Genomic DNA, 54,414 nt, shown 5'->3' with positions numbered 1-54,414 from the left:
GCAGGCGACCAGATCCAGCGGCACGGAAACCCCCGCGGCTGCGGTCAGCCAGCCAGTGTCTTCCTGGTGTTCCCCCAGATACTTGAGCAGCGCGTTGCCGCCCAGCGAGACGCCGACGGCATGCCAACGCGCATGCGGAATGCGGCTGCGCACCGTTTCCAGCAGGAAGCCCACCTCGGCGGAATCGCCGGAGTAATAGGCGCGCGCCAGGCGGTTGGGTACGCCCGAGCAACCCCGGAAGTGCGCAATCACGACGATCCAGCCGCGCGCGCGGAAATAGTGTGCGACGGACTGGGCGTAGCGGCTGTTGCTGCCGCCTTCCAGCCCGTGGAACAGGATCAGCGCGGGCGTGTCGGGCGTTTGCGGCAGCGATTTCCAGTCGGCATCCGTCATCCACCGCGCTGCGGCGGTCTTGCCATTGGCGACCGGGCCTTGCCCGCTGACGGGCGCGCCGTCGGCAGCCTTGTGCGGGAACAGGCCCGGGCCGGTCCAGTCGAAGTCCACGAAATCGGTGTCCGGCGTTTCCACCCGGTCGCGCACGAACGCGATCCGGTGGTATTGCGCGAATACCGAGGCGTAGACCGTCTGGGCATCGCCTCCGGGCAACCAGGAGGGAACGGGGCAGGGGGACGTATCTAGACGAGCAGCGGCCAACTAAAAATCCACCCGATTCAATGCAGCATGTCGGGTACGTCGTGCAAATCGAGCACCCCGGCTTCCGTGGGCGCCGGCGACGAATGGTGCATGACCATGCGCCAGCCGGTGGGGCCCTTGTGGTAGATGTTCGTGGCGTAGCAGTTTGCGAACTGCGTGCCTTCCCGCGTGCGCACCGCCACCTGCTCCACCAGCACGTGCACCGCGCACATCATGCTGAGCATGACCAGCGGGCGCAGCGGGCGGACGTGCAGCGGGCCATTGGCCAGCACCTGCTGCCAGGATTCGTTCACCGCCGAGTGGCCGACGATGCGCAGTCCGCCCGGGTGGATGCAGACGACTTCCTCGTCGTCGGCCCACACCTGCATCAGGCGGACGGTGTCCCCCAGTTCCAGGGCTTCGTAGAACGCGTGTTCGGCTTCTTCGGGGGTGGCAAACATGGCTGCGAGTGACGGGTAGGCGTTGTGCGGCGGGCTTAGTGGTGGCCGTGCAGCACGGTACCGGCTTTCAGGCGGTACTCGGCGCCGCAGTAGGCGCAGCTGGCGGAGCCGGTGCGGGCCACGTCCAGGAAGACGCGGGGGTGCATGCTCCAGAGCGGCGCCTTCGGGCCGGGACAGAACACGGGCAGGTCTTCAGCGCCGACCTCGATGACTTCGTGAGCGTGGGGGACGGCGGCCGGGGCAGCAGCGGTCATGGATATTCCTGAAAAAAGAACCGATAAACGGCAGGTTGGGGCAATGATGCGGCCCTGTCGGGGACAAGACCGCACGGGTCAGCGTCAAACTTCAGACTTTACTTAGCCAGTGATGGTACTTCGGGATGCGGCCATGCACCATGTCAAAAAATGCAATCTGCAACTTCTCGGTCACCGGGCCGCGCCGGCCTGCGCCGATCTGGCGGTTGTCGACCTCGCGGATCGGCGTGACTTCCGCGGCGGTGCCGGTGAAGAAGGCCTCATCCGCGATGTAGACGTCGTCGCGCGTCAGGCGCTTGGTGACCACGCGCAACCCGAAATCGGCGGCCAGCGCATGGATGGTCGAGCGCGTGATGCCGGTCAGGGCGGAGGCGATCTCGGGTTCGCAGAGCACGCCGTCTTTCACGATGAACAGGTTTTCGCCGGAACCCTCGGCCACGAAGCCGTCGGTGTCCAGCAGCAGGGCTTCGTCGTAGCCATCTTGCAGGGCTTCGGTATTGGCCAGGATGGAATTGGCGTAGGTGGTGGCCACCTTGGCGCGCGGCATCGTGACGTTCACGTGCTGGCGGGCGAACGACGACACCTTCACGCGGATGCCTTGCGACAGGGCGTCTTCACCCAGGTACGCGCCCCACGGCCAGGCGGCGATCGCCACATGGACGCGGGCGCCCTTGGGCGATACGCCCATCTTTTCCGGGCCGTAGAACACCAGCGGTCGCAGGTAGCCGGATTCCAGCTGGTTCTCGCGCACGACCATCCGCTGTGCTTCGTTGATCGTGTCGCGATCGAACGGCATGGGGATCTGGTAGATGTGCGCTGAATTGAACAGGCGGTTGGTGTGGTCTTCCAGGCGAAAGATGGCAGTGCCGATCTCGGACTTGTAGGCGCGCACGCCTTCGAAGACGGACAGGCCGTAGTGCAGGGAATGCGTCAGGACGTGCGTCGTCGCGTCTCGCCATGGGACGAGCTTGCCGTCATACCAGATGAAACCGTCGCGGTCAGCCATCGACATGGTCTTCTCCACACAGAGCGCCAGGACTGGCGCAGCGCGCCAGGCCCCAAGGGGTCAAGAATCTTGAGGCGCCTATTGTATCAAGCGGCGAGGTTACAATACCGGCCTGTCCGCGCACCGGCGTGGTGCCATTCGGCCCGCGCAACCCGTTAGAGTTCCCATGTCGTCCTGTCCGAATCGCCAGGGGTCAGCCGTTGTCCTCTGAATCCGCGCTTCCCGAAATCCGCCAGGAACGCCTGGCCGCATTCCGCGCCGGTATCCATGCCATCGTGCCGGCCCTGATCGCCACGGCGACCTGGGGCCTGGTGACCGGGGTGGCCATGGTCAAGTCCGGTTTGACCGAGACCATGGCGCTGGCCATGACCCTGCTGCTCTACGCGGGGTCCGCCCAACTGACGTCGTTGCCGCTGATCGCCACGGGCGCGCCGCTGTGGCTGATTTTCGCCGCCGGCTGCGTCGTGAACCTGCGCTTCATCATCTTCGGCGCGGCGCTCCATCCCTATTTCCGCCACATGTCCTGGCCCAAGCGGCTGGGACTGGGCTACTTCACGACCGACATGGGTTTCGTGCTGTTCATGCCGCGCTACGGCGATTCGGCCGAACGGGGCACCCGCGAGCAACTGTGGTTCTTCCTGGGCACGATCGTGCCCGGCTGGCTGGTCTGGCAGTCGTCCTCGATCGTGGGCATCTACCTGGGCGCGATGGTGCCCACGAACTGGTCGCTGGACTTCGCCGCGGTGCTGGCGCTGCTGGCGATCACCGTGCCGCTGGCCAGTTCCAAGCCGATGCTGGTGTCCATGCTGGCGGCGGGCGTCGTCGCCTGGGTAGGGCAGGTGCTGCCGCTGCGCCTGGGGCTGGCGGCGGCCGTCATCGCCGGCGTTGCCGCCGGCATGTGGGCTGAACGTTTCTTCAAGGCGCGTCCATGACCCTCTGGCCCTCCGAGCTCTATGTCTATTCCGCCATCCTGCTGCTGGCCTTGTGCAGCGTGCTGACGCGCGCCGGCTTCATGCTGTTCGGCGACTACATTCCCCTGCCGGACGGCGTGCGCCGCGCCTTGCGCTACGCCCCCGCCGCCGCGCTGACTGCCATCGTCGTCCCGGATCTGCTACCCTGGAAGGCAGGCCTGGGGCCGGTCTTCGACTACAAATTGGTGGCCGGCGTCGTCGCCATCCTGGTGTTCCTGCGCACCCGCAGCGCGGTCCTGGTGATTGTCGTAGGCATGGCGGTGTTGTGGGGCCTGCGCTGGTTGGCAGGTTGAAGTCCGCAATTCGGCCATAAATAGTCCACCAGGTGGACATACACGCAGTTTGAGCGTGTGGTAAGGCGCCTGCGCTAAAATTAAGTTATCCACAGCAATCCGGGCCTGGTACTGCCCTCATAAGTATCGAATCCAGAATGCGCCTACTGGCCTGCAAGGCAGGGTGCCGATTGTCCGCGAAGCCGAAAGCGCTTTGCGGCGATTTGCGTGCCGTCGCGTTGCGGCCACACGTATTCGGATTGCCCCGATGCATATGTAGTGCAGTGCATGTAGCACTCTCGTTTTGTTCTTTTTCACTGGTCCCGGTATCTGCCAAACCCTGATGACTGAATCCACTCAATCCGTAGCACCCACCGCTGACGCGCCCGCGCCGACGTTCGCCGATTTCGGGCTGCACCCCCTGTTGCTGCAGTCCATCGCCGAAACCGGCTACACGATCCCCACGCCCATCCAGGCCCAAGCCATCCCCGTCGTGGTGGAAGGGCGCGATGTCATGGGCGCCGCGCAAACCGGCACCGGCAAGACGGCCGCGTTCACGCTGCCCATCCTGCACCGGCTGATGCCCCTGGCCAACGCCAGCGCGTCGCCCGCGCGGCATCCGGTGCGTGCGCTGATCCTCACGCCCACGCGTGAACTGGCCGACCAGGTGTACGAAAGCGTCAAGCGCTACAGCAAGCAGACGCCGCTGCGTTCGGCCGTGGTGTTCGGCGGCGTGGATATCGGTCCGCAAAAGGAAGCGCTGCGCCGCGGTTGCGAAGTGCTGGTGGCCACGCCCGGCCGCTTGCTGGACCACGTCGAACAAAAGAACGTGAACCTGAGCCAGGTCGGCATCCTGGTGCTGGACGAAGCGGACCGCATGCTGGACATGGGCTTCCTGCCCGACCTGGAACGCATCATCCGCCTGCTGCCCACGCAGCGCCAAGGCCTGCTGTTCTCGGCCACGTTCAGCAACGAAATCCGCAAGCTCGGCCGTTCGTACCTGAACCACCCGGTTGAAATCGAAGTCGCGGCGCGCAACGCCACCGCTACGACGATCACGCAGATCGCCTACAAGATGTCCGGCGACGCCAAGCGCGCCGCCGTCGTGCATCTGGTGAAGTCGCGCGGCCTGAAGCAGGTCATCGTGTTCTCGAACACCAAGATTGGCACGGCGCGCCTGGCGCGCGAACTGGAACGCGACGGCGTCAAGGCCGAATCGATCCACGGCGACAAGACGCAGGCCGACCGCATGAAGGCGCTGGAAGCCTTCAAGGCCGGTGAACTGGAAGTGCTGGTGGCCACCGATGTGGCCGCCCGCGGCCTGGACGTGGCCGGCGTGCCTTGCGTCATCAATTACGACCTGCCCTACAACGCCGAAGACTATGTGCACCGCATTGGCCGTACCGGCCGCGCGGGCGCATCGGGCGAAGCCATCGCCCTGTTCACGCCGGACGAAGAGCGCTTCCTGCTCGACATCGAAAAGCTGATCAAGCGCGAAGTGCCGCGCGGCACCCTCGACCTGCCGGCCGACGCCGTGGCGCGCAGCCACCGCCGCAGCGACGAGCGTAGCGGTTCGTCCTCGCGCGAAGGCCGCGAATCCAGCCGCGACAGCCGTGGCGACCGGGGTGACCGTGGCCGTTCGTCGGATCGCCGCTCGGGCTATACGTCCGGCGGTTCGCGCCAGCCGGTCGACGATTTCTTCCTGAAGCCCTACGAGCCGTCGGCGTCTTCCTCGACGGCCGAAGAGCCGGCGCCCAGCAATAACACCAATGGCAACTCGTCCTCGGCGCCCAAGCGCCAGGTAGCGGTGCTGCTGGGCGGCTCGCGCAAGAACTGATTGCCTTCGGGCATGAAAATGCTCGACGATAAAAAAACCCGCAACGCCGGAAGGCTTGCGGGTTTTTTATCGCGGGATTTTTCTTGCTGGCTGCGGGTTCAGGCCGCCAGCAACTTCGGCAGATCCGGCAGTTCCGTGGCAACAGCCGGGCTATTCGCATCCACGCTTTCCAGCAGCCGCTCCAGGTGCCCGATATGCGGCAGCATGGGGCCGTAGAACACGACGCGGTTGCCGATCTGCACCAAGAGGGTGGGGAAGTTCTCGACGTCTTCGTCGCCCAGCAGTTCCGCATGGTCTTCGATGTCGATCCAGGCGAAGACGTGCTGCGGCAGCGTGGCGGCCAGCGCCTGCAGCTTGGGCTTGTATTGCTCGCAGGTGTCGCACCAGGCCGCGCAGAAACAGGCCACCAGCCAGGTGTCGGGGGTTGCGCCAAGCCGCGCGCGCAGGGCGGCAAGGTCAGTGCCGGGTACGAGTAGAGACATGTGAGCAGATGAAGGCGTGTTTGACTATCATACCTGGGATGTCCACCCCCTTTTTCCGCTCCCATGACCGCTTTGCGCACTGATTCCCCCCGCCCCGGCAACGGCCGCTTGTCCGCCGCAGGGGCCGGCGCCGTCAGCGTGGGGCAGGCGTTCAAGCGCGCGCTCGTCTCCCAGTGCCACCCGAGCATGCTGTTCGCGGTGCTGCTGCCGTTCCTGATTGCACTCATCGGCGCCTTCTTGCTGCTGTATCTGTTCTGGACGCCGCTGAACGAATGGCTGGCCGCCGAGGCTGCGCGCTGGGACTTCGTGAACCGCGCCGAGGACTGGATGCTTGCGATGGGGCTGTTCTCGCTCAAGATCTATCTGGTCCCGATCATCGCGGTGGCCATCCTGCTGCCCGTGTCGGGCATCCTGGGCCTGGCGATTGCGGCAGTCTTCGTCATGCCGCTGGTGCTGCGCCACGTGGGGCAGCGCGAGTACGCCGGCGTGGCGCGGCAAGGCAAGAACGCCACCGCGGTCAGCGTGTGGAATGCGGTCTGGGTGTCCGCGGCGTTTGCCGCCGGCTGGCTGCTGACACTGCCGCTGTGGCTGGTGCCGCCCATGGCCATCGTGCTGTCGATCTTCTGGTGGGCGTTCGCGTTCTCGCGCATGATGCGCGTGGACGCCATCGTCGAACACGCCAGCCCTGAGGAACGCAAGCTGATCCTGGAACGCAATAACGGCGGCTTCTGGACCATCGGCCTGATCTGTTCGCTCTTGAATTTGTTGCCGCCCGCGTGGATTATCCTGCCGGTGTTCTCGGCGCTGGTCTATGCGCATTACGGACTGGACGCGTTGAAGCGCTTGCGCGAGGACCGCGTCATCGACGCCTGACCGGCGTCTTCCCCTCTTACCCTTTGGAATCGGACATGGCCGCAGAATCCGCCGCCCGCCGCATTGGCCTCATCATCGTCGGGGATGAAATCCTCTCGGGCCGCCGTCAAGACAAGCATTTCTCGAAAGTCGTCGAGCTCCTGAGCGCGCGCGGCATGCAACTGGGCTGGGCCGAAGTGTTGCCCGACGACCGCGATACGCTGGTGGCGGCCTATCGGCGCAGCTTCGCCAGCGGCGACGTGGTGCTGTCCTGCGGCGGCATCGGCGGGACACCGGACGACCACACCCGCCAAGCTGCCGCCGCGGCGCTGGGCCTGCCGCTCGCCTTGCACCCCGAAGCCGAAGCGGCGATCTCGCTGCGTACCGCCGAAATGGCAGCCAAAGGGCAGGGCACCGCCGACATGAGCGCGCCCGAAAACCAGCAGCGCCTGCAGATGGGCATGTTCCCCGAAGGCTGCGAGATCGTTCCGAATCCGTACAACCGCATTCCGGGCTTCTTCATCCAGGACCACACGTTCGTGCCGGGCTTCCCGGTCATGGCGTGGCCGATGCTGGAATGGACGCTGGACAGCCGTTATCGTGCACTGCAGCATGTACGCGCCCACGTCGAGCATTCCTTCCTGGTATTCAGCATGCCCGAGTCGCGCATCACGCCGGCCATGATCAGCGTGGAAACCCGGTGGCCCGACGTACGCGCGTTCAGCCTGCCCAGTGTTGGTGAAGCCGGTGGCACCCCGCATATCGAGCTGGGCGTCAAGGGCGAACCCGCCGCCGCCGCAGAGGCGCTGGAGTTCTTGCGGGCCGAAGTGTTGCGCCTGGGCGGAAAGCTGGCGCCACCGGCCGCCCACTGACGCCGATCGGCAATAAACGGGTGCGGACCCCGTTTATTGCTGAAAAACCCATTGCCAAATGGCGCGGTAAATTTCACAATACGGGAAAGAACTGTTTGCTGCGTTGCCGCAAGGCCGGTTTTTTTCGGCGGCGCGGCGCGAGCCCCAACCTTCCCCTATGCCCCGTCTTTCGCCCCCCCGCAATCCCCTGGACGCCGAAACCGAAGGCGCTCCCGCCCATCCCATCGCGATCCAGGTGATCGAGCGCGCCATGCGCCTCCTGGATGCCCTGGCCGCCCAGCAGGACCCGGTCACGCTCAAAGAACTGTCGGCGACCACCGGCCTGCATGCTTCCACGGCGCACCGCATCCTGAACGACCTGGTCGTGGGTCGCTATGTCGAACGCGTCGATAACGGCCTGTACCAGCTGGGCATGCGTCTGCTGGAACTGGGTTCGCTGGTGAAAGGGCGCCTGAACGTGCGTGAAGCGGCGATTTCGGCCATGCGCTCGCTGCATAAGCTGACGGGGCAGACCATCAACCTGTCGGTCCAGCAGGGCGACGAGATCGTCTACATCGACCGCGCCTGGAGCGAACGCTCGGGCATGCAGGTGGTGCGCGCCATCGGCGGCCGCGCGCCCTTGCACCTGACCTCTACCGGCAAGCTGTTCCTGTCCACCGGCGATACGCGCCAGGTACGCGCCTATGCGCTGCGCACCGGTCTGGCCGGCCACACGCGCAACAGCCTGACCGACCTGGACCGCCTGGAGCGCGAGCTGGCCCTGGTGCGCCGCCATGGCTATGCGCGCGATAACGAAGAGCTGGAGCTTGGCGTGCGGTGCATTGCCGCCGGCATTTTCGACGACACCGGCAAGCTGGTGGCGGGCCTGTCGATTTCGGCGCCGGCCGAACGCCTGCAGGACGACTGGATCAAGGCCTTGGTTGACACCGCGGCCAGCATTTCCGAAGCCTTGGGTTACGAACCGTCCGTGTCCACCGGTTTCAACGGCTTGGGGATGGCGGCGGAAGCACTGCGCCCGTAGGATGGGTGAAGCGCGAGAGGCCAGTTCCATGGAAATTGGGCCTGGAGCGCGCGCAACCCATCAAGCAGCGCCCGCGCCATTCCGAAAAAAAGCCCCTTGAATACTCAAGGGGCTTTTTCTTATGCCAGCGGCGTTATTGCTGTTCGACGCCAGCCTTCTTGAACAGCTCGGCCCACTGGGGCACTTGCTGCTTGACTTTGGCGTCCAGCGCTTGCGGGTTCGCCTCGGTAGTCAGCACGGTGGCGCCCAGTTGCTTCATGCGGTCCTGGAACTTGGGGTCGGCCAGACCCGTTTGCAGGCTCTTGATCAGCTTGTCCACGACGGGCTTGGGCGTGCCCTTCGGCACCCACATTCCGTGCCAGATGCCCACGTCAAAGCCCTTGTAGCCGGACTCGTCCATGGTGGGCAGATTGGGCAGCGTGGGGACGCGCTTCAGGCTGGTCACGGCGTAGGCCTTGACCTTGCCGCTTTCGATCTGCTGCGTGGTGTTGGTGGTCTGGTCGCATAGCAGGTCAACCTGCTTGCCCAGCAGGTCGTTCATGGCAGGCGCAGTGCCCTTGTAGGGGATCGTCAGCAGTTGCACGCCCAGCGCTTCGACCAGCATGGTGCCGCACAGATGGCTGGCGGCGCCGATGCCGGCGTTGGCCAGCGAGACCTTGTCCTTGTTCTGTTTGACGTACTCGGCCAGTTCCTTGATGTTGTTGGGCGGGAAGTCCGAGCGCGCGATGATGGTCATGGGCACGTCAACGACCAGGCCGATGGGCTCAAAGCTCTTGTACGGGTCGTAGCCGGGGTTCTTGTACAGCGACGGCGCGGTGGAGAAGCCGGCGTGCATCAGCAGGATGGAATAGCCGTCCGGCTGGGCGCGGGCGACTTGCGTCGTGCCGATGGTGCCGCCGGCACCCCCCTTGTTTTCGACCACAACTGTCTGGCCCAGACTCGGCCGCATGGCTTCCGCCAGCGAGCGGGCGACGTTGTCGGTCGGGCCGCCTGCAGCGAATGGCACCACCATATTGATGGGGCGCTCCGGATATTCCGCGTGGGCGGCGCCGGCCGCGAGCATGGCGCTGGCCGCGAGCAGGGCCGAAAGCGTGCGGGGAATTAGGGTCATGAAGTCTCCAATTGCAGGGTTTTGCTTGCTGCGATTTAGTTTTGACCGCTGACTTTTGATTTGTATTTGTCTGTCATCAGCGTGAAAGCAGTTTAGAAAAGAATTGATACGCCGTCATGTCCGGTATTTCCCGAATCATGGGAAATTCTTGAGCAAGATCAAAGTCGTGCAGGGGCGTGCACCGTTAAAGTGCAAATACTTGTTGCGTTGCACAAAAACTGCTTGACAAGAAATCCTGCCAGTCTAGAATGTGAATTGTGCAGTGCATCAAACGGGCCGGCGGTAGCTTGTAGTACCAGTTTCCGCGCACGTTTTTATTTTTCGTCGCAGACAACCATCCTGACTTGCCGGAAGCTTCCGGCTACCCACAAAGGAGCATCCTATGAGCGCAATTCCGCAACAAGTTCTGGACCGTCAAAAGGCCAGCATCAATACTTTCGTGGCCGCCCAGTCCGCCGTTTTCGCTGGCTTTGAAAAGCTGGTCGAGCTGAACCTGAAGGTCGTTCGCGCCACCCTGGACGAAGTCGCCCAGCGTTCGCAACAAGCCGCCGAAGTGAAGGACCCGCAAGAAGCCGCGGCGTTCGCCTCCGGTCTGCTGCAGCCGGGCGCCGAAAAGGCCATGGCTTACACCAAGCACGTGTATGACATCGTTGCCGGCGTCCAAGGCAGCCTGGTCAAGCTGACCGAAGAACAGATCGCCGAAGGCCAGCAACAGCTGAGCGAAGCCGTCGACCAGTTCTCGAAGAACGCCCCGGCTGGCTCGGAAAGCGCCGTTGCCCTGTTCAAGTCCTCGCTGGCCACCGCGACCAGCGCCTACGATTCCGTCACCAAGGCCGCCAAGCAGGCTGCTGAAGTCGCCGAATCGAACCTGAATGCCGCCGCCAACGCGACCTTCAAGGCTGCAACGGATGCCGCCGATGCCGCCACCAAGGTTGCCAACCGCAGCCGTCGCAGCGCCTAAGTCTCTGACGCGCGATGCTGCGTAAATCGCAGTAATGTAGTACTGTTGAGTGACAGAGCAGAGCTGGAATTAGGGCCACCCACCGGGTGGCCCCTTTTTTTTGTGTGGCCGCTTTGACGAAAAAGCGCCCGGTAGGAGGCTCTTAGGGGCCCTTAGGGGGTTTTTAGGGGGCGGCCAAGCTTTATTTTTTGGCCACCGCGCGCACGCATTCCGCCACCAGCGCGGGGCCCCGATAGATCAGGCCGGTGTACAGCTGCACGGCATCGGCGCCGGCGGCCATTTTTTCGCGGGCCTGCTGGCCCGACAGCACGCCGCCCACGCCGATGATGGCCAGGCTGTTGCCCAACTGTTCCTTCAGGCGGCGGATCACCTTCAATGACAGTTCATGCACCGGCGCGCCCGACAGGCCGCCGGCTTCGTCCGCGTGCGCCTGGCCCGCGACCGAATCGCGCGACAGGGTGGTGTTGGTGGCGATGACGCCGTCGATGCCATGGCGCGGCAGCGTGTCGGCGATCGCGTCGATCTGCTCCTGCGTCAGGTCGGGGGCGATCTTCACCGCCATCGGCACGCGGCGCTGGTGCTGGTCTTCCAGCGCCCGGCGCTTGTCCGCCAATTGCGCCAGCAGCGCCGACAGTTCGTCGCCGCTTTGCAGCGCGCGCAGGTTCTTGGTGTTGGGCGACGAGATATTCACCGTCACGTAGTCGGCATGGGGGTACACGCCTTCCAGGCCGATCAGATAGTCGTCGGCCGCGCGCTCGATGGGCGTATCGGCGTTCTTGCCGATATTCAGGCCCAGGATGCCGCCTTGCTTGCGCCACTGGCTGCGCTGCACATTGGCCAGGAACGCGTCCAGGCCCTGGTTGTTGAAGCCCAGCCGGTTGATGAGCGCGTTGGCGCGCGGCAGGCGGAACATGCGCGGCTTCGGGTTGCCGGGTTGCGCGCGCGGGGTGACCGTGCCGACCTCGATGAAGCCAAACCCCAGATTGCCCAGCGCGTCGATATAGGCGCCGTTCTTGTCCAGGCCTGCCGCCAGCCCGATCGGGTTGGCCAGCTGCATGCCCATCAGCGTGCTGGGCGCCTTGGGCTGCGCGTGCATCAGCTTGCGCGTGGCGCCGCACTCATAGGCGCGTTGCAGCCCCGACAGCGTGACTTCGTGGGCGGTTTCCGCGTCCATGGCGAACAGCGCCGGGCGGGCCAGGGGATAGGCGTGGAAGAGGATAGACATGGGGCGGAATTGTAGAGCGAATTTCGCCAGCCTTGCGGCCAGGGCCGCGGGCTTGCAGGCACGCGGGAGGAAGAAATCAGGGGGACGGAACGACCCGGTCGCGCCATTCGCCGTCGGACAGGAATTGCGCGGGGTGGAAACTGGATTTATAGGACATCTTGCGACTGTCCTCGATCCAATAGCCCAGGTACAGCCAGGGCAGGTTCAGGTTGCGGCACTGCTCGATCTGCCACAGGATGCTGTAGGTGCCCAGGCTGCCTTCGATATCGGGATCGTAGAAGGTATAGACCGACGACAAGCCATCATCCAGCACGTCGATGATGGACACCATCATCAGCACCCCGTCGGGGTCGCGGAATTCCACCAGGCGCGTGTTCACGCGGCTGGTGAGCAGGAACTGCGCATATTGGGTGCGGCTATCTTCGTCCATGCCGCCGCCCGGGTGCCGGCCCTGTTGATAACGCGTATACAGACGGTAATGTTCGGGCGACCACGCCAGTTCGGCCACGAAGGACTGCAGGTTCTGGTGGTCGCGCCAGGCGCGGCGCTGGCTGCGGTTGGGCGCAAACCCGGCGGTATCCACGCGCACGGGCACACAGGCCTGGCAGTTGTCGCAATGGGGGCGGTAGGTGAACAGCCCGCTACGGCGAAAGCCTTGCTCGACCAGCTGCGAGTACGTGCCCGCGTTGATCAGATGGCCGGGCGCGGCGACCTGCGACCGAGCCTGTCGACCCGGCAGGTAGCTGCAAGGGTAGGGAGCGGTTGCGTAGAACTGCAGCGTGGAGAAGGGAAGTTCTTTGAGCTGGCTCATGGGGAATTACGCATCGCGACGGCAAGTCCGCGACGGGATGGCTACATATTAACGCCTAAGTTGGCGTCGGATGCGGCATCGGGCAACAGGCGTCCACCGCTGTCCAGGATGCCCCGCGTCCACGGGATGGGCGCGTCTGCCGTCGCCTGGCGCACGTGCTGCAGAAAGCGGGTCCGTGCGATGGGCCGGGCGCCCAGGCTGGCCAGATGCCGCGTCTGCTGCTGGCAATCGATGCATTGCACGCCGTGGCTGCTCAGGTAGCGCACCAGGTAGGCCAGCGCGATCTTCGACGCGTTGGGCACGCGGGTGAACATGGATTCACCGAAGAACATGCGCCCCAGGCTGATGCCGTACAGGCCGCCGGCAAGCTCGCCATCGATCCAGGTTTCGATGCTGTGCACGTACCCGGCCTGGTGCCAGCCCGCGTAGGCCTGCTGCATGGCGCTGGTGATCCAGGTGCCGGGCTGGCCATCGCGCGGGGCGGCGCAGTGCGCCATCACCTGCGGGAAGACGGTGTCCACGCGCACCTGCACCCGGGGCGATGCGTCATGTTCCTGGCTGGCGATCTGGCGCAGCAGCTTGCGCAGTGAATGCGAAGGGGAAAAATCCTTCACTGCCAGTACCATGCGGGGATCGGGACTCCACCACAGCACGGGCTCGCCTTCCGAATACCAGGGGAAGATGCCGTTGGAGTAGGCCTGGATCAGGCGCTCCTGGGACAAGTCCGCCCCTGCCGCCAGCAGGCCATCAGGATCCGTCAGCGCGAATTCGGCTGGTGGAAACGGGGTGTCGGCGGCAAGCCAGGGCAGCTTCAACGGTGCGATTCGAGGGTGTAGTGGTGGGGGACGAAGACGCCTTGCTTGCGGTCTTCAAAGTAGTGCCGCAGCGTCGTGGCGACCGTACGGAACGCCAGATCGTCCCAGGGGATCTCGGCTTCGTCGTACCAGCGGGCTTCCAGGCTTTCGGGGCCGGGATCCAGTTCAGGGCCCAACGCCTGGGCCAGGTAGAACACGTGCACCTGGTCGATTTGGGGCAGGTCGATCAAGGTGTAGAGCTCGCCCAGCTGGATGCGCGCGCCGGATTCCTCCAGCGTTTCGCGGGCCGCGCCCTGCGCGGTGCTCTCGCCCAGCTCCATGAAGCCGGCGGGCAGCGTCCAGGTGTTGTAGCGCGGCTCGATCGCGCGCCGGCAAAGCAGGATGCGGTTTTCCCAGACCGGGACCGTGCCGACCACCAGGCGCGGATTCTGGTAGTGGATCGCGCCGCAGTGATCGCAGATGTCGCGTTCACGGTTGTCGCCTTCCGGCACCCGGCGATTGACGGGCGTGCCGCACTGGCTGCAAAAAAGCGAACGGCGGGGGGCGGGGAAGTATTCGATGGACGGTTTCGCGGTCATGGGTAGGATTCTAACGGCTGCGGCGGGCAGTGGCGCGCCGCCCCGGGGCGGCAGGGGCCGGGACGCCGAAGCGCGCTTCCAGGTGTTCGACGAAAGACCGCACCTTGGGCGACAGGAAGCGCCGGTGGGGATAAATGGCGTACATGGAGATCGGGGTGTGTGCGTAGTCGGCCAGCAGCGTCACGAGCCGCCCGGCACGGATATCGTCGCCCACCAGGAATTCAGGCTGCAGGATGACCCCGTGCCCCGCCAGCGAGGCGGTGCGCAGCACGTCGCCGTTATTGGCGCGCAGCGCTGCATTCACGCGGACCAGATGTGTCACCCCATCTTTCTCGAAATGCCATTCATTGCCGGTGCTGGCGTAGGCGTAGTGCAGGCAGCGGTGCTGCTTCAGGTCTTCGGGCGTCTTGGGCGTGCCGTGGCGCTTCAGGTAGGCGGGCGCGGCGCAGACCCGCAATTGCTGCGGCGCCAGGGGGCGGGCCACCAGCGAAGAATCCAATAGCGGGCCGATGCGCACCGCCACGTCATAGCCGTCCTCGACCAGGTCGACCACCCGGTCGTTGAGGTCCAGGTCGATGACGACGTCGGGATAGCGCTGCAGATATTCGGCAATGGCGGGGCCCAGGTGCAGGATGCCGAACGACACCGGTGCACTGACCCGCAGGCGGCCGCTGGGGCGTTGCCCTTCGGCCTGCAGCGACAGCTCCAGGTCGGCCACTTCGGCCAGGATGGGGCGCACGCGGTCATAGAAGGCGCGCCCGGCGTCGGTCATGCTGAGCTTGCGCGTGGTGCGGTTCAAGAGGCGCACGCCGTACTTCTGCTCCAGATAGGCGATCTGCCGGGTCACGACGGACCGGGCTTGGCCCATCTTGTCGGCGGCAGCCGCGAATGAGCCCAGTTCCACGACCTTGGCGAAGGTCTGCATGGCGGTATGGGTGTCCAAGATTGTTTCCTAACGGGGAACAATAATTTGCAATTCTGCATGTTTATCTTTGTTTTTGGAATCGCAAGAATAGCGCCCAAGATGAATCTTCCCGTATCGGGCGATTCCTGAACCGCTCAAGGAGAGCCCAATGATTGATACCCGTACCGCGCCCTACGCCGCGCTGTTGCTGCGTGTCGCCCTCGGCGTCATGTTCCTGGCCCACGGCCTGACCAAGTTGCTGGTGTTCACGCTGCCTGGCACCGCGCAGTTCTTTGCCAAGATCGGCTTTGCCGGTTGGCTGGCCTACCCGGTCACGTTCTTCGAAGTTGCTGCGGGCGCGCTGCTGATCCTGGGCATCGTGCCGCGCTGGGTGGCTGCCATTGCCGTGGTGCAGTTGTTCGTGGCGTCTACCGTCCACTTCGGCAATGGCTGGGGCTTCAGCAATGCGGGCGGCGGCTGGGAATATCCGATCTTCCTGACCGTGGGCGCCGCCGTGCTGGCGTTGCTGGGCGACGGCAAATTTGCGCTGGTCAAAAGCGGCCGCGGCTGATCGCTGCGCGCACCAGACTGTCTACCGAGGCGGTCATGGTTGATGGGGCGGCCGGCTCATAGAATGAGCCGGCCGCCTTTTTTCCCTTCAGGAGTCTTGATGATTGTTTCGATGCGATTGATCCGACGCGCCGCGGGCGCCTTGCTCCTGGCCGCCGTCTTATCGCCCGTCGCCCAGGCAAGTCCCGAGCAAGAAGCCGCCAACAAGGCCGCGGTGCTGGCCTTCTACGAAAAGGGGCTGAACCAGAAGGATGCGGACGCGGCGCTGAAGTATGTGGGCGACCGCTACGTGCAGCACAACCCGAACGCGGCCGACGGCCCCGAAGGCTTCCGCAAGTTCGTCGCCTTCCTGCGCGACAAATTCCCCAAATCACATAGCGAGATCAAGCGTGTCTTCACGGATGGCGATTACGTGATCCTGCATGTGCACGCGGTGCGCGAGCCGGGCACGCGCGGCAATGCCATCATCGATATCTTCCGGCTTGAGCAAGGCAAGATCGTCGAGCATTGGGATGCGGTGCAGCCCATCCCGGAGCAGTCCGCCAACACCAACGGCATGTTCTGATCTTGGGTGTCGATCCGGCTTGGCCGGATCAGTCTTGCGTCGCGCGGGGATTGGGATCGAATCCCAGTGCCTGCGCAACGGCATTCCGGGCTATCGCTTGCAGCGGCGCGGCCGGGTAGACGTCGGGCCATGACGCCTGAATCACGTGGCCCGTGGGCAGGTCGGCCAGCGCGTCAAGCAAGGGCGCGCCAGTATCCGACACCAGCTTTTCCAGCAGCGCGGGCAGGTCTCGGTCCAGCACGATCGCGCCGCCTGCCGGCGTCATCGCATACAGTTGGCCAGCATCATCCAGCCACCATCCGCTGATGGATTCGACCGGCACGTTTGTGTGGGTGAGCAGGCGGCGGCTGTCGTCGCTCAGGCGCAAGACGAACGGGGCGGCGTCCAGGCGCAGGAAGACGCGCTGCGGCCCGTTCTGGAAGAACCAGCGGCCCGCGTCGTCGTGTTCATAGTTGCGGCTGATGAAATCCAGGATCTGACTGTTGGTGATGGATTCGCCCTCGCCGCCTTGTGCAGCCTGGCCTTGCGGGTGCAGGCGCCAGCGGCCGCGGCCGTCCAGCGACAGCCATCCGAATACCGCTGGCACATCGGGCCAGCGGGCGATTGCGTCCTTCACCGATTGATCCATGTTCAGGGCCGGATGATGATGGGGGGCGGGTTGATGATGATGGCCGGCGCCGCCATGGGCATGACGACTTGTGGCGGCGCCATGTAGCCCTGACGGTAGTCGTCACGGCATTTGCGCTTTTCCTGGTATTCGCCGTTGCGCTTCCATTTGCGCTCGACCCTGCAGTTGCCTTCCCAGTACTTCTCTTTGTACTCGCGACCGTGGCGATGGTGGTGGCGATCGGAATCGGCTTCGGCCGCCAACGGCGCAAGCGACAGCACGGCGGCGGCCGACAAGGCCAGCAATGGGGAACAAGCGCGGGAACAGGCGCGGGAATTCAGAATGCGGTGCATGGGTTCGACGTCAGATGAAAACGGCGTCACCATAGCAATCATTCGATTGACAGCGCGTAGGGATGCGTAACGAGATGCTGGGGGAGGGGGGAAAGATGCTGGAGGCGCAAGCCGGAATCGAACCGACGTACACGGATTTGCAATCCGCTGCATAACCACTCTGCCATTGCGCCAGCACTTGCAAGAAAAAAGGAAGCGCGGTGTTGGCCGTTGCTTCCTTTTTGTATTTGGAGCGGGAGACGAGTCTCGAACTCGCGACCTCAACCTTGGCAAGGTTGCGCTCTACCAACTGAGCTACTCCCGCTTGGGTACTGCTTTGTACTGCTTTGTAGTACTTGCTGCGTGCATTGCTGCATGCAGTGGTGAAATTCGCGATGACTTCTCGCTTGGCCGTTTCCACCAAAGACAGCGATTATACACAGAATTTTCAAAGAAACGCTGCGAATCGAAATCTGGAGCGGGAGACGAGTCTCGAACTCGCGACCTCAACCTTGGCAAGGTTGCGCTCTACCAACTGAGCTACTCCCGCATTTCCCTGCGCTGAAAAACAGGTGGATTGATGCAATCCAAAAGTTGTTCTTTGCAAGAGAGGCGGAAGTATACAGAAATTTAAAAAGTTTGCACGCGGCGAGGGTAATAAGGTCGAATTTCGTGGCTGGGCCGGTCGGCTCAATCGCTTATTTCGCATATGACGCGGTGCGTGCGCAGTTGCTGTTGCGCATCCAGATAGCACAGCATCACGCTGTTCTCCAGGCATGCGATCGTGGCCGCGCTGGCCAGTTCGGGCGGCAGGCTGCCAAGGTCGAATGCGATGCTCGCTGCGGGGTCCGCCTTGCGGCGTATCTGCGCGAGGATGCGGTCAAGCCGCAGGGTCAGCTGGCGGATGTCGCGGGTATCGGGCAAGGCGTGGGCGTGCAACGCGATGTCCGCGGCGGCGCAAACGGCTTCCAGTGGCACCAGTTCGCTGGTTTGCCGGTACAGTGCATGCAGCGTGGGGTGCCGGGCGGTGCGGGGGAGGCCGCGTAGCGCCGGGTCGCCGGTCGCAAGCGTGATCAGGTGGTCCGGTTTCGGAGATGCGATCGGAGGGCTCATCCGGTACAGGATGCGCCGTTTGAAGTGATGTACCGTCATCATCGAAGAGGCGAACATCAGCAGCAGCGCCAACAGCAAGGGCATCAGCCAGATCATCAGGCTGGGGCGGTCTGTGAACGGGTGCAAATAGTTTTCGACCGCGGCTGGGTAGAAGTAGCGCAGCAGCGGCTTGAACATGAGCCCTTCGTTCAGCGCATCAGTGACCCAGCTGATCAGTACGACGGAACCGATCGCGTAGCTGGCGGTTTTCAAGCGGTGCAGCAACACCGCGCGGCTAGTTGCCTTCATGGCGCAGGCCTCCTGGAGATTGGCCGAGGGTGCGTCACGCGCGGCCGGGAAGACTATCGATTATGCCCAGCGGGGCGAAGGTTGTGCTCCCGCCTGCACCCGGCTCTGCCGAAGGTTTGATATCCGGCCACTCAGGGAGGAACGCAATCGGTCCGGCGCTTGGGAAATGCAGGCTCGTCCGGGCCGACCAGCAACTCGGCCAGGCGCGTTCGCGACGCAGCCGGCAAGAGGGCTGGGTTCGCGCCCGCATCGATCAGTTGGGTCGCGACCGGTTTTCTGCCTATGCGCACGGCCTCCTCAAGCGCGGAGGTGCCGTTGCGAGGCCGGGCGTCTAGATCCGCGCCATGCGCGCGCAGCAGGCGCAGGAACTCGACTGCGCGCGGCGATTGCGTATCGCGCATGAAATCGGACAAGGCGGTGATGGGCGCGGTGCCAGGATAGGGGTCTGGGCCATGGATGATGGCGTCTACCTGCAAGCCCTGGGTGTCGATGAGCCATCTGCCGACTGTCGTCGCGGCGCCGCCTGCGGCCGCCACGAGCAGGGTGTCGTTCTGGTCCAGGGTCTTGCCGCGCAAGGTCAGCGGCACGCCATTGGCGGCGAGCATCTTCACGGTGTCCAGGCGATCGAGTGTCGCCGCTGTCCACATTGCCTCGCGCCGCGCCGACATGTCGCTTGCGGGCAGCAGCAAGGCCACGAGCGCGTCGTCGCGCTTGGCGATCGCGACGCTCAAGGCGGAAAGCGCCGGCAGGTACCGGCCTTCGCAGGTGTGCAGGTCCATAGAGGGCGCGGTCAGACTGGCGCTGACCGTCGCGCCTTGTGCGATCAGGTGGCTGGCCACTTGGTGGGCGCGTGCCATTGTCGCGGTCATCAGCAGGCCCTGGTCGGTGATTCCTTCGCGGCATGCCGCGGCGCAGGATTGCTGCGCCAAGGTCAGGGCGGCGACGTCGTCGCTACGCACTGCGTTCCAGATGGCGCTGCGTTGCTGGAGGCTGCGGCGGTCCTGCCAGTTGTCCCAGACGGCTTTGCAGGCGACGGCGGCAAAGGCGATAGTGGGCAGGGCTTGGATGATCAGTACGATCCGCAGCCACCGCAAGCGCGCGCCCAATCGCCAGGCCAGCAGGTTGCATAGGAACGATATGGCGTTTCCCAGGCCCAGCCCCATCAACCCCAGTGCCAAGGCCAGGTTCGCGAACATGCCGCCTGAGGAGTTCGTGGCGAGGCCGGCAATGCCCGCGATCACGCCCGCAACAAGCGACAGGCCGGACAAGATGGCAAGCAAGGGATTGAAGGCGGGGGCAGGGGAGTGCGGCATGCCCGGGAATGTACGTACCGCGGATGTGCGGCCATGCTTGCTGCACGCATATCGAGCGGGCATGAAAAAAGGGCCCGTAGGCCCTTTTTAATGATCCGCAGAATTTTCTGAAAAATGCTGCAAATCTGAATTTGGAGCGGGAGACGAGTCTCGAACTCGCGACCTCAACCTTGGCAAGGTTGCGCTCTACCAACTGAGCTACTCCCGCGTGGATTCTGAAAAAACGATCCAGAACCTTTTTCTTATGCACTCTGATCAACTTGGTTATCGATCAGAAGGCGCGCATCTTACATGATTTTTTTGAGTTTGTCATGAGCATGATGTTGCTTGAACATCAGGCCCAAACACTCAATCAAGTAATATGAGCGAAGACAGAAACTATAGCATAGCCAGTAGCACCCATGTCAAATCCTGCCCCCTCCAGCGCCGCCCCTGTTGCGTTAATCCCCACTGCCCAAGACCTGACCCGTCTGAATACGCTGGGATTGGCGTCCCGTGCGGAGGCGTTCGTCACCTTGGACGACCCTGCGCAATTGCCCGCCTTGTCGGAGCTGGCGCGGCAAGCCGACTCCCTCCTGGTGCTAGGCGGCGGCAGCAATGTGGTACTGCCCCAGCGGGTGCCGGGCCTGGTTGCGCAGGTGGCTTTCAGGGGCGTGCGCTTGCTGGAGGCGCGGTCTGACGCGTGGTTGGTCGAGGCCGCGGGCGGCGAGAACTGGCACCGCTTCGTGGAAACCTGCGTACACAACGGCTGGGACGGCTTGGAGAACCTGGCGTTGATCCCGGGGATGGTGGGGGCCGCGCCGGTGCAGAATATCGGCGCCTATGGCGTGGAATTCGAAGAGCGCTTCCATAGCCTGACTGCGTGGGATGTGCCGGCGGGGCGGTTGGTTGAAATGCGCGCGGCCGATTGCCGCTTTGCCTACCGCGATAGCGCGTTCAAGCACGACACACCGGGCCGCTGGGTCATCGTCAGCGTGCGTTTCGCGTTGCCCCGGCCCTGGCGGCCGGTGCTGGGCTATCCCGACCTGCAGCGCCATGCGCGGCTGGCGCAAGGCACGCCCACGGCGCGCGACATTTTCGATGCGGTGTGCGAAATCCGCCGCGCCAAGCTGCCCGACCCCGCCGTCACCGGCAATGCGGGCAGCTTCTTCAAGAATCCCATCGTGGCGGCCAGCGTGCGCGACAGCCTGGTGACGCAATTTCCAGGGCTCGTGTCCTATGCCCAGCCGGACGGTCGCTACAAGCTGGCCGCAGGCTGGCTGATCGATCAATGCGGCTGGAAGGGGCGGGCGTTGGGCGCGGCTGGCGTGCACGATCGGCAGGCGCTGGTGCTGGTGAACCGCGGCGGGGCGAATGCCGCGGACATCATGGGCTTGGCGCACGCGATCCAGCAGGCTGTCGCCGAACGCTATGGCGTCACGCTGGAGCCGGAGCCCGTGGTGGTCTGAACGGCCAACGCTTCTTCTCCGACCGCCTCTCGCGGGCGAAAAAAAAAGGATCCCGAGGGATCCTTTTTGTATTTGCGGGACCTTAAAGGCCCAGCACCGATTGCATGTCATACAAGCCGTTGTGCTTGTCTTCCAGGAAGCGCGCAGCGCGCAGCGCGCCTTCCGCGTAGGTGGCGCGGCTGGCCGAGCGGTGCGTGATTTCGATGCGCTCGCCGATGCCGCAGAACGACACGGTGTGATCGCCCACGATATCGCCGCCGCGCAGGACCGAGAAGCCGATGGTGCCGGGCTTGCGTACGCCGGTGTCGCCGTGGCGGCTCCAGGTGGCCACGTCCGGCAGGGCAACGTCCCAGGCCGACGCGATGGTCTCGCCCATCTTCAAGGCGGTGCCCGAGGGGGCGTCGACCTTGTTGCGGTGGTGCGCTTCGAACACTTCGACGTCGTAGCCGGAATTCAGGATGCGCGCCGCCATGTCCAGCAGCTTGAGCGTGGCGTTGACGCCGACGCTCATGTTGGGCGCGAACACGATGGCGATCTTTTGCGCGGCCACGTCGATCGCGGCGCGGCCGTTGTCGTCGAAACCGGTGGTGCCGATCACGGCGCGCGTGCCGTGCTTCACGCAGGCCTGCAAGTGCTCGAGCGTGCCTTCGGGGCGGGTGAAGTCGATCAGGCAGTCGGCCTTGGCCAGCGCGTCGAGGTCGTCGGTGATGAGCACGCCCGTCTGTTGGCCGAGCGGTGCGCCGGCATCCTGGCCCAAGGCGGTGGAGCCCTTGCGGTCCAGCGCAACCGTCAGTTGCAGGCCGGTGGACTTGAGGACGGCATCGATCAGCATCTGGCCCATACGGCCGCTGGCGCCGGCAATTGCAATACGCATGTAAAAGAATCCTAGGGGGTTAGCGGAGCGGCTCGGGCGAGTTGCCGGGCTGGCCGGGGTACTGGTTCAGCGGGCTGACCGGGGCGGCCGAGTCGCGCTTCTTCTGTTCCGCTTCTTCCTTCAGCCGGGCTTCGTCCTGGTCCAGGCGCTTGTCGGCCTTTTCGTCGGCCGTGGAGCTGGGCGTGTTCAGCTGGTAGGGTTGCAGGTCAGGCTGCTTGTCGCCTTCCCAGCGGGTCAGCCGGTCGTTTTCGAACCAGACGGTGAACTTGCGTTCGCGGGCTTCGCCGTAGCCGGGCTTGTAGTAGTAGGGGTAGTCCCAGCGATTGGCGTGCAGCACGCTGGTCAGCGTGGGGCTGCCCAGCGCGAAGCGCACTTGTTCGCGCGTCATGCCGGGTTGCAGCAGGGCGACCTGTTCCTGGGTGATCCAGTTACCTTGCTGGACGCCAGCCTTGTAGGGGAAGCCCCACTTGTCTCCCGTGCAACCGGCAAGGGCGACGGCCAGGGCGGCAACGGCCAATCCGGTCTTCAGCGAGCGGGAGGGAATTCGTGCAATCATGGACACTACGCGCCCCTATTATTTGGAAGCAGACAAAACCGTTATCATAAAGGTTTCATAAGGATAGTTCCGCGGGGCGGCATGAATTCAGGGGAGCCGGCTCGCGGCGCGCCCCACATCCTTGCCCATGCCAACGCGGACGGAGAGCGATTACACCATGAGCGACCAAAGCGAACTGAAGAACATGGGTTTGAAGGCGACTTTTCCCCGCCTGAAAATTCTTGATATTTTCCGTAAATCCGACCAGCGGCACCTCAGCGCCGAAGACGTCTACCGCGCCTTGATCGGCGAAAACGTCGAAATCGGCCTGGCGACCGTCTACCGCGTGCTGACCCAGTTCGAACAGGCCGGCATTCTTGCCCGCAGCCAGTTCGACAGCGGCAAGGCCGTGTTCGAGCTCAACGACGGCGATCACCACGATCACCTGATCTGCACGAACTGCGGCAAGGTGGTCGAGTTTTCGGATCCGGACATCGAAAAGCGCCAGCAAAAGATCGCCAAAGACAACGGCTTCGCGTTGGAAAGCCACGCGATGGTGCTGTACGGCATCTGCGGCAGCTGCCTGAAAGGCCGCTAAGCCGCCTGCGTTCGTCCCACGGCCTACGGCCGCGCTCGCCGCGGGTTCGTGAGTCTCAAAGCCCCTTCAATCAGAAGGGGCTTTTTGTTGGACGGCAAATAAAAACCCCCGGGCACGGCCACGGGGGTTATCCGGAGGCGGACAGCGATCAGGCGGCGGGTTGGCCGAAGCCTTCCAGCATTTCCCGGGCGTGTTCGCGCGTCGTGGCGGTGAGCTTGATCCCGCCCAGCATGCGGGCGATCTCTTCGACACGGGCAGGGGCGTCCAGCTCTTCGATGCTGGAGCGCGTAGTGCCGCGCGATTCGGTCTTGCTGACGAGGAACTGGTTGTTGCCGCAGGCGGCGACCTGCGGCAGGTGGGTGACGCACAGCACCTGATGGCGTTCGCCCAGTTCACGCAGCAGTTTGCCGACCGATTCCGCCACCGCGCCGCCGACGCCGCTGTCGACTTCGTCGAAGATCAGCGTGGGCACGCGGGCCGCGCGGCTGGCGATGACGGACAACGCCAGCGAGATGCGCGACAGTTCGCCGCCTGAGGCGACCTTGGCCAGGGGCCGGGGCGTGGTGCCGGCGTGGCCGGCCACCAGGAATTCAACCTGCTCGTTGCCGTGCGCGGACGGTGCGCACGCCGCCAGCGTGGGCTCGAACTTGCCGCCTTGCATGGCCAGCGTCTGCATGGCCTGCGTGACCTGTTTGCCCAGGTCTTTCGCGACTTTGCGGCGGGCAGTGGTGAGTTTGGCGGCCACTGCATCGTATTGCACCTGGGCGGCGGAGAATTGGGCGCGCAGGGCATCGATGTCGCCCGCGGCCTGCAACGCGGCCAGCTCGGCATGCAGCGAGTCGCGCAATTCGCACAGGGCGTCGGGTTCGACGCGGAACTTGCGGGCGGTCTCGAACACGAGGCCCAGGCGCGACTCCACCTCGGCCAGACGCTTGGGGTCCAGGTCGACGCGGCTGACGTAGTTGTTCAGGTCGGATACGGCTTCGCTGATCGCGATGCGGGCGGATTCCAGTTCGTCATGCACGCCTTGCAGGCCGGGGTCGTGCCGCAGCATTTGCTGGATGCGGTGGTTGGCCGCCGTGATGCGGTGATGCGCGGAATCGCCTTCGCCGTCCAGCGCTTCCAGGATCTGCGAGGCGCCGTCCAGGAGGGATTGGGAATGCGACAGCCGGGTGTGCTCGGATTGCAGCGAATCCCATTCGTCCGTGCCCAGCGCCAACTGGTCCAGTTCTTGAACCTGCCATTGGATGCGATCGCGCTCGGTCGCCAGGCTGGCGGCGTCTTTCTCCGCGGCTTCCAGCTGCCGCGCCAGCGCGCGCCATTGCTTCCATGCCTGGCCGACGGCCTGGCGCAGATCGCCATGGCCGCCGTGGGCGTCGAGCAGGTCGCGCTGGGCATCGGGGCGCATCAGGCTTTGATGGGCATGCTGGCCGTGGATGTCGACCAGGCTGTCGCCCAGTTCGCGCAACTGGGCGACGGTGGCGGGCGTGCCGTTGATATAGGCGCGGCTGCGGCCTTGCGCATCGATGACGCGGCGCAGCGACAGTTCGTCGTCGGCGTCGATCTCGCGTTCGGCCAGCCAGGCGTGCAGCGACTTGGGCGTGTCGAAGACGGCGGTGATATCGGCGCGGGGCGCGCCTTCACGCAGCATGCTGGCGTCGCCGCGTTCGCCCAAGGTCAGCGCCAGCGCATCCACCAGGATGGATTTGCCCGCGCCGGTCTCGCCGGAGAAAACGGTGAAGCCGGCGCCGAAATGGATCTCGGTCTGTTCGACGATGACGAAGTCGCGGATATGCAGGGTGCGCAGCATGTCGGGGCGCTAACTACTCTACGTTGTCGGTGGCTTGGGGCATCAGGTTCCAGTGCAGCTTGCGGCGCAGGGTGGAAAAGAAGCTGTAGCCCTCGGGGTGCACGAAGCGGATGGTATAGGGCGCGCGCTGCACGACGATGCGGTCGCCCGGTTGCAGGTCCGACCAGGTCTGCATGTCGAAATGCACGCTGGCGCCCACTTCGACCCGGCCCATGGCGGTAAGGGTCATGTTCAGCACGCCGGTGTCGGGGATGACGATAGGGCGGTTCGACAGCGTTTGCGGCGCGACGGGGACCAGCACCATGGCGTTCATGCCGGGGTGCAGGATGGGGCCGTTGGCCGACAGGGCGTACGCGGTGGAACCCGTGGGCGTGGCGATGATCAGGCCGTCGGCGCGCTGCGTGTACATGAAGGCGCCGTCCAGCTCTACGCGCACTTCGATCATGCCGCCGCGGCCGGCGCGGTTCAGCACGACGTCGTTCAAGGCCGACGCGGAATACATCTTCTGGTCACCGCGCCACACGCTGCCTTCCAGCAGCATGCGTTCTTCGATCTGGAAGCTGCCTTCGAGCACGCGCGCCAGCGCGCCATGCGCGTCTTGCAGCGGAATGTCGGTGATGAAGCCCAGCCGCCCGTGGTTGATGCCGACCAGCGGCACGCCGAAGGGCGCCAGGTGGCGGCCCGCGCCCAACACGGTGCCGTCGCCGCCCATCACGACGGCCAGCGACGCGCGCTGGCCGATTTCCTCGAGGGTGGCAACGGGGTATTCGGTCAGGCCGGTATTGCGCGCGGTATCGGCATCGATGAGCACGTGCCTGCCCGCTTGCGTCAGCGCGTGCGCAAGGGCTCTCAGCGGTGTGTCCAGGCCGGTGTCCTGGTATCTGCCGATCAGGGCGACGGTAGGAAAGTGCATGGATGCGTGCGTATCGAAAAAGGTAAAGCCAGAAAGCCGAAACCCGCCCGTAGGGGGCTGATTAGCCGATTATATGGGGCCGCATATCCGCTTGCGGGACAAAAATCGCCTTAATTGGAAAAGATTCCCTAAAATACCTGTTATGGATGACCGCGCACGCGCACTACTGAAAGCGTTGATAGAACGCTACATCGCCGATGGGCAGCCAGTCGGCTCGCGGACGCTATCGAAAGTCTTCGACTTGTCCCCGGCCACGATCCGCAATGTGATGGCGGACCTGGAAGAGCTGGGGCTGATCCATAGCCCGCATACGTCCGCCGGCCGAGTTCCCACGCCGCGGGGCTATCGCATGTTCGTCGATTCCTTGCTGGCCGTGCAGTCCTATCAGCTGCAACCGCACAACATGGGCGAAATGCTGTCGGCCGCCGAACCCACCCGCGCCGTCAATGCCGCGGCCGCGCTGCTGTCTAACCTGACGCAGTTCGCCGGCGTGGTGCTTACGCCCAAGCGCGCCCAGGTGTTCCGCCAGATCGAATTCATCCGGCTGTCCGACAAGCGGGTGCTGCTGATCATCGTCACGCCCGACGGCGACGTTCAGAACCGCATCCTGTTCGTGCAGCGCGATTACGTCGAAGCCGAATTGCTGGAAGCCGGCAATTTCTTCAACATGCATTTCGCGGGCAAGTCCTTCAATGCGGTGCGCCAGACCTTGTCCACCGAGCTGGCCCAGCTGCGCGAAGACATCTCGCGCCTGATGCAGGCAGCGGTGGAGGCCAGCGCCGAAGCCGCCGAAGACGGCGACGCCATGATCATTTCCGGCGAACGCAAGCTGCTGGACGTGACGGACATCGCGTCCGACATGGACCGGTTGCGCAAGATGTTCTCGCTGTTCGAAAAGAAGACCGACCTGCTGCAGCTGCTGGACGTGTCCAGCCGCGCGCAGGGGGTGCAGATCTACATCGGCGGCGACTCGCAACTGGTGCCGATGGAAGAAGTCTCGGTTATTACCGCGCCCTACGGCGTGGACGGCAAGGTGGTGGGCACGCTGGGCGTGATCGGTCCCACCCGCATGGCGTACGAGCGCGTCATTCCCATCGTGGACATCACGGCGCGTTTGCTGTCCAACGCCCTCAGCCACAACCAGTAGGTCCATTCAAAGCTACATCCTCCTTGCGGAGGAAGGGGAGTTTTTGTGTTTCTTCGCCTGTTCAAGTACCTGTGGCCTGAACGCTATCTGCCGGAAACCGAGCAGGACGACCCCTTCAACGAAGATCCGCCGCCGCGCGGGCCGGGCAAGGTCGGCGTGCTGCTGGTGAACCTGGGCACCCCGGACACGCCGGACAAGGCCGGCATCAAGAAATACCTGGGCGAATTCCTGTCCGACCCCCGTGTGATCGAAATCCCCCGCTACCTGTGGAAGCCCATCCTGCACGGGCTGGTGCTGACCTTGCGCCCCAAGAAGCTGGCGCCGCGCTATGCCGGGGTGTGGCTTAAAGAGGGTTCGCCCCTGATGGTCTACAGCCAGCGCCAGGCCGATGGCGTGCGCGCGGCTTTGCACGCGACGGGCATCGATGCGGTGGTGGAACTGGGCATGCGCTACGGCAACCCGTCGATTCCCGACGCGATCACGCGCCTGCGGGCCGCGGGCTGCGAGCGCATCCTGACCGTGCCGCTGTATCCGCAGTACGCCGCCAGCACCACGGCCACCGTGGTCGACGCGGTGACCCGTCACGCCGCCCGTCTGCGCGACCAGCCCGAACTGCGTTTCACCAAGCGCTTCCATGAAGACCCGGCCTGGCTGGATCCGCTGGCCGCGCGCATCGAAGCCTTTTGGCGCGAACATGGCAAGCCGCAGAAGCTGGTGATGAGCTTTCACGGCCTGCCGCGCTATTCGATCGAGCTGGGCGACCCCTATTACCGCGATTGCATGGAATCGGCGCGCCTGTTGTCGCAGCGGCTGTCCTTGCCCCGCGAACAGATCGAAGTGACGTTCCAGAGCCGTTTCGGCACTGCCCGCTGGCTGGAGCCCTACACCGAACCCACGCTCAAGGCGCTGGCGGCCTCGGGGGTGACGGAGGTGGATGTGGTGTGTCCGGGATTTGTGGCAGACTGTCTGGAAACCCTGGAAGAGATCAGCCTGGAATGCCGCGACGCGTTTGTCGAGGCAGGCGGCACGCAGTTCCGATACATCCCCGCCTTGAACGACGATCCGGCCTGGATCGCCGGCTTGGCCGGCATGGTGGAACGGAACTTGCAGGGCTGGCCGCTGACATCCCGGGCCCCCACGGACTTGAAGGAGAAGGCGCATGCACCATGATCCCAAGAGCGGCAAGGTAGTAAAAAAGGGGACGGTTACCACCCCTGTTGATGAGGATCAGGTCGAGCACGATCTGGACGAAGCCCTGGCCGAAACCTTTCCGGCCAGCGATCCCATCGCGATCCGGTCCGAACCGGATGACGACGACGCGCACGTCGACCGCGCGCTGAAAGAAAGCTTCCCCGCCAGCGACCCCGTCGCGCCGGCGCAGCCCCACAAGAAGTAAGCGGTCGCTCCGCCCGGGACCCGGGCGGGCGCCGTCAGGGAATATTTCGCTTTCCCGGGCTTGAAATAGGGGTATTGGCCCCCATTCATGTCTGCGAAAGCCATTCTTTTTGGAGGATTCCCCATGACGGCACCCCACGAGCCTGTAGATCAGACGCCCGAAGTCGGCCAGAACGCCGACGCGGCCCCCGCCGCCCAGGACGCCGCGCAGGCCGAGCTGAACGAGTTGCGCGCCCAACTGGACGCCGCCCAGGCTACCGTCAATGAGCAGCACGACCAGCTTCTGCGTGTGCAAGCCGAAGCCGAGAACGTGCGCCGCCGCGCTCAGGAAGAAGTATCCAAGGCGCGCAAATTCGGCATCGAGTCGTTCGCCGAAAGCCTGGTTCCGGTCAAGGACAGCCTGGAAGCCGCATTGGCCCAGCCCGACCAGACCGTTGAAACGTTGCGTGAAGGCGTTGAAGTCACCCTGAAGCAATTGGCTGCGGCCTTCGAGCGCAATCTGCTCAAGGAAATCGCGCCGGCCCAGGGCGACAAGTTCGATCCGCACCTGCATCAAGCCATCTCGTCGATTCCCAACGCACAGCCTGCCAACACCGTGTTGCAGCTGCTGCAGAAGGGCTACGCCATCGCCGACCGGACCCTGCGCCCGGCGCTGGTGGTGGTGTCCGCGGGCCAAGGCTGATCGCGGCTCTGCGCACCATGACCGATCCCCGCTTCGATCCGGCTCAGGTCTTCCAGGTGTTCGGCATGCGTCATGTCGACACCGCGGGATTCGATGCTGCCGTGGTCCAGGCGCCGGGGTCGGATTTGCGTTGCGTGTTCCTGTGGGGCCAGGATTGCTATAACTGCAATCTTTTCAAGCAGGCGGCGTTGCTGCACCAAGAGACGTTACTGGGGCTGGGCCTGACCTGGTTCGAGGCCGACGTCTACGCCGACGAGCCCCTGGGCCGCCGCTTTTCCCTGCATGGTGTCCCCACTTTTGTGCTGTACCGGGCCGGAAAGCGGCTTGGACGCATCACCGGCTGGCCCGGATTGCCCCAGTTCACGGCGGCAATCCAGCGGTTGCAGGACCCGGGTGCGGAAAATTCCGGCCAGGCGTCTTGAAAAACCCTGCGAGTAGCCCCAGTTATGTGGGGACAAGAAGTTTCCCTCTATTTTCATAGATTTAATTCAAGGTACCCACCATGAGCAAGATTATTGGCATTGACCTGGGCACGACCAACAGCTGCGTGGCTGTCATGGACGGCGGGCAGGTCAAAATCATTGAAAACGCGGAAGGCGCTCGCACCACCCCCTCGATCGTCGCCTACATGGACGACGGCGAGACCCTGGTCGGCGCACCCGCCAAGCGCCAGGCCGTGACCAACCCGCGCAACACCCTGTACGCGGTGAAGCGCCTGATTGGCCGCAAGTTCGAAGAAAAGGCAGTGCAGAAGGACATCAACCTGATGCCCTACACCATTGCCCGCGCCGACAACGGCGACGCCTGGGTGGAAGTGCGCGGCAAGAAGATGGCGCCTCCCCAAGTGTCGGCCGACGTGCTGCGCAAGATGAAGAAGACCGCCGAGGACTACCTGGGCGAAGAAGTGACCGAGGCCGTCATCACCGTGCCCGCCTACTTCAACGACAGCCAGCGCCAGGCCACCAAGGACGCCGGCCGTATCGCCGGTCTGGAAGTCAAGCGCATCATCAACGAACCCACCGCTGCCGCGCTGGCGTTCGGCCTGGACAAGACCGAAAAGGGCGACCGCAAGATCGCCGTGTATGACTTGGGTGGCGGCACGTTCGACGTGTCCATCATCGAAATCGCCGACGTGGACGGCGAAAAGCAGTTCGAAGTGCTGTCGACCAACGGCGACACCTTCCTGGGCGGCGAAGACTTCGACCAGCGCATCATCGACTACATCATTGCCGAGTTCAAGAAGGAACAAGGCGTTGACCTGTCCAAGGACGTGCTGGCGCTGCAACGCCTGAAGGAAGCCGCTGAAAAGGCCAAGATCGAACTGTCGTCCGCTCAGCAGACCGAAATCAACCTGCCGTACATCACGGCGGATGCCTCGGGTCCGAAGCACTTGAACCTGAAGATCACGCGCGCCAAGCTGGAAGCGCTGGTCGAAGAACTGATCGAACGCACGATCGAGCCCTGCCGCGTCGCCATCAAGGACGCCGGCGTGAAGGTTTCCGACATCGACGACGTGATCCTGGTCGGCGGGATGACCCGCATGCCCAAGGTCCAGGAAAAGGTGAAGGAATTCTTCGGCAAGGATCCGCGCAAGGACGTGAACCCCGATGAAGCCGTCGCCGCTGGCGCCGCCATCCAAGGTTCCGTGCTGTCGGGCGACCGCAAGGACGTGCTGCTGCTGGACGTGACGCCTCTGTCGCTGGGTATCGAAACCCTGGGCGGCGTGATGACGAAGATGATCCAGAAGAACACCACGATCCCGACCCGGTTCTCGCAGACCTTCTCGACCGCTGACGACAACCAGCCGGCCGTGACGATCAAGGTGTTCCAGGGCGAGCGCGAAATCGCTGCGGGCAACAAGGCCCTGGGCGAGTTCAATCTTGAAGGGATCCCGCCGTCGCCGCGCGGCATGCCGCAGATCGAAGTCACGTTCGACATCGACGCCAACGGCATCCTGCACGTGTCCGCCAAGGACAAGGGCACCGGCAAGGAAAACAAGATCACCATCAAGGCCAACTCGGGTCTGTCGGAAGACGAGATCCAGCGCATGGTCAAGGATGCCGAGGCCAACGCCGAGGAAGATCACCGCGTTGCCGAACTGGCCCAGTCGCGCAACCAGGCCGACGCGCTGGTGCACGCCACCCGCAAGTCGTTGACCGAGTACGGCGACAAGCTCGAGGCTTCCGAAAAGGAAAGCATCGAAGCCGCCATCAAGGATCTGGAAGACACGCTGAAGGAAGGCGACAAGGCCGCGATCGACGCCAAGGTGGAAGCCCTGTCGACCGCATCGCAGAAGCTGGGCGAGAAGATGTACGCCGATATGCAGGCGCAACAAGCCGCCGGCCAGCAACAAGCGGCCGACAACGCGAAGCCGGTGGACGACAACGTCGTCGATGCCGACTTCAAGGAAGTCAAGCGCGACCAATAATGGCCGGGCGCTGACCAGCCTCTGCCGCCCGGTAGCCGGAGAAATCCGCCTACCGGGCGAACTCATTCTGTAGCACTGAAAAGATGGCTCGTTTTTGAGCCCACGGATCATGGCAAAACGCGACTATTACGAAGTTCTGGGCGTAGCGAAAAACGCCTCGGACGACGAACTCAAGAAGGCCTATCGAAAGCTGGCCATGAAGTACCACCCGGACCGTAATCCGGACAGCAAAGAAGCCGAAGAGAAGTTCAAGGAAGCCAAGGAAGCCTACGAGGTCCTGGGTGATGAACAGAAGCGCGCCGCGTATGACCGCTATGGCCATGCGGGCGTCGACCCCAACTCCGCCGGCATGGGCGGGGCGGGCATGGGCGGCGGCTTTGCCGACGCCTTCGGCGACATCTTCGGCGAAATCTTCGGCGGCGGGGGCGGTGGTGGCCGTCGTGGCGGCGGCCCGCAGGTGTATCGCGGCGCCGACTTGAAGTACGCGCTGGAAATCACGCTGGAACAGGCCGCGGCCGGTTTCGACACCGAAATCCGCGTACCCAGCTGGGAAAACTGCGACACCTGCCACGGCTCCGGCGCCAAGGTCGGCACCTCGCCCAAGACCTGCCGCACCTGCGGCGGTTCGGGCGCCGTGCGCATGCAGCAAGGCTTCTTCAGCGTGCAGCAGACCTGCCCGACCTGCCACGGCAACGGCAAGGAAATCACGGATCCGTGCCCGTCCTGCGACGGCGTGGGTCGTATCCGCCGCAACAAGACCCTGCAGGTCAAGATTCCGGCCGGTATCGACGACGGCATGCGCATCCGCTCCAGCGGCAATGGCGAACCGGGCATCAACGGCGGCCCTCCGGGCGACCTGTATGTGGAAATCCACATCAAGCAGCACAAGATCTTCCAGCGTGATGGCGACGATCTGCACTGCGAGCTGACCATCCCGTTCACCACGGCGGCGCTCGGCGGCGAGCTTCAGGTGCCCACGCTGGGCGGCAAAGCCGAGATCTCGATTCCCGAAGGCACGCAGTCGGGCAAGACCTTCCGCCTGCGCGGCAAGGGCATCCGCGGCGTGCGGGGCAGCTATCCGGGTGACCTGTACTGCCACGTTGTCGTGGAAACGCCGGTGCGCCTGAGCGAAGACCAGAAGAGCATCCTGCGCCAGTTCGAGACCTCGCTGAACGACGGGGGCGACCGCCACTCGCCGCAAAGCAAGTCCTGGACGGACCGCGTGAAGGAATTCTTCAGCTGAATCGCTTGATGCATGAAAAAGCCGCGAACCTGTGTCGCGGCTTTTTTTTGGCTGTCGATCGTGGAGTCGGGGCTGATGAGGCGTGCGACCCGCGGCGGATTTCTTCGGGCAGGATTCGCGTTTCAGCCTTCCCACGCAATAAAAAGGCCGCGGCTGTGACGCCGCGGCCGTACTGCAGGTGCTGCTACTGCTAGGTGTTGCCACTACTACTACTTGTGTTGCGACTGCTAGGTGCTGCGACTGCTCAGTACTGCTTCTGCTACATCTACTGCTGGGTACTGCTTTACTGCCAGGTACTGCTCTACTGCTTAGGTACTGCTTTGGTACTACTCAGGCACTGCTACTGCGGTTGCCGCTGTACCGAAAAAACCGGCCCCAAGCCATGATGCCGCCTGAGGCCGGCCGGGCTACAGCAAGCAGCTCACCGGGTGATCGGCGGATATTCGAGTTCGCCGAACGTGTATTGGCCGCTGGCCTTGGCTTGGGCCAGTTCCTGCTGGACTTCGGCGCGCGTCTTGACGGCGGCGGGCGCTGCAGCGACGGGCGGGTATTGCAGTTCACCGAACGTGTACTGGCCGCTGACCTTGGCTTGCTGCAGCTGGGCTTGCACTTCTTGCGAGCTCAGGCTGGCGCCTTGGGGCAGGGCGGGCGGGTAGTCCAGTTCACCGAAGGTGTATTGGCCGGTAGCCTTGGCTTGTTGCAGTTCGGTCGCGACTTGGGCGCTGGTCTTGCCTTGTTCAACGCCGGCGGCTTGGGCGCCAACGCCAACCAGGGCCAGGGATAGCAACAGGGTGGTGGTTAGGGTTTTCATGGTAGACCTCCAATCTTGTCAGTGGGGACCGAATCCGGCGGCCCTCCGTCGTGGTTCGTTGTTTGTTCCCGATGACTGAATTCTGCGCGTTATCCCACCTGGGATAAACCCGTATTCCCTGAAAACATCTTTCCAAATAACCGAGTAATAGATCGGTTATGCAGAAATCTCCCCGTCCATGGCATGGTTTTGTGGATACGAAGGTCAGAACACCCGGGGGGCGGCATTTCATCATGCAAAAAAAAGCCCCTGCCAAGGCAGGGGCCGGTATTGCAGAAGCGGGGTGTCAGGGAGCGGCTTTCTTCTTGAAGTCGCCGGCGACCGCCGTGCTGAAGCCATCCGGGCGCAGGTACTTGCGCAGGGCGGCATTGACCGCGTCGGGCGTCAGCGCCGAGATCTTCTTGTCCATCTCGGCCGACCATTCGAACGTGCGGCCACGCTGCAGGTAATCCAGCCACGTGCCGGCCAGCACGTCGTCTTGCGCGCGGGCCAGGTTGCGGTAGTTCAGCAGGGCGTTGATGCCGTCAGAGATTTCCTTTTCCGAGAAACCTTCCTTCAAGACGCGAGCCAGTTCCTCGTTGATGGCCTTTTCCAGGCGTTCGCGGTTCTGCGGCGCATAGATGGCGTACATGGTCCAGCTGGCGCTGGGCTCGAATGAGGAGACCGACAGCGAACTGCGGACGTTGTAGGACAGGCCCTCGGTTTCACGCACGCGGTTCCACAGGCGCGAGGTTTCGGAAGCGCCGAACAGGTAGTTGGCCAGGTACAGCGAGGCGTAATCGGCGTCCGTGTCTTGCAGCTTCAGCGGCATGCGCGAGACGTAGAAGGCGTTGGCCTTGTCGGGCGTGTCGATGTCGAACTGCTTGGCGGGGATGTCGCGGTACGGGTTGCCGACGCGCGTGTAGGCGGGGGCCTTCTTCCAACCAGCCAGACCGGCCTTGATGGCCTTTTCCACGGCTTCCGGCTCAAAGTCGCCAACGGCCGAGTATTCGATCTTGCCCGCGCCGTAGAACTTGGCGTGGAACTTGGCAAGCGCCTCGCGGTTCAGGCCGCGCACGCTGGCAAGCGATTCTTCGAACGTGGGCACATAGCGCAGGTCGTCGGCAGGCCACGGATTGTCCTGACGGGCCAGCGCACGTCCGGCCAGGGCCGAAGGCTCGGTCATGGCGTTCTGGATCGAGGTTTCAAGCTGACGCTGGTATTCCTCGAGCTGTTCCTTCGGGAAGTTGGCGTTGCGGACGATATCAAGCGCCAGTGCGGTCAGTTCAGGCAGGTTCTCGCCCTTGGTCGACATGGCGATCTTGAGGGTGGTGCCGCCGCCGCTGAAACCCAGTTCGGCTTGCAGCTTGTCCAGGCGGTCCTGGATGTCCTGGCGCGACAGCTTGGCCGTGCCACGAGTCAGCAGGTCGGCCACGGCGCTGGAATTCACGCGCTGGCCCAGCAGGTCTTTTTCGTTGCCAAACTGAATCAGCATCTGGGCCTGCACGCGGTTGCCGCGCGTGGCCTTGGGCAGAAGCGCCAGTTGAACCGGGCCATTGGGCAGGTCCAGCTTCTTGCGCTGGGTCAGCTTGTCGATGTTGGCAGGGGTGGGATCGAAGGCGGACGCGGCCTTGAAGTCCGGATCGCCCTTGTAGTCCTTGAACACGGCGGTGAGGTCTTCACGCTGCAACTGCGGCGCGCGCAGGGGCTTTTCCGTGGGGATGTAGCGGCCTTCGATGCGGTTGCTTTGCACCAGGTAGGTGACGGCGGCTTGCTGGACGTCGGCCAGCGAGGCCTTGCGCGCGCGGTCGCGCTGCAGGAAGAACAGGCGCCAGTCGCCCGCGGCGATGGCTTCGGACAGCGCCACGCCGACTTGTTCGGGATCGCTATAGGTCTGTTCCCATGCGGTCAGCCATTTGCTGCGCGCGCGGTCCAGTTCCTGTTGCGTGAAGGGCTTCTTGCCCAGCGTTTCCAGCGTGCTGGTCAGAGCCTGCACGGCGGTGTCCAGATTCTTGCCGGGGGGCAGTTGCGCGCCGAACATCGCCAGGCCCGGGTCGCGGTTTTCCATGGTGAAACCGAACACGCCCGAGGCCAGCTTGGTGGCGACGAGCGCATGGTACAGGCGGCCCGACGGCGTGTCGGACAGGATGACGGTGGCCAGGTCCAGCGGCACGAAATCGGGGCTGCCGGCGGCAGGGATGTGGTACATCGCAGCGACCAGCGGGGTGCCGCCGGTGCGGCGCAGCGTGACCGAGCGTTCGCCGTCCTGCACGGGTTCCACGGTGTATTCGGGCGGCAGCTTGCGGTCCGGCTTGGGCAGCTTGCCCAGCGTTTCCTCGATATCCGCCAGCGTGGCTTGCGGGTCGAACTTGCCGGCCACGATCAGCACGGCGTTATCCGGCTGGTAGTACTCGTGATAGAAAGCGCGTAGCTGTCCGATGTCCACGTTTTCCACGTCGGACCGGGCGCCGATGGTGTTCTTGCCATAGCTGTGCCACTGGAAGGCTGCGGCCTGCATCTTCTGCATCAGGATGCGGGAGGGGCTGTTTTCCCCGCTTTCCATTTCGTTGCGGACCACGGTCATTTCCGAATCCAGGTCTTCCTTGGCGATCAGGGAATTGACCATGGCGTCGGCTTGCCAGCCCAGGTACCACTTGAGGGTCTCGGGGTTGGCGGCGAAGCTGGCGAAATAGTTGGTGCGGTCGCTGGAGGTCGAGCCGTTGGCCTGCAGGCCGCGGCGCGAAAACTCGCCCATGGCGTTGCGGGTGGTGGACGTGCCCTTGAACAGCATGTGTTCAAGCAGGTGCGCCATGCCGGTCTGGCCGTAGTTCTCGTTGCGCGAGCCGACCAGATAGGTCATGTTGACCGTGGTCGAGGGCTTGGATTCGTCGGGGACCAGCAGCACTCTCAGGCCATTGGCCAGGCGGTATTCGGTGATGCCTTCAATCGAGGCGGCCTCCGAGACGCCGGCCGGAAGGCTGGCGGCGCCGGCCTGGAAGGCCAGAAAGGAGGAAAACAGCAGCACACCCAGCGGGCGCGGCAGCTTCGATAGGGACAGGCGCATGGCAGACAATTCCTTTGGCATGGCAGAATCCGTTGGAGTGTATACGTTGGCAATGGTTCAAGGGCCGATCCCGGCAGCGCTCCCCGCCAACCGCAAGGAAATCCGACATGTCTTTATCGCTGGAAGTTGAAACGCCACGCCTGGTGCTGCGGCAGTGGCGCGCTGACGACCGCAAGCCGTTCGCCGAGATGAATGCGGACCCGCGCGTGACGGAGTTCCTGCTGCCGCTGTCCGCGCCGGAAAGCGACGCCCTGGCCGGCCGTCTGGCAGCGGGCATAGACGAGCACGGCTGGGGCTTCTGGGCGGTCGAGGCGCCCGGCGTGGCGCCTTTCGTGGGATTTGTGGGCATCAAGCCGATGCCGCCGGTGTTGCCGTTTGCGCCGGGCGTGGAAGTCGGCTGGCGCCTGGCCCAGCCGTTCTGGGGGCGCGGCTACGCCAGCGAGGCCGCGCTTGCCGCGCTGCGCGTGGGGTTCGAGCAGGTGGGACTGGGCGAGATCGTGGCGTTCACGGCGGTGGGCAACCAGCGCTCACGCGCGGTGATGGCTCGCCTGGGCATGCAGGAGGACGCCGATCCGTTCGATCATCCCGCCGTTCCCGAAGGCCATCCGCTGCGTCGCCATGTGCTGTACCGCATGGGCCAGGCGCAATGGCGCCAGCAGGAAAAGGGTGACGCAGAGTCAGGCGGGCCGCCGGTTGCGGCCGCATAAGGGCCGGAAAGCCGCGACGCCATAGGGTGCTGCAATGCAACATCCTTAGCGCACAAGGCAAATTTGAGGTCGGTCCGCGTGCGGGTGTAAGCTTTGAAGAACGTAGTAGCTGTTGCCGACGGGATGCGCGACAGCCGTCTACCGGCTTCCCGTCCAACGCCAGACGCCGCCGCAAGCGCGGCGCCGGTGCTTGTCGTTCGCGCCTTCGCTGCCGGCATCCTGCCGGCGCATTTTTCGGAGGAACGACCCATGCTGACCGAGATCGTCACGCGTGCCTTGTCCCAATTGACCGGTAGCGCCCTGAGCGGCGACGGGATCAAAGGGCAATTTCAGTACGCCTATGCCAGTGATGACGGCCAATTCGTGGCCATATTGACGCATGACATGACCACCTATGTTGTGGACCTGAGCACTCAACGGTATTTCGCGGAGTGCGGCGGTTCGCCCCGCGGGTTTGCCGGACATGTGCTGGAAATGGAAGGCGCCGCAGCGCGTAGTCATCCCTGGCCGGCTGCCAATGACCTGTTCGACCTGGACATGGATGCCGATGAGCTTTCCTGGCGGCAGTGCCCTGGCCTGCGCCAGGCAGCCGCCGCCCACCGATCTGTGGAGAGCCGCGCCGCCTGAGAGTGGCCAGAAGCGGCAGCAACTCACTGAACCGGCGGATTCGCCGGTTTTTTTTGGGGTGGACGCGTGTCGTGGCGCGGGCGCGACCGGTACAATTTTTCAATGACCTCGCCCGCTGAAACCTTCGCGCCGGATGGCGCCATCCTTGTCGACTGCACGCATGAACGCCATGCGGACCAGATACTGGCCATCTTCAACGACGCCATCGTCAACTCTACGGCGCTCTACGACTACAAGCCGCGGCCGCGCGAGGCAATGCAGGGCTGGTTTCAGACCAAGCAGCAAGGCGGCTTTCCCGTGGTGGGTTTCGAGAACGCGGCGGGCGAGTTGATGGCGTTTGCCAGCTACGGCACGTTTCGCGCGTGGCCCGCATTCAAATATTCGGTCGAGCATTCGGTCTACGTCGACGGGCGGTTCCGGGGCATGGGCCTGGGCGAGGCCATGATGCGCGTGCTGATCGAGCGCGCGCGCGTCAATCAGGTGCACGTGCTGGTTGGCGGCATCGACGCGTCGAACGATGGCAGCATCAGGCTGCACGAGAAGTTGGGCTTCAAGCATGCCGGCACGATCAAGGAAGCCGGATTCAAGTTCGGCCGCTGGCTGGATCTGGCGTTTTATCAGCTGACGCTGGATACGCCTGAGCAGCCGGTGGATGGCTGACGGCTGCACGATGGGTTGCGCGCGTTGAAGCCTCGCGGCCTTTGCGGAGCTTCTACTCGCGCTTCACCCATCCTACTTGGATAGCACCCGCATGGCTTGTTCCAGGCCGGCGACGGTAACCGGGTACATGCGGTCCTGCATGATGTCGCGCATCAGCGCGATGGACTGGCGGTACTGCCACGACGCGGTGGGTTCGGGATTCAACCAGACCGATTTGGGCCACGCATCGAGCAAGCGCCGCATCCACTCGGCGCCGGGTTCCTTGTTGTAATGCTCGACCGAGCCGCCGGGCTGCAGGATCTCGTAGGGGCTCATGGTGGCGTCGCCGACGATGATCAGCCGCCAGTCCGGGTTGTACTTGCGCAGTACGTCCCAGGTGTCGAAGCGTTCGTTCTGGCGCCGGCGGTTGCTTTGCCACAGGCTTTCGTAGGGGCAGTTATGGAAGTAATAGACTTCCAGGTTGCGGAATTCGCTGCGGGCCGCTGAAAACAGCTCTTCGACGCGCCCGATGTGGTCGTCCATGCTGCCGCCCACGTCCAGCAGCATCAGCACCTTCACGGTGTTGTGGCGTTCGGGGACCATTCGCAAGTCCAGGTGGCCGGCGTTGCGCGCGGTGCTGGCGATGGTGTCGTCCAGGTCCAGTTCCAGTTCGGCGCCTTGGCGCGCAAAGCGCCGCAGCCGGCGCAGCGCCACCTTGAAGTTGCGCGTGCCGAGTTCGACCTGATCGTCGTAGTCCTTGAACTGGCGCATGTCCCAGACCTTGACCGCCGTGCGGTTGCCGGCCGATGCGCCGCCCACGCGTATGCCTTCCGGGTGGTAGCCGCCGTTGCCGAACGGCGAGGTGCCGCCGGTGCCGATCCATTTGCTGCCGCCCGCGTGGCGTTCCTTCTGCTCTTCCATGCGTTCCTTGAAGAGCTCCATCAGCTTGTCCCAGCCGTGCTTTTCGATCGCGGCCTTGTCTTCGGGCGACAGGCTTTTCTCGAACTGCTTGATCAGCCAGTCCAGCGGAATTTCCTTGCCTGCCGGCAAGGCGGCTTCGATGCCCTTGTAATAGGCGCCGAAGGCCTTGTCGAAACGGTCGTAGAGCGACTCGTCCTTGACCAGCGTGGCGCGCGCCAGGAAGTAGAACTCGTCCAGCGTGGGCGCCATCAGGTCCTGGCGCAGCGCGTCCACCAGCGTCAGGTATTCCTGGACCGAGACGGGCAGCTTGTGCGCCCGGAGGTGATAGAAGAAGTCGATCAGCATGTGCGGGCCGCCGGTAGCTGCAGGATCAACGGCGCTGACCGCCGCGCGTCATGGCCGCGAGGCGCTCCAGCAGGTGCACGTCTTGTTCGTTCTTCAACAGCGCGCCGGCCATCATCGGCACCGCGGTGGCGGTGTGCGCGTCGATTTCGGCGGCCGTGGCGTCTTCGGCCAGCAGCAGGCGCAGCCAGTCCAGCAGTTCGGACGTGGACGGCTTTTTCTTCAGGCCCGGTGCGTCGCGCAGCGTGAAGAACGTGTCCAGCGCGGCACGTAGCACGTCCTGCTTCAGGTGCGGATAGTGCACGGCGACGATGTCGCGCATGGTCTCGCGGTCGGGGAAGCGGATGTAGTGGAAGAAGCAGCGACGCAGGAACGCGTCGGGCAGGTCCTTCTCGTTGTTTGAGGTAATGATGACCAGCGGGCGGTGCCGCGCGGCGATGGTCTCGCGCGTTTCGTACACATGGAATTCCATGCGGTCCAGCTCGCGCAGCAGGTCGTTGGGGAATTCGATATCGGCCTTGTCGATTTCGTCGATCAGGAGCACCACCGGCTCGTCCGCCTGGAAGGCTTGCCACAACGTGCCTTGCACGATGTAGTTGCGGATGTCGCGGACTTTCTCGTCGCCCAGCTGCGAGTCGCGCAGGCGCGACACCGCGTCGTATTCGTACAGGCCCTGGTGCGCCTTGGTTGTGGACTTGATGTGCCATTGCAGCAGGGGGCGGCCCAGCGCGCGCGCCACTTCTTCGGCCAACATGGTCTTGCCCGTGCCGGGCTCGCCCTTGATCAGCAGCGGCCGCTGCAAGGTCAGGGCGGCGTTCACAGCCAGTTTCAGGTCGTCGGTGGCGACGTAGCTGTCGGTTCCGTTGAAGCGGGCAGGCGAGGTGGGGGGGGCGGACTGGGCTGCGGACATTGTCTGATGGCTTCCGAGGATTGACGGTGATCAATACCATCGTAAGGTATTAATCCTGAGCAATTATCGTACAATCAGGCGGTTTTGCAGTTGGGTTCGACCCGCAACGTGTTTGCAGGGGGCCTTTTCGTGTGATGCAGGCCCTAGTCCTTAAGCCATACCAAGAAGAGCCATTCCAATGAAGTTGCGAACCTCTCTGAAGTGCACGGTTTCCGTGTTGGCCGCGATGGCATCCTGTGCGATCGCCGGCCAGGCTGTTGCTGCTGACGCAGCGCCTGTCGGCAACATCCAAAACGCCCGAGACAAAGTCTCCATGTGCATCGGTTGCCACGGCATCGAAGGCTACAAGGCGACGTTTCCCGAGCTCTATCACGTGCCGATGATTGCTGGCCAGAACGCCAAATACATCGAAACTGCCCTGAACGAGTACAAGAAAGGCGCGCGCAGCCATCCCACGATGGACGCCATTGCCGGCAGCCTGTCCGACCAGGATATCGCCGATCTGGCCGCGTACTACTCGAATCTCAAATAAGGGGCAAACACATGAACCGCACCATGCTTGCCCTTGCGGGCGCGACCTTGGCCTTTGCAGGCACTGCCGCCCAGGCGCAGGATCTGGCGGCCGGCAAGGCCGTCTTCGACAAGTTCAATTGCGCATCGTGCCACGGCGCCGATGCCAAGACGGCGGTAGACCCCGCCTACCCGACGCTGGCAGGCCAGCACGCCGACTACCTGGTCCACGCCCTGAAGGCGTACAAGCGCGGCGCCTCCGGCAGCGCGGCCACGGCCAACGTGCGCAAGAACCCCATCATGGGTGCTTTCGCGACCCAGCTGTCCGACCAGGACATCTCTAATGTCTCTTCCTGGCTGGCGTCACTGCCCAGCGATCTGGGCGTGCGCAAGTAGGCCCTGGCGGCTTGGCGCAATAAAAAACCCTCGGGGATACCTGAGGGTTTTTTCATTGTGGGGGGCGTGCCTTTACAGGCTGGCGCGGCGGCGGATCAGGTCGATGTAGGTGTCGCTGTCCATGGGCGTACCCAGTCGCTGTGCTTCCCAGACGACCTGGCCCAGGCATTCCATGATCTCGTGCGCCGCCTGGTGCGCATCGGAGCGCGCCGTCAGTTGCTGGTAAGCGCGGCGGATGCCGGGCGGATGGTCGATGGACAACTGCTCTGCAATCGCCAAGTGCATGGACAGATGCAGGAACGGGTTGGTGCGCCCCTTTTCCACCGCGTATTCCATGGTCATGGCATCGGGGCTTTCCAGGTCGCCGTGGTATTCGGGATGCTCGATGATCCAGTCCAGCGCCATGGCCTCGAGCGGGGTCAGCACCTCGTTGGCGCGGTGCTTGCGCCAGGTGTCGATGAAGAATTCGCGGACTTGGTCGCGGGAAGGATTGAACATCTGCGGGGAAGGGAATACGGGCTATAGAAACGTTATTTTACCGCCGGGCTGTCCCTGGGGGGGGGAAAGCCCCTTCGGGAGGTAGCGAAGTCAGGTAGTGAGCGTAGCAGGGGCCTTTTTTCAGGCATCCATCTGGGCCGTGGGGTCGGACGGCCACTTTGCGATATAGAATTGATCGGTATCCGCCATCCGGTGTGCGGTTCGCGAGGGCGGTTTCCCCGCGGAATCGGACGCTTTCCGATGCGGCGCTTGCAGAAAAACCACCCGGAGCAAATGGAGCATTCATGTCCTACCAACATATCAAGGTTCCCGCTGGCGGCCAGAAAATCACGGTCAACGCTGATTTCTCGCTGAATGTGCCTGAACAGCCCATCGTTCCCTTCATCGAAGGCGACGGCACGGGCGCCGACATCACCCCGGTGATGATCAAGGTCGTCGACGCGGCGGTGCAGAAAGCCTACGGCGGCAAGCGCAAGATCCACTGGATGGAAGTCTATGCCGGCGAGAAGGCCACCAAGGTATACGGCCCGGACGTCTGGCTGCCCGATGAAACCCTGGAAGTCGTCAAAGACTACGTGGTGTCCATCAAGGGCCCGCTGACCACCCCGGTGGGCGGCGGCATCCGATCGCTGAACGTGGCGTTGCGCCAACAGCTGGACCTGTACGTCTGCCTGCGCCCGGTGGCGTACTTCAAGGGCGTGCCGTCCCCGGTGCGCGAGCCCGAGAAGACCAACATGGTGATCTTCCGCGAGAACTCGGAAGACATCTATGCGGGCATCGAATACATGGCCGAAAGCGAGCAGGCCAAGGAACTGATCCAGTTCCTGCAGACCAAGCTGGGCGTGAAGAAGATCCGCTTCCCGAACACGTCCTCCATCGGCATCAAGCCCGTGTCGCGCGAAGGCACCGAGCGCCTCGTACGCAAGGCCGCGCAATACGTCATCGACAACGATCGCACGTCGCTGACGCTGGTGCACAAGGGCAACATCATGAAGTTCACGGAAGGCGGCTTCCGCGACTGGGGCTACGAATTGCTGCAAAAGGAATTCGGCGCCCAATTGATCGACGGCGGCCCGTGGTGCAAGTTCAAGAATCCGAAGACGGGTCGCGAGATCATCGTAAAGGACGTGATCGCCGACGCCTTCCTGCAGCAGATCCTGCTGCGTCCGGCCGAGTACGACGTGATCGCCACCCTGAACCTGAACGGCGACTACATTTCCGACGCGCTGGCCGCGCAAGTGGGCGGCATCGGCATTGCGCCGGGCGCCAACCTGTCGGACTCGGTCGCCATGTTCGAAGCTACCCATGGCACGGCGCCGAAGTATGCGGGCAAGGATTACGTGAACCCGGGTTCAGAAATCCTGTCGGCCGAAATGATGCTGCGCCACATGGGCTGGACCGAAGCCGCTGACCTGATCATCTCCAGCATGGAAAAATCCATCCTGTCCAAGAAGGTCACGTACGACTTCGCCCGGCTGCTCGAAGGCGCGACGCAGGTGTCGTGCTCGGGCTTTGGCCAGGTCATGATCGAGAATATGTAATTCCCGGTTTACCCCGCGAGTCTTGCAGAACCCGCCCGCCGTCATGGCGGGCGGGTTTTGTCTACCTGACCCGCAGGATATTTGTCGACTTCCCGTTTTTCTACTAGGTTGATTGTTGTGCCCCGAATGTATGTATCTCTAGCTACTTGGCTTGTGTTGCTGGTTCCCATGTTGGCCTTGACCAGTCCCGTGGGCGGCCCTGCCATTGTCTACGTTGCTGGGCTGATTGCATTGGTTGCTCTGGCAATCAATGGGGTCAAGCATTACGATCCTATGGATTTCAAGGCATTGTGGCCCATGGCGCTGGCGCTGCTGCTTCCGCTGGCCTGTATTACCGCCACGTACCTGGTGCGGGGCGTATGGAGCAATTCTGAACTCGAGAAACTGCTACGGTTTGCGTTGGCGGTACCGGTATTGTGGCTTTTGCTCCGCGCTCCGAAACGGTGGCTTAAAGCGGTGGAATGGAGCATTCTTGCCGGGGCGCTGGCCGGTGCCGCACTGCTGATCGTGACCATGAAAACCGAGGGGCGCGGGGCGATGGTCGATGTCGGCGGGCGCTACAACGCTGTGGCTTTCGCAAATCTGACCTTGCTGTTCGGCGGCATGACGCTGCTGTCCCTGGGCTGGGGGCCCAGTACGCGTTGGCCGCGTATCGAGACGGGGGTGAAACTGTTGGCGGTTGCGCTGACGGTGGCTGCCACCTGGGTATCTGAGACGCGCAGCAGCTGGATGCTGTTGCCGATCCTGGGGCTGGTTTTCCTCTTGGGCCTGCGTAACTGGAAGAGCCGGCACAAGGCTTATTGCGCGCTGGCCGTCTGTGTGGCGCTGGCTGCCAGTGCCGCCGCCATCTGGACGTTCAGCAGCCGCATGCAGGAGATCTCGCATGACGTCGAGGGCTTCGCGACATCGGCCAACCGCGATACGTCCTTCGGCATCCGGCTTCAGCTGTGGCACGCATCGATCCTGATGTTCGAGAAAAGCCCGATCGTGGGCGTCGGCCCCAGCAAGTTCCGCGACGAGTTGCTGGCACTGCAGAAGCAGGACATCGTGACGGAAGAAGTCGTCGAGGGGTTTGGCGAACCCCACAACGACATGTTGGCGGCCCTGTCCGGCTACGGTCTGCTGGGGTTACTGAGCATCCTGACGCTGTACCTGCTGCCTGCGGCTATCTTCTTCCGGCGGCTGGCCAGCGATGACCGTGTAATCCGCGTGGGCGCGCAATTGGGGCTGCTGTTCTGCCTGGGTTATTGCGCCTTCAGCCTGACCGAAATGATGTTCCGCAACATGCGCAGCGTGCCGAATTATTCGCTGATCGTCGTGACGTTGATTGCGTTGACGACTCCCCGTGCGGCCCGCGCCGCACCCGCCGTGGCGCCGCGCTGACAACCCGCGGGGTCGTCCCCGCCAGCCAGACCTCCCTGAACGCAAGGCGTACCCGCCTTGCGTTTTTCTTATGGGGATTGCGCTAGATCAAGCTTGATGCTTCGACTTGGTGAAAACCCTGCTGTGTCCCCGTATCCTGACGGAACGCAATACATAAACCGTCACATTCTGCCGCTAATGGTTTCACGGGCGGGAGTGGGCACTACGAGGAGAGCCTGTGAAAAATTCCAGCCTGCGCAGGGAACTGCTGTGGTTCGTGTTCGCCATCGGCGCCGCCGTCCTGGTTCTGGGCGCCTGGGACGCGTGGCAACGCCGCACCGAAATGGTGGCCGAGCGCAAGACGGAACTGCGCCATGTCCTGGACCTGGCCGCCGGCATCCTGCGCAACGGCAAGCAGAGCGTCAGCGAGGGCATGCCCCTGGCCGACGCCAAGCGCAACGTGGCGCGGCGGCTGGCGCAACTGCGCTACGGCGCCGACGGCTATGTGGGCGTCTTCGGTGACGATTACACCTTGCTGGTCCACCCCGACGCCAAGCTCGTGGGCACGAACGTGCGCGCCATCAAAGACGCCGATGGCCTGCCGATCTTTGAAAACCTGTATGCCGGGGGCAAGGCGGGCGGGGGCTATGTGCAATACCGTTTCCCGCGGCCGGGCGAGGTCGAGGCCCTGCCGAAGATCAGTTACGCGACATACGACGCCGACTGGGGGTGGCTGATCTTCACCGGCCTGTATGTGGACGATGTGGACGCCGCTTTTTACGGCACGCTGTGGCGCCAGGGCGCCGTGACGCTGGGCTTGCTGGCCTTGGTGCTGATCGCCGCGCTGCGCTTTTTCCGCACGCATGTCATCGGTCCGCTGGACGAGGCCGTGGCGCTGTGCGAACGCGTGGCCAATGGCGATTTGTCCAGCATCGTGTCGCGCCACCATCGCGGCGAGATCGGCCGCTTGTTCGACGCCATGGCGCGGATGCAGGAACGCCTGGATGCCGCCGTGCGTACCATCGTGCAATCCACGGGATCGATCGCGGCGGCGTCGCGCCAGATCGCGGCGGGCAGCATGGATCTGTCGGACCGCACCGAGAAGCAGGCCGCAGCCCTGGAGCAGACGGCCGCCAGCGTGGAAGAGATCACCGCGACGGCCAAGCAAAGCGCAGAGCATGTGCGCGAGGTCAGTTCGCTGGCCGGGGAAGCGGCGCAACTGGCGCGCCAGGGCAGCGAAGAAACGCAGCACGCCATCGACGCCATGCGCGAGATCTCGCACAGCTCCCAGCGCATCGACGAGATCATCAGCGTGATCGACGGCATTGCGTTCCAGACCAACATCCTGGCGCTGAACGCGGCCGTGGAAGCGGCGCGGGCGGGCGAGCAGGGACGCGGGTTTGCGGTCGTGGCGGGCGAAGTCCGGGCGCTTGCGCAGCGTTCGGCCACCGCGGCCAAGGAAATCAAGGGCTTGATCGAAACCTCGTCGGAGTCGGTTGCGCGCGGCAGCCAGCGTGTCGAGCAGGCCAGCGCCACGATGAGCAGCGTGCTGGAATCGGCCGCCACCAGCGCACCGCTGATGGGCGAGATTGCCACGGCGTCGGCCGAGCAGAGCGTGGGCATCGAGCAGATCAATCAGGCCGTGACGCATCTGGACAGCGTGACGCAACAGAACGCCGCGCTGGTCGAGGAATTCGCCGCGTCGGCGGCCACGCTGCACGAGCAGGCCGACGACCTGGCCCGCGCCGTGTCCATCTTCAAGCTGTCTGCAGCCGGCTAGGGGAACCCTGGACCGCGCTCATGGCGCGTTGCAGCCGGGGGCTCAGTTCCCGGCTGGCCGGCATCATGGGCATGCGCAGTTCGTCGGCAATCAGCCCTTGCAGGGACAGGGCGCGCTTGAGAGGCGCCGGATTCGGTTCGGCGAACAGCAGCCGGATCAGGCCGCGCAAGGGCTCGAAGAGCTCACGCGCGGCTTCTGCGTGGCCGTCGCGCGCCAGTTGCATGACTTCGACGTAGCGCTCGGGGAACAGGTGCGCCGCGGCCGGAATGGCGCCGCGGCCGCCGGCCAGCCAGTGGTCCAGCAGCGCCAGGTCTTCGCCGCACAGCGCGTCCAGCTTGCCGCGCGCGTTCAAGGTGGCCAGCACCGACGGGTTGCATTCCTTGACCGCCGTGAAGTTGGGCATCAGCGCCAGGGTCTCCATGGTTTCGACGGTCATGGTGACGCCTGTCCGCTTGGGGATGTTGTACAGGATGATGGGCCGTTCGGTCGCCCAGGCGATCTGCCGGTAGTGCCACAGAATGCCCGGCTGCGACGGTCCCAGGTAGTAGGGGGGCGGCACCAGATAGCCCGCGGGCGCATATTTGTCCAGGCGGCGGATGGCGGTGGCCACGCCCCGCGTATCAACGCCGCCCGCGCCGAACACCATAGGAAGCGCGTGCGGATCGCTGGCGATGGCCTCGATCATGTCGGTCTTTTCTGACAGGCTCAGCAGATTGCCCTCGCCCGTGGACCCGAACAGGACCAGGCCCGCGATGCCCGCGTTGCGGTAATAGCGGGCCAGCGCCTGCGCGGCGTCCAGGTCCACATAGCCGCCGCGTAGCGGCGTGACCATCGGCAACCAGATGCCGTCGAAAACCGTCTTGGCTGGCATGTCCATGGCTTATTGCACCGTGATCGCGGGTGCCGGGCGCACCGGACCGAATTCCGCCTGGGGCAGGCCGCACATGACGGCGTGCATCAAGGCGTCGAGTTCACCGCGTGCACATTGCAACTGCAAGATGCTTTGCGCATGGGCGTGGTCCACCGACAGCAGGTATACGCCGATGCGGTCGCCCAGTTCGCGGTGCAGCGCCAGGCGCACCTTCAGGGCATCCAACGTGTCGATCCTGACCGTCAGCGCCACCATTTCGGATTGCGGCAGAGGCGGCAGGCAAGGGGCCGGGGAACGATCGGGGAAAGGGTGGCTGCGGCGGTCCAGTCGGGGAATCATGGCGGCGGGGGGGCGGAGGCGTCGTCTGGCGCGGTCCGCGGTTCCGGTTGGTTGATGACGATTCCACTATAGGAACGGCGCCGTAAATCCTGCCGATAAAAGCGGGCGCGGCGCGTAAAAAACGCGTCAACGCCCCGGGCGCTCAGAACGTCTTGGTCACCGACAGCAGGCCGGTCGCGCGGCCCATGTCGCGCCCGCGCGTGTTGGTGTAGACGGCGCGGTCCGCGTTGGTGTCCAGGTACGCCAGCGAGACTGAGAGGCCCTGGCCGAAGTCCTTGGTCAGGCCCAGCTTCCAGTCGGTATAGGATCCGTTGTCGACGTTGCGCACGATCTGGCGGCCGACGTGGGCGTTGACGGTCAGGCCCCAGATGCCGGTGTCGATGTTGCCCGACACGTCGAAGTACTGGCTGTACTTGCTGTCGGCGAAGCCGAACAGGTTGGTCAGGGCGATGGAGTACTTGAACATCACGGGGCCGTAGCCGATGCCGGCATACAACTCGGTGGTATCGGGGCTGGTGTAGCCGGACGGGTAGTCGCCGGGGTAGTAGTACTGCAAGACGCCCAGGTCGACGGGCACGTTGTCCGTCAGGTTGCCCTTGTAGCCGCCGTAGAAGTCCATCTCGACGGGCGCGGAGACCTCGCTGTTGGTGTCGCCGAGCCAGCTGATGCTGGAGTTCCAGTTGCCCAGGTAGAAGCCGCTGGCGTGCGCCAGGTCGAAGCCGCCCTGGATGGCGGGCTTGTTGTTCGACTGCATCAGGCCGCGGTAGCGGTACTGGCTGGCCAGCGTGACGTTGGCCGTCAGGCTGAAATCGGAGGCGGCGGGGGCTTCTGCGGCGGCGGGTGCGTCGCTGGCGTGCGCGGTGGCGCTGAGCGTCAGCAGGACAAGCGCGGCCAGGGTGTTGCGGGACATGGGATGCTCCAGATGTTGAACGGGACCGCAACAATAGGAGGATCGGCATAAAGCGCGAGACAAGACTCGCGCCGTCCGCGTAAAGGCCGCATCAATGCATGCGAATGGCGCGGGCGTTCAGCCCGCGAAGCGGTAGCCCACGCCGATTTCGGTCAGCAGGTAGACGGGCTGGGCGGGGTCGGCTTCCAGCTTCTGGCGCAGATGGCCCATGTAGATCCGCAGGTAGTGGTTGCTTTCCACGTGGGACGGCCCCCAGACCTCGCGCAGCAGTTCTCGGTGGGTCATGACCTTGCCGCGGTGTGCCAGCAACGCGGCAAGCAGGCGGTATTCCATGGCGGTCAGATGCACGTGCTGGCCGGCGCGCTCGACAACGCGCTTGGAGAAGTCGACGCGCACATCGCCGAAGGCGATCTCGGCCGCGTTGCCCGCGCCGCCGCGCGCATGCCTGCGCAGCAGCACGCGCAGGCGGGCCAGCAGTTCGCTGACCCCGAAAGGCTTGGTCAGGTAGTCGTCGGCGCCAGCATCCAGCGCGGCCACCTTGTCGGCTTCGGCGCTGCGGGCGGACAGCACCAGGACGGGGACTTCGGTCCAGCCGCGCAGTTCGCGGATCAGGGTCATGCCGTCTTCATCGGGCAGGCCCAGGTCCAGCACGATGGCGTCGGGCTGCCGGGTGCCGGCCTCGATCAGGCCGCGGCGGACGGTGTCGGCCTCGTGCACCACGCACCCTTCGCTTTCCAACGCCTGGCGAACGAAGCGCCGGATGTTGGCGTCATCTTCAATGATCAGGACGGTAGGCTGGTAGTCGAACATGCGGATGGCCGGTCAAAGGGTTTCGGGTTGGATCGCGGGCGGCGTGCCCAGCGGCAGGCTGAAGACGAACTGCGCGCCGGAGGCCAGCCCCGGGGTGTGCTCGACCCAGATGCGGCCGTGGTGGGCCGAGATGATGGCTTCGCACACGGCCAGGCCCAGGCCGACGCCTGGCGTGGCCGATTCGCGCTCGCCGCGCGTGAACTTTTCAAAGATGCGGCGCTCGGCGCCAGGGGCGACGCCGGGGCCATTGTCGCTGACGGCCACACGCAGTTCCGCATCATGCACCGCGGCGTGGATGCGCAGCGTGCTGCCCGCCGGCGTGTATTTGGCCGCGTTCTCAAGCAGGTTGCACAGCACGCGTTCGATCAGCACGCCATCGCATTCCACCAACGGCAACTGCGACAGGCTGGCCACGGTAACGTGATGGCCGGCCAGGGGTTCGCGCATGGCGGCCAGCGACGCGCCCACCAGTTCTTCGATGGATTGCCATTCCAGGCGCAGCGGGGTGTCGCGGCTTTGCAGCCGCGCCATGTCCAGCAGGTTGACGACCAGCGCGTGCATGCGTTGCGCCTGATCGCGCATGGCGCGGACGGTTTCCTGCACGTCGGCAGGCAGTGCCGCTTGTTGGCGCGTCAAGGTGTCGGTCATGCCGATCAGGCTGGTCAGCGGCGTGCGCAGGTCGTGCGATACGGCGGCCAACAGCGAGTTGCGCAACCGTTCCGATTCCATGCTGACCAGCGCCTGCTGCGCCACTTCCACGTAGTGCAGGCGCTCCAGCGCGATGGCGATCAGCGTGGCGTAGGCTTCGATCTGGCGCCGCGAATCGGGATGGGTGAACAGGCTGCGGCGGGGCGCGGCCAGCGCCAGCACCCCGCGCGTGCGCATGGGCGCCTTCAGCGGCAGGTACAGCAGATCGCTGTTGGACAGCGTGGCGGTGCCGGCGCCAGCCGGCTGGCCGTGGTCATAGACCCATTGGGCAAGCGCGGATTCCAGGGGCGGCATGTCGTCGGCCGCGGGCGAGGCCAGCTTCAGGCGGTCGTCCAGGCCCAGGATGTACAGCGCGCAGCGCGAGCCGAAGGTGGCGTGCACGAAGGCGCCGGCCGAGGCCACGATCTGTTCGGGCAGCAACGCGGACGACAGTTCGCGGGCGAACTCGTACAGGCTGCGCGCATCGGCCTCGCGCTTGACCGAGACCTGGGCCTGCAGGCGCAGCCCTGCCGTTAGTTGACCGATCAGCAGGCCCACGGACAGCAGGACGCCGAAGGTCAGCAGGTACTGCACATCCGAGACGGCGAACGAGGCCAGCGGCTGCACAAAGAAAAAGTCGAACAGCCCCACGCTGACGACGGAGGCCAGCGCGGCCGGCCCGCGTCCATGGCGCAGCGCCACGCCTACCACCGCCAGCAGGAACAGCATGACGATGTTGGTCTGGTGCAGCACGGGAAAGGCCAGCATCGACAGCCCCGTGGCCGCCGCGCAATAGCACAGCGCCCAGGCGTAGCCGGCCAGTGGGCGGGCATTGCGTTCGTCGCCGTTCTGGCCTGTCCGGCGCCCCAGCGTGAGCGGGTCGCGGCCGGGAGCAGCGCTGGCGGGCAGGGGTGGGGCGCCCAGCCGGATGATGTCGATTTCGGGGCAGCCCGCGGCCAGCATGTCGGCGAAGCTGTGCCGGCGCCATAGCCAGCCGGGCGTGATGGCCGCCGTCAGCAAGGCCGACACCGACAGACGCAGGCGTTGCAGGCCCGTGGCCCGCGTGCGGCCGACGATGGCCTTGGTGATGTTGTGCCGGCGCACGTAGCGCACCACGGCATCGACCATGTCGCCGCCGGCCAGGGTTTCGGTGCGCGCGCCCAGGGAATCCGCCAGGGCCAGGCTGCGCTGCATGCGGTCTTGCTCGGCCTGCGGCGTGGGCGCCGCGCGCGGCGTATCGATGGTAACGACGTGCAGGTCGCATTCCAGCTGCTGGCTCAGCCGGTGCGCGCTGCGGATCACGTATTCGGCGTCGATGTCCGGACCGATGCAGGCGACCACGGCTTCGCGGGTGCGCCAGACGGGTTCGATCGCGCGGTCGCGCCGATAGGCCTGGACGTCGTCGTCGACGTGGTCGGCGGTGCGGCGCAGCGCCAGTTCGCGCAAGGCGATCAGATTGCCCTTGCGGAAGAAATTGCGGGTGGCGTGGCGGGCCTGTTCGGGCAGGTAGACCTTCCCTTCCTTCAATCGCCGCAGCAACTCGTCGGCCGACAGGTCCACCAGGATGACTTCGTCGGCGGCGTCGAAGACCTCGTCGGGCACGGTCTCCCAGACGCGCACGCCGGTGATGCTGCCCACCGCTTCGTTCAGGCTGTCCAGATGCTGCACGTTCAGCGTGGTCCAGACGTCGATGCCGGCCGACAGCAATTCCTGGATGTCCTGCCAGCGCTTGGCGTGGCGGGAACCGGGTGCGTTCGAGTGCGCCAGTTCGTCCACCAGGACCAGGCCGGGCCGGGCGGCCAGCGCGCCGTCCAGGTCGAATTCCTTCAGCACATGGCCGCGGTACGCCACGTCTTTCAGCGGCAAGACCGCCAGGCCTTCCAGCAGGCTGGCGGTTTCGCGGCGTCCATGGGTTTCGACGATGCCGGCCAGCACGCTGACCCCCTGCGCGGCTTGCGCCCGGGCCGCGACCAGCATGGCGTAGGTCTTGCCCACGCCGGCCGATGACCCGAAGTACACGCGCAGCTTGCCGCGCACCGCCTGGCGCGCGGCGTCGTCCAAGGTTTTCAAGAGCGCGTCGGGGTCGGGACGCTCGCCAGCAATGTCAGCCATGAACGCGCAAGGGTTGGGTGGGGAAGGCTGGCAATACTATACGCTGCGGCATCAGCGTCCCGTGCCCAGTTGGTCCAGCGCCAGGTTCAGCATCAGGACATTGACGACGGGGTCGCCCAGCACGCCCAGCCAGGGCTTTTCGGTATTGGCCTGGATCAGGGCATCGACCTGTTCGCGGGGCAGGTGTCGGGCGCGGGCGACCCGTGCCGCCTGGTAGCTTGCCGCGGCCGGGCTGATGTGCGGGTCCAGCCCGCTGCCCGAGGCCGTGATCAGATCCACGGGCACGGGCGTGGGGTTCTCGGGGTCGGCCGCTTTCAGGGCCGCGATGCGGGCCTGGATGGCTTCGGCCAGCGCGGGGTTGCGCGGACCCAGGTTCGACCCGCCCGAGGCCGCGGCGTTGTACGGCATCGGCGCGGTGGCCGACGGGCGGCTCCAGAAGTACTGGGGCGACGTGAAGGACTGCCCGATCAGTTCCGAGCCGACGACCTTGTCGCCCTGCTTGATCAGCGAACCCGCCGCCTCGTGCGGAAATACCGCGGCCGCCACGCCGCTGGTCAGGAAGGGGTAGGCCAGGCCCGTCACCAGGGACAGGGCGGCGAAGACGACCAGCGCCGGCCGCAGGATGCCGCCGGAGTGCGGCAGGGCGGGGGCGGATTGCGTTGCGTGTTTCATGATGGATTCCTTTCTTCTGTTGGGCTGGATGCGGCGGACGGGATCAGACCCAGCCCAACGCGGTCAGCACCATGTCGACCAGCTTGATGCCCACGAAGGGCACCAGCAGGCCGCCCAGGCCATAGATCAGCAGGTTGCGGCGCAGCAGCACGGAAGCGCCCAGGGGCCGGTAACGCACGCCTTTGAGCGCCAACGGGATCAGCACGACGATGATCAGCGCGTTGAAGATCACGGCCGACAGGATGGCGGAGGCCGGTGTAGCAAGGCCCATGATGTTCAGCACGTTGAGCTGCGGATAGACCGTGGCGAACGCGGCGGGAATGATGGCGAAGTACTTGGCCACGTCGTTGGCCACGCTGAACGTCGTCAGCGCGCCGCGGGTCATCAGCATCTGCTTGCCGATTTCGACGATCTCGATGAGCTTGGTCGGGTTGGAGTCCAGGTCCACCATGTTGCCGGCTTCTTTGGCGGCCTGGGTGCCCGAGTTCATCGCCACCGCCACATCGGCCTGCGCCAGCGCGGGGGCGTCATTGGTGCCGTCGCCCGTCATCGCCACCAGCCGGCCTTCGGACTGATAGGCGCGGATTAGCTTCAATTTGGCCTCGGGCGTGGCTTCCGCCAGGAAGTCGTCCACGCCGGCCTCGGCCGCGATGGAGGCCGCCGTCAGCTTGTTGTCGCCCGTGATCATCACGGTTTTGATGCCCATGCGGCGCAGTTCGGCAAAGCGCGACTGGATGTCGGGTTTGACGATGTCTTTCAGTTCCACCACGCCCAGCGCGCGGTTGCCGTCGCTGACCATCAGCGGCGTGCTGCCGCGGCGGGCCACGTCTTCGGCCAGGCGCAAGACCTGGTCCGGCACGGTCGTCTCCTGCGCGGCCAGCCAGGCCTGGATCGCATCGACCGCGCCTTTGCGGATCATGCGGTCGCCCAGGTTCACGCCGCTCATGCGCGACTGCGCCGTGAAGGGCACGAATTCGACCTCGGCCATGTGGGGCGCGG

General features: G+C 64.4%; 57 protein-coding genes and 4 tRNA genes (2 of these 61 running past the window's edge). 26 read left to right on the top strand and 35 right to left on the bottom strand.

Annotated elements, in window-relative coordinates; genetic code table 11:
* The 4 genes from AC27VE_RS01070 to AC27VE_RS01055 form a co-directional block, all read right to left on the bottom strand.
* Positions 1-654, bottom strand: the 5' portion of a protein-coding gene (locus AC27VE_RS01070) for a YheT family hydrolase (RefSeq protein WP_427957091.1). 447 nt of this gene lie to the left of the window's left edge; the window shows 654 of its 1,101 coding nt (coding positions 1-654); its start codon is at positions 652-654; the stop codon falls past the left edge of the window.
* 17 nt (positions 655-671) lie between these two features.
* Entirely contained in the window at positions 672-1,094 is a 423-nt protein-coding gene (locus AC27VE_RS01065; protein ID WP_006227687.1) for a YybH family protein, read from the bottom strand.
* Between the two features lie 35 nt (positions 1,095-1,129).
* Positions 1,130-1,348: a zinc-finger domain-containing protein gene (locus AC27VE_RS01060; protein ID WP_006227688.1), complete on the bottom strand. Its 219-nt coding sequence runs from the start codon at positions 1,346-1,348 to the stop codon at positions 1,130-1,132.
* A 91-nt stretch (positions 1,349-1,439) separates the two neighbouring features.
* Complete coding sequence (locus tag AC27VE_RS01055; protein ID WP_006227689.1) at positions 1,440-2,360, bottom strand: branched-chain amino acid transaminase; 921 nt, start codon at positions 2,358-2,360, stop codon at positions 1,440-1,442.
* A 194-nt stretch (positions 2,361-2,554) separates the two neighbouring features.
* On the opposite strand from AC27VE_RS01055, the gene AC27VE_RS01050 reads away from it, so the two are divergent.
* The 3 genes from AC27VE_RS01050 (at position 2,555) to AC27VE_RS01040 (ending at position 5,434) form a co-directional block, all read left to right on the top strand.
* A complete protein-coding gene (locus tag AC27VE_RS01050; protein ID WP_006227690.1) occupies positions 2,555-3,286 on the top strand; it encodes an AzlC family ABC transporter permease in 732 nt (243 codons plus the stop codon).
* A complete protein-coding gene (locus AC27VE_RS01045; RefSeq protein WP_488702839.1) occupies positions 3,283-3,618 on the top strand; it encodes an AzlD domain-containing protein in 336 nt (111 codons plus the stop codon). The genes AC27VE_RS01050 and AC27VE_RS01045 overlap by 4 nt, the downstream gene beginning before the upstream one ends.
* 322 nt (positions 3,619-3,940) lie before the next feature.
* Complete coding sequence (locus AC27VE_RS01040) at positions 3,941-5,434, top strand: DEAD/DEAH box helicase (protein WP_088587756.1); 1,494 nt, start codon at positions 3,941-3,943, stop codon at positions 5,432-5,434.
* 98 nt (positions 5,435-5,532) lie between these two features.
* Here the strand turns inward: AC27VE_RS01040 and AC27VE_RS01035 are convergent, their stop codons facing one another.
* On the bottom strand, positions 5,533-5,916 hold the full coding sequence (locus tag AC27VE_RS01035) for a thioredoxin family protein (RefSeq protein ID WP_006227693.1): 384 nt from the start codon (positions 5,914-5,916) through the stop codon (positions 5,533-5,535).
* Positions 5,917-5,979: 63 nt separating this feature from the next.
* On the opposite strand from AC27VE_RS01035, the gene AC27VE_RS01030 reads away from it, so the two are divergent.
* From AC27VE_RS01030 to AC27VE_RS01020, 3 genes are all read left to right on the top strand, one after another.
* Positions 5,980-6,789, top strand: coding sequence for an EI24 domain-containing protein (locus AC27VE_RS01030; protein ID WP_427957086.1), 810 nt, complete (start codon positions 5,980-5,982; stop codon positions 6,787-6,789).
* Positions 6,790-6,824: 35 nt separating this feature from the next.
* A complete protein-coding gene (locus tag AC27VE_RS01025; RefSeq protein ID WP_488702838.1) occupies positions 6,825-7,640 on the top strand; it encodes a competence/damage-inducible protein A in 816 nt (271 codons plus the stop codon).
* A gap of 157 nt (positions 7,641-7,797) precedes the next feature.
* Complete coding sequence (locus AC27VE_RS01020; RefSeq protein ID WP_006227696.1) at positions 7,798-8,661, top strand: IclR family transcriptional regulator; 864 nt, start codon at positions 7,798-7,800, stop codon at positions 8,659-8,661.
* 133 nt (positions 8,662-8,794) lie between these two features.
* On the opposite strand, the gene AC27VE_RS01015 is transcribed toward AC27VE_RS01020, so the two are convergent.
* On the bottom strand, positions 8,795-9,772 hold the full coding sequence (locus AC27VE_RS01015) for a tripartite tricarboxylate transporter substrate binding protein BugD (RefSeq protein ID WP_006227697.1): 978 nt from the start codon (positions 9,770-9,772) through the stop codon (positions 8,795-8,797).
* A gap of 382 nt (positions 9,773-10,154) precedes the next feature.
* Between AC27VE_RS01015 and phaP the strand changes: the two genes are divergently transcribed.
* Complete coding sequence (gene phaP / locus AC27VE_RS01010; RefSeq protein WP_006227698.1) at positions 10,155-10,733, top strand: TIGR01841 family phasin; 579 nt, start codon at positions 10,155-10,157, stop codon at positions 10,731-10,733.
* 181 nt (positions 10,734-10,914) lie between these two features.
* Here the strand turns inward: phaP and AC27VE_RS01005 are convergent, their stop codons facing one another.
* From AC27VE_RS01005 to AC27VE_RS00985, 5 genes are all read right to left on the bottom strand, one after another.
* Entirely contained in the window at positions 10,915-11,958 is a 1,044-nt protein-coding gene (locus tag AC27VE_RS01005) for a quinone-dependent dihydroorotate dehydrogenase (RefSeq protein ID WP_088587759.1), read from the bottom strand.
* 76 nt (positions 11,959-12,034) lie between these two features.
* Entirely contained in the window at positions 12,035-12,769 is a 735-nt protein-coding gene (locus tag AC27VE_RS01000; RefSeq protein ID WP_006227701.1) for an arginyltransferase, read from the bottom strand.
* 41 nt (positions 12,770-12,810) lie between these two features.
* Positions 12,811-13,584 carry a leucyl/phenylalanyl-tRNA--protein transferase gene (aat, locus tag AC27VE_RS00995; RefSeq protein ID WP_006227702.1) on the bottom strand — a complete coding sequence of 258 codons (774 nt, stop codon included), beginning with the start codon at positions 13,582-13,584 and terminating at the stop codon, positions 12,811-12,813.
* Positions 13,581-14,162 carry an NUDIX hydrolase gene (locus tag AC27VE_RS00990; RefSeq protein WP_280025882.1) on the bottom strand — a complete coding sequence of 194 codons (582 nt, stop codon included), beginning with the start codon at positions 14,160-14,162 and terminating at the stop codon, positions 13,581-13,583. The genes aat and AC27VE_RS00990 overlap by 4 nt, the downstream gene beginning before the upstream one ends.
* A gap of 10 nt (positions 14,163-14,172) precedes the next feature.
* The gene (locus tag AC27VE_RS00985; protein WP_006227705.1) at positions 14,173-15,105 is read right to left on the bottom strand and encodes a LysR family transcriptional regulator; all 933 of its coding nucleotides are present in this window, start codon (positions 15,103-15,105) and stop codon (positions 14,173-14,175) included.
* A gap of 130 nt (positions 15,106-15,235) precedes the next feature.
* Here AC27VE_RS00985 and AC27VE_RS00980 point away from each other — a divergent pair, with 130 nt between their 5' ends.
* Both AC27VE_RS00980 and AC27VE_RS00975 read left to right on the top strand, forming a co-directional pair.
* Positions 15,236-15,637 carry a DoxX family protein gene (locus tag AC27VE_RS00980; RefSeq protein WP_006227706.1) on the top strand — a complete coding sequence of 134 codons (402 nt, stop codon included), beginning with the start codon at positions 15,236-15,238 and terminating at the stop codon, positions 15,635-15,637.
* Positions 15,638-15,736: 99 nt separating this feature from the next.
* Entirely contained in the window at positions 15,737-16,201 is a 465-nt protein-coding gene (locus AC27VE_RS00975) for a nuclear transport factor 2 family protein (RefSeq protein ID WP_280025880.1), read from the top strand.
* 28 nt (positions 16,202-16,229) lie between these two features.
* Here AC27VE_RS00975 and AC27VE_RS00970 read toward each other — a convergent pair whose 3' ends face one another.
* From AC27VE_RS00970 to AC27VE_RS00935, 8 genes are all read right to left on the bottom strand, one after another.
* Positions 16,230-16,829 (bottom strand): DUF2946 family protein, encoded by a 600-nt coding sequence (locus AC27VE_RS00970; protein WP_488702837.1) that lies wholly within the window; start codon positions 16,827-16,829, stop codon positions 16,230-16,232.
* A 2-nt stretch (positions 16,830-16,831) separates the two neighbouring features.
* Positions 16,832-17,161, bottom strand: coding sequence for a hypothetical protein (locus tag AC27VE_RS00965; RefSeq protein WP_488702836.1), 330 nt, complete (start codon positions 17,159-17,161; stop codon positions 16,832-16,834).
* 99 nt (positions 17,162-17,260) lie between these two features.
* Positions 17,261-17,334, bottom strand: a tRNA-Cys gene (locus AC27VE_RS00960).
* 55 nt (positions 17,335-17,389) lie between these two features.
* Positions 17,390-17,465, bottom strand: a tRNA-Gly gene (locus AC27VE_RS00955).
* Between the two features lie 149 nt (positions 17,466-17,614).
* Positions 17,615-17,690 (bottom strand) — tRNA-Gly (locus AC27VE_RS00950).
* Positions 17,691-17,830: 140 nt separating this feature from the next.
* Positions 17,831-18,541 carry a hypothetical protein gene (locus tag AC27VE_RS00945; protein WP_488702835.1) on the bottom strand — a complete coding sequence of 237 codons (711 nt, stop codon included), beginning with the start codon at positions 18,539-18,541 and terminating at the stop codon, positions 17,831-17,833.
* 131 nt (positions 18,542-18,672) lie between these two features.
* A complete protein-coding gene (locus AC27VE_RS00940) occupies positions 18,673-19,854 on the bottom strand; it encodes an ankyrin repeat domain-containing protein (RefSeq protein ID WP_488702834.1) in 1,182 nt (393 codons plus the stop codon).
* 132 nt (positions 19,855-19,986) lie between these two features.
* Positions 19,987-20,062, bottom strand: a tRNA-Gly gene (locus AC27VE_RS00935).
* Between the two features lie 193 nt (positions 20,063-20,255).
* Between AC27VE_RS00935 and murB the strand changes: the two genes are divergently transcribed.
* Positions 20,256-21,302 carry a UDP-N-acetylmuramate dehydrogenase gene (gene murB / locus AC27VE_RS00930; RefSeq protein WP_488702833.1) on the top strand — a complete coding sequence of 349 codons (1,047 nt, stop codon included), beginning with the start codon at positions 20,256-20,258 and terminating at the stop codon, positions 21,300-21,302.
* 82 nt (positions 21,303-21,384) lie between these two features.
* On the opposite strand, the gene dapB is transcribed toward murB, so the two are convergent.
* Positions 21,385-22,176: a 4-hydroxy-tetrahydrodipicolinate reductase gene (gene dapB / locus AC27VE_RS00925; protein ID WP_315138808.1), complete on the bottom strand. Its 792-nt coding sequence runs from the start codon at positions 22,174-22,176 to the stop codon at positions 21,385-21,387.
* 19 nt (positions 22,177-22,195) lie between these two features.
* A complete protein-coding gene (locus AC27VE_RS00920; RefSeq protein WP_035212739.1) occupies positions 22,196-22,732 on the bottom strand; it encodes an outer membrane protein assembly factor BamE in 537 nt (178 codons plus the stop codon).
* A gap of 157 nt (positions 22,733-22,889) precedes the next feature.
* Between AC27VE_RS00920 and fur the strand changes: the two genes are divergently transcribed.
* Positions 22,890-23,309 carry a ferric iron uptake transcriptional regulator gene (gene fur / locus AC27VE_RS00915; RefSeq protein ID WP_006223539.1) on the top strand — a complete coding sequence of 140 codons (420 nt, stop codon included), beginning with the start codon at positions 22,890-22,892 and terminating at the stop codon, positions 23,307-23,309.
* Between the two features lie 148 nt (positions 23,310-23,457).
* Here fur and recN read toward each other — a convergent pair whose 3' ends face one another.
* Both recN and AC27VE_RS00905 read right to left on the bottom strand, forming a co-directional pair.
* The gene (gene recN, locus AC27VE_RS00910) at positions 23,458-25,119 is read right to left on the bottom strand and encodes a DNA repair protein RecN (protein WP_280025870.1); all 1,662 of its coding nucleotides are present in this window, start codon (positions 25,117-25,119) and stop codon (positions 23,458-23,460) included.
* Between the two features lie 13 nt (positions 25,120-25,132).
* A complete protein-coding gene (locus AC27VE_RS00905) occupies positions 25,133-26,032 on the bottom strand; it encodes an NAD kinase (RefSeq protein ID WP_006223541.1) in 900 nt (299 codons plus the stop codon).
* Between the two features lie 142 nt (positions 26,033-26,174).
* On the opposite strand from AC27VE_RS00905, the gene hrcA reads away from it, so the two are divergent.
* The 7 genes from hrcA (at position 26,175) to dnaJ (ending at position 32,927) form a co-directional block, all read left to right on the top strand.
* On the top strand, positions 26,175-27,179 hold the full coding sequence (hrcA, locus tag AC27VE_RS00900) for a heat-inducible transcriptional repressor HrcA (RefSeq protein ID WP_006223542.1): 1,005 nt from the start codon (positions 26,175-26,177) through the stop codon (positions 27,177-27,179).
* 45 nt (positions 27,180-27,224) lie between these two features.
* Complete coding sequence (gene hemH / locus AC27VE_RS00895) at positions 27,225-28,349, top strand: ferrochelatase (protein ID WP_488702832.1); 1,125 nt, start codon at positions 27,225-27,227, stop codon at positions 28,347-28,349.
* Complete coding sequence (locus AC27VE_RS00890) at positions 28,339-28,575, top strand: hypothetical protein (protein ID WP_427957068.1); 237 nt, start codon at positions 28,339-28,341, stop codon at positions 28,573-28,575. Before hemH ends, AC27VE_RS00890 begins: the two co-directional genes overlap by 11 nt.
* A gap of 123 nt (positions 28,576-28,698) precedes the next feature.
* Positions 28,699-29,256: a nucleotide exchange factor GrpE gene (gene grpE, locus AC27VE_RS00885; RefSeq protein ID WP_006223545.1), complete on the top strand. Its 558-nt coding sequence runs from the start codon at positions 28,699-28,701 to the stop codon at positions 29,254-29,256.
* Between the two features lie 17 nt (positions 29,257-29,273).
* Positions 29,274-29,678 (top strand): thioredoxin family protein, encoded by a 405-nt coding sequence (locus tag AC27VE_RS00880; protein WP_006223546.1) that lies wholly within the window; start codon positions 29,274-29,276, stop codon positions 29,676-29,678.
* Between the two features lie 80 nt (positions 29,679-29,758).
* Positions 29,759-31,684 carry a molecular chaperone DnaK gene (gene dnaK / locus AC27VE_RS00875; RefSeq protein ID WP_006223548.1) on the top strand — a complete coding sequence of 642 codons (1,926 nt, stop codon included), beginning with the start codon at positions 29,759-29,761 and terminating at the stop codon, positions 31,682-31,684.
* Positions 31,685-31,793: 109 nt separating this feature from the next.
* A complete protein-coding gene (gene dnaJ / locus AC27VE_RS00870; protein ID WP_006223549.1) occupies positions 31,794-32,927 on the top strand; it encodes a molecular chaperone DnaJ in 1,134 nt (377 codons plus the stop codon).
* 421 nt (positions 32,928-33,348) lie between these two features.
* Here the strand turns inward: dnaJ and AC27VE_RS00865 are convergent, their stop codons facing one another.
* Both AC27VE_RS00865 and AC27VE_RS00860 read right to left on the bottom strand, forming a co-directional pair.
* Positions 33,349-33,738, bottom strand: a complete 390-nt coding sequence (locus AC27VE_RS00865) for a DUF4148 domain-containing protein (protein WP_006223550.1) — start codon at positions 33,736-33,738, stop codon at positions 33,349-33,351.
* 286 nt (positions 33,739-34,024) lie between these two features.
* Entirely contained in the window at positions 34,025-36,781 is a 2,757-nt protein-coding gene (locus tag AC27VE_RS00860) for a M16 family metallopeptidase (RefSeq protein WP_315138829.1), read from the bottom strand.
* A 107-nt stretch (positions 36,782-36,888) separates the two neighbouring features.
* Between AC27VE_RS00860 and AC27VE_RS00855 the strand changes: the two genes are divergently transcribed.
* The 3 genes from AC27VE_RS00855 to AC27VE_RS00845 all read left to right on the top strand — a co-directional run bounded on the left by AC27VE_RS00855 (position 36,889) and on the right by AC27VE_RS00845 (position 38,775).
* Positions 36,889-37,488: a GNAT family N-acetyltransferase gene (locus tag AC27VE_RS00855; RefSeq protein WP_088587774.1), complete on the top strand. Its 600-nt coding sequence runs from the start codon at positions 36,889-36,891 to the stop codon at positions 37,486-37,488.
* A gap of 249 nt (positions 37,489-37,737) precedes the next feature.
* A complete protein-coding gene (locus AC27VE_RS00850) occupies positions 37,738-38,115 on the top strand; it encodes a hypothetical protein (RefSeq protein ID WP_088587775.1) in 378 nt (125 codons plus the stop codon).
* 102 nt (positions 38,116-38,217) lie between these two features.
* Positions 38,218-38,775 carry a GNAT family N-acetyltransferase gene (locus tag AC27VE_RS00845; protein WP_315138834.1) on the top strand — a complete coding sequence of 186 codons (558 nt, stop codon included), beginning with the start codon at positions 38,218-38,220 and terminating at the stop codon, positions 38,773-38,775.
* Between the two features lie 72 nt (positions 38,776-38,847).
* Here AC27VE_RS00845 and AC27VE_RS00840 read toward each other — a convergent pair whose 3' ends face one another.
* Together AC27VE_RS00840 and AC27VE_RS00835 are read right to left on the bottom strand one after the other, a co-directional pair.
* A complete protein-coding gene (locus AC27VE_RS00840) occupies positions 38,848-40,020 on the bottom strand; it encodes a vWA domain-containing protein (RefSeq protein ID WP_006223555.1) in 1,173 nt (390 codons plus the stop codon).
* 25 nt (positions 40,021-40,045) lie between these two features.
* Positions 40,046-40,927 carry an AAA family ATPase gene (locus AC27VE_RS00835; RefSeq protein ID WP_488702831.1) on the bottom strand — a complete coding sequence of 294 codons (882 nt, stop codon included), beginning with the start codon at positions 40,925-40,927 and terminating at the stop codon, positions 40,046-40,048.
* A 178-nt stretch (positions 40,928-41,105) separates the two neighbouring features.
* Here AC27VE_RS00835 and AC27VE_RS00830 point away from each other — a divergent pair, with 178 nt between their 5' ends.
* Together AC27VE_RS00830 and AC27VE_RS00825 are read left to right on the top strand one after the other, a co-directional pair.
* Positions 41,106-41,459, top strand: a complete 354-nt coding sequence (locus AC27VE_RS00830; protein ID WP_006217806.1) for a c-type cytochrome — start codon at positions 41,106-41,108, stop codon at positions 41,457-41,459.
* 11 nt (positions 41,460-41,470) lie between these two features.
* Positions 41,471-41,833: a c-type cytochrome gene (locus tag AC27VE_RS00825; protein WP_488702830.1), complete on the top strand. Its 363-nt coding sequence runs from the start codon at positions 41,471-41,473 to the stop codon at positions 41,831-41,833.
* Positions 41,834-41,905: 72 nt separating this feature from the next.
* Here AC27VE_RS00825 and AC27VE_RS00820 read toward each other — a convergent pair whose 3' ends face one another.
* On the bottom strand, positions 41,906-42,331 hold the full coding sequence (locus AC27VE_RS00820) for a DUF1841 family protein (protein ID WP_006223558.1): 426 nt from the start codon (positions 42,329-42,331) through the stop codon (positions 41,906-41,908).
* 284 nt (positions 42,332-42,615) lie between these two features.
* Between AC27VE_RS00820 and icd the strand changes: the two genes are divergently transcribed.
* The 3 genes from icd (at position 42,616) to AC27VE_RS00805 (ending at position 47,014) form a co-directional block, all read left to right on the top strand.
* Positions 42,616-43,872 carry an NADP-dependent isocitrate dehydrogenase gene (gene icd, locus AC27VE_RS00815; RefSeq protein WP_006217809.1) on the top strand — a complete coding sequence of 419 codons (1,257 nt, stop codon included), beginning with the start codon at positions 42,616-42,618 and terminating at the stop codon, positions 43,870-43,872.
* A 117-nt stretch (positions 43,873-43,989) separates the two neighbouring features.
* Entirely contained in the window at positions 43,990-45,255 is a 1,266-nt protein-coding gene (locus AC27VE_RS00810) for an O-antigen ligase family protein (protein ID WP_488702893.1), read from the top strand.
* A 217-nt stretch (positions 45,256-45,472) separates the two neighbouring features.
* Positions 45,473-47,014 carry a methyl-accepting chemotaxis protein gene (locus AC27VE_RS00805; protein WP_488702829.1) on the top strand — a complete coding sequence of 514 codons (1,542 nt, stop codon included), beginning with the start codon at positions 45,473-45,475 and terminating at the stop codon, positions 47,012-47,014.
* Here AC27VE_RS00805 and AC27VE_RS00800 read toward each other — a convergent pair.
* From AC27VE_RS00800 to kdpB, 7 genes are all read right to left on the bottom strand, one after another.
* A complete protein-coding gene (locus tag AC27VE_RS00800; RefSeq protein WP_427962060.1) occupies positions 46,992-47,891 on the bottom strand; it encodes a 4-hydroxy-tetrahydrodipicolinate synthase family protein in 900 nt (299 codons plus the stop codon). The two genes, AC27VE_RS00805 and AC27VE_RS00800, sit on opposite strands and share 23 nt — an antisense overlap.
* Before the next feature lie 3 nt (positions 47,892-47,894).
* Positions 47,895-48,224, bottom strand: a complete 330-nt coding sequence (locus tag AC27VE_RS00795) for a hypothetical protein (RefSeq protein ID WP_488702828.1) — start codon at positions 48,222-48,224, stop codon at positions 47,895-47,897.
* Between the two features lie 142 nt (positions 48,225-48,366).
* Complete coding sequence (locus tag AC27VE_RS00790) at positions 48,367-49,134, bottom strand: TorF family putative porin (protein ID WP_427962063.1); 768 nt, start codon at positions 49,132-49,134, stop codon at positions 48,367-48,369.
* Between the two features lie 117 nt (positions 49,135-49,251).
* On the bottom strand, positions 49,252-49,944 hold the full coding sequence (gene kdpE, locus AC27VE_RS00785) for a two-component system response regulator KdpE (RefSeq protein ID WP_006223564.1): 693 nt from the start codon (positions 49,942-49,944) through the stop codon (positions 49,252-49,254).
* A 12-nt stretch (positions 49,945-49,956) separates the two neighbouring features.
* Entirely contained in the window at positions 49,957-52,743 is a 2,787-nt protein-coding gene (locus tag AC27VE_RS00780; RefSeq protein WP_488702827.1) for a DUF4118 domain-containing protein, read from the bottom strand.
* A gap of 51 nt (positions 52,744-52,794) precedes the next feature.
* Positions 52,795-53,415: a potassium-transporting ATPase subunit KdpC gene (gene kdpC / locus AC27VE_RS00775; protein WP_424625434.1), complete on the bottom strand. Its 621-nt coding sequence runs from the start codon at positions 53,413-53,415 to the stop codon at positions 52,795-52,797.
* Between the two features lie 43 nt (positions 53,416-53,458).
* A protein-coding gene (kdpB, locus tag AC27VE_RS00770) for a potassium-transporting ATPase subunit KdpB (RefSeq protein WP_488702826.1) crosses the window boundary here: on the bottom strand, positions 53,459-54,414 show its 3' end. The gene runs 1,204 nt beyond the window's last position; the window shows 956 of its 2,160 coding nt (coding positions 1,205-2,160); its start codon lies off the right edge, out of view — the gene reads right to left on this strand; it ends in the stop codon at positions 53,459-53,461.

The organism is Achromobacter sp. 18P8.1.1, assembly GCF_057799415.1.
Note: the sequence above shows the minus strand (reverse complement) of the source record. Positions and strands in the feature narration are given on the sequence as shown.

Bases quoted from the DNA above. Each gene is read 5' to 3' on its own strand.
- grpE (WP_006223545.1), top strand. From the start codon at position 28,699: ATGACGGCACCCCACGAGCCTGTAGATCAGACGCCCGAAGTCGGCCAG.
- dnaK (WP_006223548.1), top strand. From the start codon at position 29,759: ATGAGCAAGATTATTGGCATTGACCTGGGCACGACCAACAGCTGCGTG.
- AC27VE_RS01000 (WP_006227701.1), bottom strand. From the start codon at position 12,769: ATGAGCCAGCTCAAAGAACTTCCCTTCTCCACGCTGCAGTTCTACGCA.
- AC27VE_RS00980 (WP_006227706.1), top strand. From the start codon at position 15,236: ATGATTGATACCCGTACCGCGCCCTACGCCGCGCTGTTGCTGCGTGTC.
- dapB (WP_315138808.1), bottom strand. From the start codon at position 22,176: ATGCGTATTGCAATTGCCGGCGCCAGCGGCCGTATGGGCCAGATGCTG.
- AC27VE_RS00865 (WP_006223550.1), bottom strand. From the start codon at position 33,738: ATGAAAACCCTAACCACCACCCTGTTGCTATCCCTGGCCCTGGTTGGC.
- AC27VE_RS00990 (WP_280025882.1), bottom strand. From the start codon at position 14,162: ATGACCGCGAAACCGTCCATCGAATACTTCCCCGCCCCCCGCCGTTCG.
- AC27VE_RS00795 (WP_488702828.1), bottom strand. From the start codon at position 48,224: ATGATTCCCCGACTGGACCGCCGCAGCCACCCTTTCCCCGATCGTTCC.
- AC27VE_RS01055 (WP_006227689.1), bottom strand. From the start codon at position 2,360: ATGTCGATGGCTGACCGCGACGGTTTCATCTGGTATGACGGCAAGCTC.
- AC27VE_RS00965 (WP_488702836.1), bottom strand. From the start codon at position 17,161: ATGCACCGCATTCTGAATTCCCGCGCCTGTTCCCGCGCTTGTTCCCCA.
- AC27VE_RS01020 (WP_006227696.1), top strand. From the start codon at position 7,798: ATGCCCCGTCTTTCGCCCCCCCGCAATCCCCTGGACGCCGAAACCGAA.
- AC27VE_RS01025 (WP_488702838.1), top strand. From the start codon at position 6,825: ATGGCCGCAGAATCCGCCGCCCGCCGCATTGGCCTCATCATCGTCGGG.
- icd (WP_006217809.1), top strand. From the start codon at position 42,616: ATGTCCTACCAACATATCAAGGTTCCCGCTGGCGGCCAGAAAATCACG.
- phaP (WP_006227698.1), top strand. From the start codon at position 10,155: ATGAGCGCAATTCCGCAACAAGTTCTGGACCGTCAAAAGGCCAGCATC.
- AC27VE_RS00780 (WP_488702827.1), bottom strand. From the start codon at position 52,743: ATGGCTGACATTGCTGGCGAGCGTCCCGACCCCGACGCGCTCTTGAAA.
- AC27VE_RS01035 (WP_006227693.1), bottom strand. From the start codon at position 5,916: ATGTCTCTACTCGTACCCGGCACTGACCTTGCCGCCCTGCGCGCGCGG.
- AC27VE_RS00920 (WP_035212739.1), bottom strand. From the start codon at position 22,732: ATGATTGCACGAATTCCCTCCCGCTCGCTGAAGACCGGATTGGCCGTT.
- AC27VE_RS00890 (WP_427957068.1), top strand. From the start codon at position 28,339: ATGCACCATGATCCCAAGAGCGGCAAGGTAGTAAAAAAGGGGACGGTT.
- AC27VE_RS00905 (WP_006223541.1), bottom strand. From the start codon at position 26,032: ATGCACTTTCCTACCGTCGCCCTGATCGGCAGATACCAGGACACCGGC.
- kdpC (WP_424625434.1), bottom strand. From the start codon at position 53,415: ATGAAACACGCAACGCAATCCGCCCCCGCCCTGCCGCACTCCGGCGGC.
- AC27VE_RS01030 (WP_427957086.1), top strand. From the start codon at position 5,980: ATGACCGCTTTGCGCACTGATTCCCCCCGCCCCGGCAACGGCCGCTTG.
- AC27VE_RS00880 (WP_006223546.1), top strand. From the start codon at position 29,274: ATGACCGATCCCCGCTTCGATCCGGCTCAGGTCTTCCAGGTGTTCGGC.
- AC27VE_RS00835 (WP_488702831.1), bottom strand. From the start codon at position 40,927: ATGTCCGCAGCCCAGTCCGCCCCCCCCACCTCGCCTGCCCGCTTCAAC.
- AC27VE_RS00850 (WP_088587775.1), top strand. From the start codon at position 37,738: ATGCTGACCGAGATCGTCACGCGTGCCTTGTCCCAATTGACCGGTAGC.
- AC27VE_RS00825 (WP_488702830.1), top strand. From the start codon at position 41,471: ATGAACCGCACCATGCTTGCCCTTGCGGGCGCGACCTTGGCCTTTGCA.
- dnaJ (WP_006223549.1), top strand. From the start codon at position 31,794: ATGGCAAAACGCGACTATTACGAAGTTCTGGGCGTAGCGAAAAACGCC.
- fur (WP_006223539.1), top strand. From the start codon at position 22,890: ATGAGCGACCAAAGCGAACTGAAGAACATGGGTTTGAAGGCGACTTTT.
- murB (WP_488702833.1), top strand. From the start codon at position 20,256: ATGTCAAATCCTGCCCCCTCCAGCGCCGCCCCTGTTGCGTTAATCCCC.
- AC27VE_RS01015 (WP_006227697.1), bottom strand. From the start codon at position 9,772: ATGACCCTAATTCCCCGCACGCTTTCGGCCCTGCTCGCGGCCAGCGCC.
- AC27VE_RS00860 (WP_315138829.1), bottom strand. From the start codon at position 36,781: ATGCGCCTGTCCCTATCGAAGCTGCCGCGCCCGCTGGGTGTGCTGCTG.
- AC27VE_RS00845 (WP_315138834.1), top strand. From the start codon at position 38,218: ATGACCTCGCCCGCTGAAACCTTCGCGCCGGATGGCGCCATCCTTGTC.
- AC27VE_RS00945 (WP_488702835.1), bottom strand. From the start codon at position 18,541: ATGAAGGCAACTAGCCGCGCGGTGTTGCTGCACCGCTTGAAAACCGCC.
- AC27VE_RS00800 (WP_427962060.1), bottom strand. From the start codon at position 47,891: ATGGACATGCCAGCCAAGACGGTTTTCGACGGCATCTGGTTGCCGATG.
- AC27VE_RS01045 (WP_488702839.1), top strand. From the start codon at position 3,283: ATGACCCTCTGGCCCTCCGAGCTCTATGTCTATTCCGCCATCCTGCTG.
- kdpE (WP_006223564.1), bottom strand. From the start codon at position 49,944: ATGTTCGACTACCAGCCTACCGTCCTGATCATTGAAGATGACGCCAAC.
- AC27VE_RS01040 (WP_088587756.1), top strand. From the start codon at position 3,941: ATGACTGAATCCACTCAATCCGTAGCACCCACCGCTGACGCGCCCGCG.
- hrcA (WP_006223542.1), top strand. From the start codon at position 26,175: ATGGATGACCGCGCACGCGCACTACTGAAAGCGTTGATAGAACGCTAC.
- AC27VE_RS00975 (WP_280025880.1), top strand. From the start codon at position 15,737: ATGATTGTTTCGATGCGATTGATCCGACGCGCCGCGGGCGCCTTGCTC.
- AC27VE_RS00940 (WP_488702834.1), bottom strand. From the start codon at position 19,854: ATGCCGCACTCCCCTGCCCCCGCCTTCAATCCCTTGCTTGCCATCTTG.
- AC27VE_RS00820 (WP_006223558.1), bottom strand. From the start codon at position 42,331: ATGTTCAATCCTTCCCGCGACCAAGTCCGCGAATTCTTCATCGACACC.
- AC27VE_RS00970 (WP_488702837.1), bottom strand. From the start codon at position 16,829: ATGGATCAATCGGTGAAGGACGCAATCGCCCGCTGGCCCGATGTGCCA.
- AC27VE_RS00830 (WP_006217806.1), top strand. From the start codon at position 41,106: ATGAAGTTGCGAACCTCTCTGAAGTGCACGGTTTCCGTGTTGGCCGCG.
- AC27VE_RS01065 (WP_006227687.1), bottom strand. From the start codon at position 1,094: ATGTTTGCCACCCCCGAAGAAGCCGAACACGCGTTCTACGAAGCCCTG.
- AC27VE_RS01005 (WP_088587759.1), bottom strand. From the start codon at position 11,958: ATGTCTATCCTCTTCCACGCCTATCCCCTGGCCCGCCCGGCGCTGTTC.
- AC27VE_RS01060 (WP_006227688.1), bottom strand. From the start codon at position 1,348: ATGACCGCTGCTGCCCCGGCCGCCGTCCCCCACGCTCACGAAGTCATC.
- AC27VE_RS00855 (WP_088587774.1), top strand. From the start codon at position 36,889: ATGTCTTTATCGCTGGAAGTTGAAACGCCACGCCTGGTGCTGCGGCAG.
- AC27VE_RS00790 (WP_427962063.1), bottom strand. From the start codon at position 49,134: ATGTCCCGCAACACCCTGGCCGCGCTTGTCCTGCTGACGCTCAGCGCC.
- recN (WP_280025870.1), bottom strand. From the start codon at position 25,119: ATGCTGCGCACCCTGCATATCCGCGACTTCGTCATCGTCGAACAGACC.
- AC27VE_RS00840 (WP_006223555.1), bottom strand. From the start codon at position 40,020: ATGCTGATCGACTTCTTCTATCACCTCCGGGCGCACAAGCTGCCCGTC.